Raw genomic sequence first — 57,671 nt, 5'->3', positions numbered from 1 at the left:
TTTCTTTACTTTACCATACTGTACTAAATAGGAGATATTTGAGGAAGTAACATTCTTCCCCATATATTCCGTTGCCCACAATGAGGCTTGTTGCAATGTAAAGTATTGATTTGTATTTAGCATATTTTTCTAATTAGGTAGATAATTAAATATTTTCATAGGGTATCAACTGTTGAATGGCGTTCTCTATGTTATCATACCAATCGATGTAATCACCTATCTTACTTTCTAACAAAGTAACTTCTTCTGTCGTTAAATCTCTATTTAATACCTCATTAGATACTGTTTGTAAATCTTCTTTTGTAAGAAAATAAACAATATCTGATGTTTCTACCTCAAACTTTTCAAATAGAGAGTTGAAAATAGGTAAGTCTTCCTCATCAATAGCTATTTGTAGTGCCGTCTTTGCCATAAGGTTGTTGTTTAAAAAATATCGTTAGTATGTAGTTTAAGAGTCGGAAATTTCTCCGAGGGGATATAATCATCTACTACATTGATAGGATTTTGGCACTTATCACCTTTCAGTATATAAACTAAAATATTTTGGTGATCGGGGTCAATAATCCAATATTCTGGTACTTTAGCTTCCTCATAAAGGGCATATTTGAACTTCATTTAAGAAACTGATAGAGCTCTCCTGCTAATTTCATTGATATTTCTTGATGTACTGCTGAAGGTGCAGACATTTTGAAGAGCTTTCCTTTAAAAAGTTCTACACGTTCTTTAAATTTCCACAATAGATAATCGGCATACGAGTATACTCCATATAGAGGGTCTAACTGGTTGATATTAGTGATTTCCATAAGGTTACTTTTAAGTTTTTATTTTTCAAAGTAATCAGTATCAATTTTTTTCACCTGATAATTTTCTACAACTGTTGTTCCTATTTCATATTCAATCATAAGTTTAGTAAGCGTTTTTCCATCAATAAGAACAACTTTTGGATCAATTGTCTTCACATATTCATAAGCATTATCGGAAAATTTACTTGTTGTGATAAAAACTCCTTTTTTTGCTCTTTGTCCATGTAAAGCTCCTACAAACTTTTGAACTTCAGGTCTTCCTATTGTAGTTTCTGTATCCCATTTTTTAGCTTGTAGATAGATAAGTTCTAACCCTAACTTATCTTCATTAATTATGCCATCTATTCCTTCATCATTTGTTCTTTTTACAGAATTTCCTTTTCTACTTTTTGCTCCTCCATATCCCATTTTTACCATTAGGTCTATAACTAAATCTTCAAAGAATTGCCAAGAATTTTCACGAACCTTTATCAATAACTCATGAGCTAATTCATCTTGTAACAGCTGATGAATATCTTCTAGTCTTTCAAAAGGTGTTTTATCTTCTATTAGATTTTCTTCTATACTTAATTGATTTAAAGAATCTCCATACTTAAAACTATGGAATTCAGGAATATTCTCTAAATCCTTAATTGTGATTTTTTTGTTGTTTTCTAACTTATTAAAGAACTCAACACCTTTTTTAGTAATCTTAAAATGAGATCGTTTAGTAGATTCTATAAGATTTGCTTTTGTAAAATAACTTTTTGTCCAATAAATTCGATTGTTGAATTTTGTTTGAGTACCACTTGGTACTTTTTCAGATTTATCATCCTCCGTTAATTTAAAATACTTTGTTAAGAAGTTTCTTAGCTCATCTATAGAATACTCCTTTTTATCTTTTATCATTAAAAAAGTAGGATAAAAAAAGGATTGGAAATCAGGTAATGCCATATTTAATCAATTTTTAATTGTTAATTTTTTAAAACATCTGAAAAAGTGATGTCTTGTTTTTAATTGTTATTGATTTTATAGACTTTGCCAAAGACCGTAGCACGGGTAGGTGTTAAGAACTTTGGCAAAGTGTGTAACGCAAATAACAGCCCGTCCTACCACGACCTACCACTACACTGTTTTCTTTATCAATTCTGTGATAAACGCTATTTGCTCATCGTCAAGCTCGGTGTGCATAGGCAGTGAGATGACTTCTTGTACTAATTTATTGGTAACACCAAAATCAGCTTCGTTATAAGAGCTACGAGTATAGGCTTTTTGGGCGTGCAATGGTATAGGGTAGTAAATACCAAAAGGCACTCCGTTTTCACCCAATACTTTAGCGAGTTCATCGCGTTTGCCATTGGTGATGCGGAGGGTATATTGGTGGAATACGTGGTCGTAACCTTTGGCGATTACAGGAGTAATGATATGAGGATTGCCTTTCAGCGCTTCCGTATATTTGCGAGCAGCTTCACGGCGGCGGGCGTTATAATCGTTTAGGTGAGGAAGTTTGGCGCGCAACACTGCCGCTTGTAAAGAGTCGAGACGTGAATTTACGCCTACTACATCGTGGTGATAACGCACGTACATACCGTGATTTACGATACCGCGAAGGGTGTAAGCAAGGTCGTCGTCGTTAGTGAAGATAGCCCCTCCGTCCCCGTAGCAACCGAGGTTCTTAGAAGGGAAGAAAGAAGTTGCCCCTACGTGACCAATAGTTCCTACTTTTTGTTTGTGTCCATCGGCAAAAGTGTAATCGGCACCAATGGCTTGCGCATTGTCTTCAATCACAAAGAGGTTATGTTTTTTAGCCAAAGCCATAATAGCTTCCATATTAGCTGGCTGACCGAACAAATGTACTGGCACTATGGCTTTCGTGCGAGGAGTAATAGCTTTTTCAATTGCCTCGATGTTGATGTCGAAAGTATCGTCGTATACATCTACCAATACAGGGGTGAGTTTCAGTAGGGCGATCACTTCCACAGTTGCAGCGAAGGTAAAATCGGCAGTGATAACTTCATCGCCTTCTTTGAGTCCGAGCCCCATCATTGCTATTTGTAGGGCATCAGTACCATTAGCGCAAGGGATTACGTGTTTTACCCCCATATAGTTTTCCAATTCCTTTTGAAAAGCTTGTACTTGGGGACCGTTGATAAAAGCTGTGGTGCTGAGTACTTCCTCAAAAGAGGCTTGTACGTCGTTTTTAATTCTTTCGTACTGACCTTGTAGGTCAACCATTTGTATTTTTTTCATATGTCGAATATTATTAATTGTTCGTTACAAAAAACTTATCAAATCAAGAAACATTAATCTTGTTTCTTCTCCTTCATCTAATTTCGTTAGAAATTCAAACCCTATCTTTTGATAGAAACTTACTGCTTGTGCATATGCATCAACTGTAATAAGGCGACAAGCCTCATCTTCATTCAAATCTACACAGTGATTGATAATAGTATCAATAATAATTCTTCCTAACCCTTTACCTTTAAAAGTTTTATCGATAGCCAATCTCCCTATTTTTAGAGAAGGAACGTTGTTTAAATGCCGTTTAGGATAGGGTAATAACTCTCTGCGAAATTTGTTATACTGACTTTTTGATGAGAACATCTCTTCTTTGAGTAACAGACTATCATTCAATAGACTGTAATAACCTAAAGTACGCTCATCATTTTCAATAACAAAAGTGGTGGCAAGTAATTGTTTTCGGTAAGGAACTGCTTCCTCAAAAAGAAACTCATTCAAATCGTCGTCTCCACAATCAAAAGGCTTTATTGTATGTCCTTCTTTAAGCCGAAAAAAAGATAAGCCTTTTAAAAGTTGTGCAAAATCATCTGCTTGCATTATCTCTATCGTCTTTAAAAATTGACTTCAATAGCATAGCATTCTTGCGAACGCTCTCACGTGTAATTCCTTTTTCAGCTAAGCTTCGTCTAAAACCTGCTAATTTTTTGTAGAACTCTATTACATCTTGCCCTTCTAATACAGGTGTTGGTTTTATTTCTCTTGCCATAATACTTAATTCTTAGTTTTTAATCCTTAATAGTTAGTGTTGCTTTGCCACGACTTTTGTCAAAGTCCTAATAGCCCGTCGCACTACGACTACGTAATGCCTACCGCGCCACAGTTCTATAGCCATTAAACACAGCCTTCCACAGTGCAAAGATACAAAAATATTTTGAATTATATAAAAATATCCCCCTTCTTAACACATAAGGGTTGACTCACCTTCGTAAGCCAACCCTTATGCTATTAAAAAAACTTCTTATTCCTAAAAATATTTCAACTTCTGTGTGAAAATCGTTACACGCTGACCGTCAACCGACATTGTTTTCTTTGTCCAGTTGTTCTTCTTGTCATACACAAACTCGTAAGTCTCTGTTTTAGTAACGTTACCATCTTTGTCAAAGTATTTAACCTCCACCTCATTGTCATTTTTGTCAAAAGCTGAAACAACTCTCTGTTTCAAAGCGTTATCTTTGTCAAACACTTGCTTTTCTACCATATTCCCTTTGGCATCGTAAGTATATACCGTTTTGCTAGTAAGCTCATCCTTTGTGTATTTAGACTCTTCCGATAATTTCCCCTCAGGAGTATACTTATAAGTCGTTTTATCTTGGCACATTCCTGCTATACAATCCGTGCGTTCTACAAGCTGATTCTGTTCGTTATAAACATTTATTCGGCTCATAAAAATATTCCCGTCGGGCGTCTCTACATCGTGCTTGGTAAGGTTCCCTTTTTCGTCATACTCATACACATTCTTAGAAAGCAACGTGTTCGAATCATCTCTCGAAGCCGACTCTATCATATTCCCGTCTTTGTCATACACATCCACGAATTTAATCGTCATTCCATTTTGCTTCGATTGCATTTTCACAACAGTTCCCTTTTTGTCAAACTGCGAAAAAAGCTCAGAGTTCATCGGTATTTCTTCTCCGTTTTCACCAATTTGAATACCCGATTGCACAACCGTTTTTACTTTCCCTTTCAGCTGAGCACGCTCCCAACCATTCTTTTTGTGACTCTGCCCAAAAGCGACAGTAGTAGCTAATAAGGCAATAGCTATGATTCTTTTCATAATAATGTTCTATTTAAAATAATACTTTTTTGGGGTGCAAAAGTACAAAAGATTTCTAAATGTACCAATACGCCATATCCACCTATTCACCAAAACTATGCCAAAACAAAGTAAAATGAGAATAATAAAGCCCCTCTTGTTATATTTATAACTAAATAACTGCCGTTTGTGCCTCTTTTAAAAAGAATTTTTCTATCCTTATTTAACCTCTATTTAATGTAATAAAACACTACTTTCAATCACCTGTCGTACTACTTTCAATCACCCATCGTGCTACGACCTCACCCCTTTCCCGTCGCCACATTCCCCCTTTGAAGATAGCCAGCGACAGCTGGGTATGTGCACCGCAAAAGCGGAGTATGTGTAAAAGGGGAGGTTTGTCTCCTTTTACAGCTTGTCCCCCTTCGGGGGTTCGGGGGCTTACCGAATAAATGACTCACCACATTCCCCTTTGAACGGAAGTCCGCGAGAGCGGAGTATGTGTAAAGGGAGAGGTTATCCCCTAGTGCCTAAGGCCTGAGGCCTATCACCTCTTCCCTTTTCTTTCGCCTCGAACCCCCGTTTTTACCATTTTTAGCCTTGTTGTATTATATTATGAATCAACTTTTTATATACCCTTCCTATACCAATCGTCCAAGATTCGTATAAGCTTCCTATAAGCTCTCTATAAGCTAACCCCACCCATCTTACACCCTTTTTTCATCAAAAACTCTCCCTTCCCTCTTCCGAACTCTTCCGATATTTTCCGAACCCCTCAACCCTTCCCCATTTGCTAATTTTTCCCCGCCTGCCGTGCTACGGCTGCCCGTGTGGCTCACACCTTTGGCAAAGTTGATTAATATGGTATTTTTGGCATTTCTGGTATTATCAGTATTATTGGCATTATTGGTATTATTAGTATTATTGGCATTATTGGCATTTACTCCATTTACTAACCTGTTAATTTCCTCATTCTCTCATTTCCAAATTTGCTAATTAAAATTTTTTATTTATCTTTGCAAAATAAAAACTCATCAGAAATCCAAGTTTTATATCACACTTCATTTAATTTACTATTCTACTACCCCTCTGAAAACTCTATGAGCTCAGAGATATTAATAACCATAAGTAAAAACCATTAAATCATATTACAAATGAAAAAAACATTTATTACTTTTGTTGTGGCAATTGCCACTATCATTACGGCTAACGCCCAAGAATTTAAAGTAGGTGCTAAAGCCGGCTTTTTGATGTCCAATGTTTCTGACCCTGAAACTTCAGTTTCAGTAGGAGGAGTTACAGGAACCGCCAAATTTAGTTCTTCTTACACCCCTGGGTTTCACTTCGGAGCTTTTATCGAATATGGCTTCAACGAACAATTATGGGTAGAAGCTGGCGTTGACTATGCTTTCCAAGGAGCTAATATCAATTCTTTAAGTGGTAGCATCAACAACATTTCGCTTGGAGAATTAGATATTAAGGACGGTAAATTGAAAATCGAGCAGTTCAACATTCCCCTTTGGATTAAATACGACTTCAACGGGTTCCGCCCTAAAATAGGGGTAAACTTAGGTTTTGTGTCAAAAGCTAAAGCCAGCGGTAAAGATAATTCGAGTTTTGGTTTTGTAAATGTAGACAATGAACCTTTAACTCTCGACAAGAAATTCGATTTAGGATTAGGCTTTGGTGCTGAATACAACTTCGATTCTGGTTTCTTTTTCGATGCTTCCTTTAATTTAGGTCTTACCGACTTATCGACTAAATCGTATTCAGAAAACGGATATAAACTTCCTACTTTGAATTTCAAAAACCGCGTATTCCAAGTAGGGGTAGGTTACAAGTTCTAGTAAGCCTTCATAGAAAAATTTTTATAAAAAAGACTGTCTAAAAACCATAGACAGTCTTTTTTTACCTCTTATTTCTTACCTCCTTTGCATTTCTACCAAACTTCTTCTTAAAGGCAGTCGAAAAATGCGATATATAATCATACCCACAGGTGAGGGCAATTTCACCTATACTCTTATCGGTGTGAAGGAGCAGTTGTTGTGCCAATTCCATTTTATAGTCGTATAGATAACCAAAAACAGTAGTGCCAAATACCTCTTTAAAACCATAACACAACTTCTTTTCGTTCACACCTACGGCACGTGCCAGTTCAGCTATCGAAGGCGTAACGTCCAACTGAGCCGTAAGGCGGTCGCGCACTTCGTACATCTTTCGTACGTCGGTTTGGGTTTTGCAGTATTGGTATACTTGTAGCTGTTGCTGTTCGTATTGATGTAATTGTAACAAAAAGAGTTCCTGCACTTTTAGGTCGGCATAAGGTCGTGCTGCCTTGCCCAAAAGAGAAGCGTGTTGCAGTTGGTCAAGAACAGTTTGCATAGCAAAGTCAGTAGGAAGTGATTGTTCAGGCGAAAGAATAAAGTTACCTCCTCGCTCATAGCGCTGGTACCACGCCATAAAAGTTTCGGGGTATTGGGTAGCTATTTGTGCAAATTGCTCAGCACTGATAGCAACCGTAATCACTTCTATAATATCACCTTTATGCAACAAGTCTTTGCCCAAGCATTCTTCTTTACCAAAAAAGATATTGTGAGTCCCCGCCTTACTGAAACAATTTTGCCCATCTACCTGCACCGTCATACCTTTGTGGGTTCGGGTTACGAAATAAAGACGCACTGAGGGGATATCCATACCTCCCTCAAAAGCCACATCTTCTTTCATTTGTGCTAGCCATCGGTAGTAAGTATGATTGCCTAAGGTTTGTTGTTCCAATCGGAACACCCCTATTTGTTCATTCACTCTTTCGTAATAATTTTGCACCTCTTCTTCGTTGGTTGCCAAAGGTAATGTTATTTCGTTTATCATATTCATCAGTCGTTTTTCACGTTCATAAGCCGTTTGCCGTCAGCACCACCGGCTGGCTACGAACAACTAATCACATTATTTGCTATTCAGATGTAAAACTTTGCTAAGGAAATTAAACAATCGTACTTCCTTTTTGCTGTATTTTTGCACTCTGAAACCTGTTGTTTAGAACAAAAGTAAATAATATGAATGTATTGACCAAATAAATTTGCTTTTTTGTTAATTATGAACAATATTTTTCACTTATTACTTATCACCTACCCTACCTTTCTATGATTAAATCACTTAAAATATAGAATATTATACAATAAATCCATCAACTAAAATGAACAAAATACCCGAAACAATGCTCATTACTTTATGGGCAAAAGCTACTGAAAATAAAGAACCTCAACCGCTGTTACGCGATGAGAAGGCTGCTGAGATTATAAACAAAATAGACTATGATTTTAGCCGATTCAAGAAAGCTAAATTCTCCCAAGCAGGCGTGTGTGTGCGCGCTCACCTGATAGACGAAGAAACACGTGCTTTTATAGAGCAACACCCCGATGCAGTAATAATACAATTGGGTACGGGTCTTGATGCTCGTTATGAGCGTTTGGGTTGTCCGGAACTTACCCATTGGTATGACCTCGATTTACCTGAGGTGATTGCTATCCGGCGTCAGTTTTTTGAGGAGAATGAAAGACGTAGTTTTTTAGAAATGTCTCTCTTTGATACCGAATGGATAGAGAAAGTAAAAGCTCACCACAAGCCTGTGCTCATTATTGTTGAGGGGGTACTGATGTATTTCCCTCCGTTTGAGGTAAAAGATTTTATGATACATCTCTGTGAAGCATTTACTGAGGCTACTCTTCTCTTCGATATGCTGGCTTACGCTTTGGTAGGACACGCTAAGAACCACGATACACTAAAAGCAATGGATAAAGACAGGCGCCCTGAATTTCAATGGAGTGAAAAGTATAGCGAGGCGATGGAGCAGTGGCACCCTAAGTTGCACGTGGCGAAAGAGTATTTTATGAGTAAGTACGACCAAGGACGCTACCCATTTATCTTCCGTATGCTATATAAGATTCCGTATTTTTATAGGCGATTTAACCAGAGAGTGGTGAGATTAGAGATAAGGTAAATAACATAATAAATATTTGATATATAATGTTTTAGATAATATATAGAAAATAAAAGTAGTAAAAAAATTAGGAGATTAAATAATTATTATTACTTTTGTGCTTTCAAAACAGAAATTTTAGTTATATACCTTATTTTAATAAATATAAATGAGAACAATACAATTTAGAGAAGCCGTTTGCGAAGCGATGAGTGAAGAGATGCGTCGCGACGAGTCTATTTATTTGATGGGTGAAGAGGTAGCCGAATATAATGGCGCTTACAAAGCCTCTAAAGGAATGCTCGATGAATTTGGGCCTAAACGTATTATTGATACCCCTATCGCTGAAGGTGGTTTTGCAGGTATCTCAGTAGGGGCTGCTATGAATGGTAACCGCCCTATTGTAGAGTTTATGACTTTCAACTTTTCATTAGTAGCGATTGACCAAATCATTAACAACGCGGCTAAAATGCGCCAGATGTCAGGAGGTCAGTTTAATATTCCTATCGTTTTTCGTGGTCCTACCGCTTCTGCTGGTCAGTTGGCGGCTACCCACTCTCAAGCTTTTGAGAACTGGTATGCTAACTGCCCTGGATTGAAAGTAGTAGTTCCTTCTACGCCTTACGATGCAAAAGGACTCTTGAAGTCGGCTATCCGTGATAACGACCCTGTTATCTTTATGGAATCTGAGCAAATGTACGGCGATAAAGGTGAAGTGCCAGAAGAAGAATACACTATTCCATTAGGCGTTGCCGATATCAAGCGTGCGGGTACTGATGTAACTATCGTTTCTTTCGGTAAAATTATTAAAGAAGCGCATAAAGCTGCTGATATTTTAGCCAAAGAAGGTATTGAGTGTGAAATCATCGACTTGCGTACTGTACGTCCGCTTGACTTTGACACGGTATTCGCATCGGTTAAGAAAACTAATCGCTTAGTGATTTTGGAAGAAGCGTGGCCTTTTGCCAGTGTATCTTCTGAAATTACTTATCAAGTACAAGAGCACATCTTCGATTATCTCGATGCGCCTGTACAACGCATTACTACCACTGATACGCCAGCACCATTCTCTTCAGAGCTTTTGAAAGAGTTTTTGCCAAATGCTGACGACGTAGTAAAAGCAGTAAAAAAAGTACTTTATAAATAAGAATTTGCTATCATTTTTATTTTTTTAAAAGTTATATTTTATTTTTTAGTCTTCACGATTTTTCCTCATCGTGAAGACTTTTTTTCGTTTAAGAGCGTTAATCTTTTGTTAAACTTTTGATAGGAAAGCAAAAGAATAAAAGTTATGTTTGTAACACAAATTAACGTCTTCATTGTTTATGAACTATTAAAATGATGCTAAATAAGCTCATTATAAGGGCGTTGTTTTAACATATTATTGATTTCTGAAAGAAAAGAAAAAGATACAGAGGTGGTTTATATAACTTGTAAGAATTAAGAATTTTTCAGTATCTTTGTGCGAAATTTGGAGGGGAATTATATATGCCATTAGAGAGCACCATAAAAGTAGATAAAAAAACCACCTTGTACATTTGGGAGGTAAGGGAGGAGCTTGCTGTGTTGGAAGAAGAAACTCCTCTTACTCCTGAACAAAAGGAGAGTTACAATGCTATTAGCAATGAGAGGGCTAAAAAGAACTTTTTAGCCACGCGTTTATTGCTAACTCAGTTAGGACACGCCCCCAATTCTTTGCATTACAATGCTTACGGGAAGCCTTTTTTAAAGGGAAAAGATTTTATTTCAATTAGTCATTCGTTTGATAAGGTTGTGGTGATGATAAGTAATAAACCTGTGGGGGTGGATATTGAGAAGAAACGAGAGAAAATATTGCGTATCGCACATAAATTCACTCAATGGAATTACCGTTCAGCGGATTACTCGATTCAGAACATCATTCAGAAACTTACAATGACGTGGTGTGCCAAAGAAGTAGGTTTTAAAATTCACAACAAACCTACTCTTACCCTAAACGATGTGAGGGTAAAAGACTTTTTTCCTAATGACAAGGAGACGGATATTAAGATAGGGAACACTATGTATAAGGTCTTTTTTGTTTTGATAGAAGATTTTGTTTTAGGATATTGCAAAGCCAATAAATAAACGTTTTGGTTATATACAAGAACAAATGGTAGATTTTGTAGTTGTACAAAGTTTGCCATTTGTTTTTTTATGTTAATGAATGTGAGTTGGGCGTAAATCTCAGAAATTAGAAAATTTGGAAATTAGGAAATGAGAAAATGGGTGCGAGGTTGAGTTAGAGGAATGAGGCTGTGCCTCAGAAATTAAACAAATTTTAAACAAAATCAAGGCTACGCCTTGTAAACCAGCGGAGGAATTGTCTGTTTATTCAACTTTGGCAAAATTTAAAACTTTGCCAAAGTTTGAGATGAAAAAGCGACGTGTTGAGACTATTAGGGGTGTTCGGAAAGAAACGGAAAAGTTCGGAAGAGAGGCGAGAGGGGTTTTGATGAAAAAAGGGTGTAAGAAGGGTGGGGTTAGCTTATAGAGAGCTTATAGGAAGCTTATACGAATCTTGGAAGATTGGTATAGGAAGGGTATATAAATAATTGATTAATAGTATAATACAACAAGGCTAAAAATGGTAAAAACGGGGTTTCGAGGCGAAAGAAAGAGAATCCTCACCCCGTTCACATACTTTCCTATTCGGAGACTTCTCCCAAGGAGAGGGGGAATGTGGAGACGGAAAGGAGAAGGGATAATTAGAGAATTAGGAAATTTGGAAATGGGAAAATTAGGAAATTAGTTGGAGAGACTCTGAGAGACTTCTCCAACTATTGGCTACATTGGGTGCTTATATCTTCATATTTAAAAAGTTGGGAATCACGGTATCAGCGGCTTTAAGGACTTCGGGATTGCCGACTCCTATTACTTTCATTCCGGCACTCTTGGCGGCTTGTACGCCTGCGGGAGCGTCTTCGAATACGCAACAATCAGCAGGGGGAAGCCCTAAACCTTCGGCGGCTTTGAGGAATACTTCGGGGTCGGGTTTGGCTTTGCTTACCATTGTGCCATCGACAATAGCATCGAATAGGGGGAGAATGCCGGTGCGCTCCAACACTAAACGGGCATTACGACTTGCGGAGCCCAAGGCTATCTTTTTGTGATGGGCTTTGAGGAGCTGTAAGAAGTTTAACACACCAGGGAGTAACTCGGAGCTATCGATACTACTGATTTGCTCTAAGTACAATTTGTTTTTGCGCAAGGCGGTATCGGTAAAGTCGGTTTCGGAGAGTGTTTTGCCTGCCCATTGGAGGATTTGGTGCAACGAGACTTCGCGCCCGATGCCTTTCAGCTGTTCGTTATGCTGAGGAGTGAGCTCAAAATTGAATTCTTTGGCAATGGTTTTCCACGCGATATAGTGGTATTTTGCGGTGTCGACGAGCACACCATCTAAGTCGAAAATATATCCTTTCATTTTTTTAGTTACTTGTTACGTCGGTCTTCACCCCAGAGTAGTTTATAGCGCAGGGTGTTTATAAAGCTGTCTCCGTCGAGGCGTATCATTTTCACGACAAAGGGAGCTTTACGGACTATAATGGAGTGTTTGTTAGCAATGGGCTTGATATGTGAGTCGAGCGACATTAAAAACTTCTTTTCTCTGCCTGATACAGTGAGTTTTACTTCGGTATCTTCGGGGATTACCAGTGGGCGCGCATTGAGGTTGTGAGGGGCGATGGGGGTAATCACAAAGTTTTTGGCGGTAGGGAGTATTACAGGTCCGCCGCAGCTAAGAGAGTAGCCTGTGGAGCCTGTGGGGGTGGAGATGATGAGCCCGTCAGCCCAATAGGAGGAGAGGAAATCGCCGTTGAGTTCAGTATCGATAGTAATCATAGAGGCGGTATCTTTACGAGTAAAGGTTATTTCGTTCAGAGCGAAGTTCACAGGGGCTACGGGTTCGCCTGTATCGGCGTAAACGGCTTCGATAACGGAGCGTTCTACTACTTTGTAATTTCGTTCGCGGAGTTGTGTTAGTACGTTTTTCAGGTCGTCTTTATGGGCATTTGCCAAGAAGCCCAAGCGTCCTGCATTGATACCGAGAATGGGGATTTGCAGGTTTCGTACATAAGTAACCCCTTTGAGCAATGTGCCGTCGCCACCAATAGTGAGCATTACATCGTAAGAGGAGTTGAGGTCTTCGAAGGAAGCAAAAGATTTTGCTTTGAGGAATTGCTCGGAGCGATCGTTGAGGTCGCTGAGGATTTCGCGTTCTATAAACACCTTATCGGAGGGCAATAGAAGGGTAAAAAGCTCATTGAGAATGGCTTCGTTTTCCTCGGAGTACTGACGTATGTAAATAGCAATCTTCATTTTAAGCAGAAAACTAAGAAATTTTGGCAAAGATACAACTTTTGAAGAAAAGGAGGGTATTTAAGAGGTTTTATTTTGGGTTGGGCGAGGGGAATTAAACCTTTAAAGAAGTATGGTTTACGTTATAGAAGTTGAATAAAAATTAAGGCTTCACTTTGTGAAATTGGCGAGTTATTTTGCTTATTGTTTTTTCTTGTTTATCTCAGAAAAAGTAGTACATTTGCACTCGTGATTCGTTATACTAAAATAAATTAAATGGATTTTGAACGTATCAAAGAAAAGCTGGCTATCCTTGCCGATGCTGCCAAATACGACGTGTCTTGCTCGAGTAGTGGGAGTGCTCGTAAGGCGGTGAAAGGTGAATTGGGCAACGCTGCGAACTTCGGTATCTGCCACTCGTTTACTGAGGACGGCAGGTGTATTTCTTTGCTCAAAATCTTACTTACGAACCACTGTATCTACGATTGTATTTATTGTGTGTCGCGACGCAGTAACGATATACAGCGCGCTGCTTTTAGTGTGCAGGAAGTGGTAGACCTTACTATTAATTTCTACCGACGGAATTACATCGAGGGGCTGTTTTTGAGTTCGGGAGTGTTCAAAGACCCTAATACTACGATGGAACGATTGGTGCGTGTGGCTAAGAAGTTGCGGACAGAAGAGCGCTTTAACGGTTATATTCACCTGAAAACAATACCTGGGGCAAGCGAAGAACTGATTCACGAAGCAGGACTTTATGCGGACCGTTTGTCGGTCAATCTTGAAATACCTACCAAAGAGGGGTTGAAACTGCTTGCGCCAGAGAAAGACCACCGGCAGATGCTTACCCCGATGCAACAGGTGAAAAACGAGTTGGCAATGCATTCGCTTGAGAAGAAGAAGTTTAAGCATACGCCTAAGTTTGCGCCTGCCGGACAGACCACCCAAATGATTATAGGCGCGACTGACGAAACCGACCATAAGATTATAAAGGTTGCCAGCTATATGTATGACAAGCTTGAAATGAAGCGAGTGTATTATTCGGGTTATGTGCCGGTATTGCAGGACAGTAGGTTACCGTCTATCCACAGCCAAGTGCCCATAGTGAGAGAAAACCGCCTATACCAAGCCGATTGGCTGATGCGTTACTACGGCTTTGCTCCTGATGAGATTTTAGATGCTCGGCAACCGTTCCTCGATTTGGAGATAGACCCTAAATTAGCGTGGGCATTGCGTCACCCTCATCTTTTTCCCGTAGATGTGAACACGGCTCCGCGTGAAATGCTCTTGCGCGTTCCGGGGGTGGGAGTACGGTCGGTACAGAAGATACTTGCGGCGCGTACTTTTCAGAAGCTCACGTATTACTCGCTCAAACAGATAGGGGTAACCTTAAACAGAGCAAAATACTTCATTACTTGTAGCGGGGCTACGCCGTTGGCAGGCACTATGGAGCCCTCCAAACTTCGCCATTTGCTTATCGCTAATAGCCACAACAAGCATAAGGAGCTTTTCGGTGGGCAGTTATCGTTATTCTGATTAATAATTCTGTGTAAGCGATGGGTTCTTCTCCATTACGTCCTTAGGAAAGGGAACGATGTACATAGGCGAATTGGGAGGCAGGGTATAGGTGCGTTGCGGTACAGTGGTATTCACCAGAGGGAAGGTGCGTTGCAAGGTTTTGGCATAAGCACTCTCGGTGTTCAATCGTTTTAAATCGAAAAAGCGATTAAAGCCCATAGCGAGCTCTCTACGGCGCTCGTCGATGATGAGCTTTACGGTCTCCTCAGTAGTAGCAGGGGTAGCGAGGGTCGCACCACTGCCTTTTATGCGTTTGCTACGGAGGATATTTATGGTTTGCATCGCCCCACTGAGGTTGCCTAAGCGCGCTTTGCACTCGGCTAAAGTAAGGTACATCTCACCTGTTTTCATTCCTACGGTAGGGTAGAAGAACTTAGTGGCGAGCATATCCCAGTTGGCAGTACCCGAACCTTTATCGTTATAACGGTGGTTCTTATTGAAAAAGAGCTTGAAGCGCATATCGTTTGTTGCATCAAAAAGGTTGCAAAACTCAGGACTTACCGGGTAGATGTACCAAATGTTCATCTCGGTATGTCCGTTCATATAGGCTAAGTTGAGCACTTCGGGGTTTTTATCTACCGTGATAGGGGTAGGATTCGCCTCATAAGCCACCATATCTATCAGTTGGTTGTTGTACGACAGACTCTTTTGGGCTGCTGCTAATGCCTGCTGATATTCTCTTCTGAATAGGTGCACTCTGGCTTTCAAGGCATAGCCAAAAGCTAATGAGGGGTGATATACATTCACAGGGTGTTTTTGCAAAAGGGGCAACGCCGCCTCGATATCTTCTTGAATAAAGTCATACACTTCTTTTACGGTAGCTTTGGTAGGGTGAGCTTCTAAGTCGAATTCACGCATTAGGCACACGCCACCATCGGTAGCTGCTGTGGTAGGGTCGTAGCCTTTGGCGTAAACGTTTACCAGCATAAAATAGTCAAAAGCTCTTAGCAAGCGGGCTTCGGCTTTGGCACGTGCTTTTAGTGAGGCATCGCCTTTGGCATTATCAACGGTAGTAATAATCATATTCCACCTACCTATATAGCTGTATACATTGTTATAAAAGGGTGACGACTCGATGTAATCGGCACGTGGGGCACTTTCTTCGTAATAAAAATTAATACTGTTCAGGTCGGGTGTCTTACCGATGATACTACTCTCCTTCACCCAATTGTCGTCTACCAGAGTGCGGAAGTTAAAAGGAGGGTAGTTTTTAGTGGGGAGTACTACCAAATCATAGTATTCCTCGGCGGTGTTGATAATCTTTTCACCTTTGGGAGTGAGGTCGGTGTATTTGTCACAAGCGCTGAAAGTCAACGTTATGAATATTATTGTGCTTATGATTCTTTTCATTGTAAAATAATTAAGGTATACAAACTGCCTACTAGCTACGACTAACTGCCTGCCGTGCTACGGCCGACTAAAAACTAAATGATATACCGAAAAACGCTGCTGTTGCTACGGGCAAAGCGCGACTTCCAGAGTTGAGGTGATAGGTTTCGGGGTCTATATCGTCGCCAGCAGCACACCAAGTGATTAGGTTGTTGAGCTGAGCGGTGATTTTAGCCTCTTGTAAGCGCAATTTCTCGCAAATGTTTTTAGGAATATAACACGAAAATAACACATTGCGCCATTTGATATAATCGGCGTTTACCACCTGATTGTCGCCGAGTTGCCAAAGAGTATTCACCGTATTAGCAGTACGTCTCAAAGTCGCTGGATAGTCGAACGACATACGGGGCATATCAGTGGGGTTCGTAGCTGTCCAACGTTGGGTAATATCGCGATGGGTTTCGTTTTCTTGATTGATGGAATAAGTGTCTTTGCGAAGTTTATGTCCACCCGCATACACGAACATCGTACCGAGCTCAAAAGCCTTATAGCGCAGTTGCAAGCTAAGGGCTCCGTTAAAGGTGGGGTTCATCGTTCCTAATCTTACGAGGGCATCTTCGCTTTTGATATCTTTAATAGTGGGCACACCATTGGCGTCGAAAGTGGTATTAGGGTTGCCGTTTTCGTCTAAATAAATAGGGTAGCCATTGGTGGTTTCCTTGTACCGATAGGCATAAAGCGAGTTAAAGTCGTCTCCTTGTTTGTAATAACGCAAGGGGTTACGAGCGTATTCCACGGCATTAGTAGGCTTGCTACTCACTTTCTCAATGGTATTTTTGTTGTAGGCAAAAGTAGTTCTTACAGTAAGTTGCAAATCTTTGGCTAATTCACGCGTAGCATTCAAACTCACTTCTATTCCTTTATTCAGTAAAGCTCCGTTATTGATGAGTCGTCTTTGAGCACCTACGGTAGGGTCGAGTTCAGTGAGTACCAACAGGTCAGAACTGTAACGACGATAAAGGTCGATACTTCCTGAGAGCCAATACCACATACCGAAGTCAATACCTAAATTGGTGGTTTCAGTCTTTTCCCAACGTAATTTAGGGTTAGGCAAATCGGTATCGTTGAACTGTAAATACTGTTGGTTAGGGTAAGCGCCTCGCACATCGGTAAGCAAATGTCCGCGTAAGAAAGGCGTAGTAGTTTGGTCTACATTACCACTGACACCATAGGTAAGGCGCAGTTTTAGCAAGTTTACTACATTACCATAGAAGAAATCTTCGCGATGCAAATTCCAGCTACCGCCTACTGACCATAGCGGACGGTATTTGTACTTGGGGTCTGCCCCAAACATATCAGCTTGGTCTACGCGCACACTCCCTGTGAGGTTGTATTTCTGACGGTATGAATAGCCCAACGTGCTATAAAAAGAGATAAAGCGGTGTTTGGTTTCGCTTTGCTGATTACGGCTTAGCGATAGCGACTGCCTGCCGTAAAGATAGCTAGTAACACCAGGATTGTAGAGGTCTTTCCAGTTCAGGGTAGGGAAGGAGAGCGTTTGCTCGTCGTAACCATATTGCATTTCCTTAGTATTGCGCGGGGTGTAGTGCTGACGCATCTCGAAGCCCAATAGCGCTGTCACATTGTGTGCCTCCGCAAAAGTGCGATTGAAATCCAACTGCTGACGGAAGGTATAATGCTGTGTCTGCCCTTTCTCCTGTTCGTAATAACCGCCTTCGGGCAGTTCAGAAGAGAATTTTTGAGTAGTAGCATCTTGTTTTACCAATTGGTTGTGGCGCAAACGCATATAATAAGTGTCTTTTCCAAAGAAAGTTTCACTGTTGTGAGTGTTTAACTCATATTGAAAATAGCTTTGGTATTGCAAACCTTTGATGATAGATACTTGCAGATTTGCAAACGGACGCAAACTGAGGTTGTACTGTTTTTGATGTTCTTGCGCTATCGATTCCAATAAATTGAAGCTATACGAGCGGAAAGCATCATTGTCCGCAATTTGTTCTAAAATATGTCCGTTTATGGGGGCAACTAAATTAAAACCCGCATACGGATTCGTTCCCAATAGCCGAGTGTAACGCGGTTGCTTTAAGTAATCGGTATACAAATTCCGCACTTGTTCAGCTACGGCATCAACAGCGGTATATCTGCCATTCACCCCTATGGTGCTTTTTAGCCAAGGCGTGAGCTGGTAAGTGTTTTTTAAATAAAGGTTCAGAGCGCGCGTCTTTTCGGTAACGATACGCTCATCGGTGTCTTCATATTGCAACGAAGCGTAATTCTGACTGCGGTTATTACCACTTTCTACGCTTATATTGTAGCGTTTGCTGATGATAGGTTGCCACACATAACGCTTGAAGTCGCGAAGGTAATCGCGGTTGCGCCACTCGTTAAGCGTGCTGTTCACCTCTTGCTGGCTGAGTTTTCCTTTGGCTTGGTCGCGGTATAGCTGGAAGAGAGGCGAGTAATACCTCACTGTTTGCCTGCCCCCAATTTCTCCGTAGGAAGCAAAAAGGTCATCTACATTGCCATTGCTATCAGCCAATTTGCTTTGGTAGAAAGCCGTTTCGAGGTCGATAAGGTCGGACGTCGAAGCGTAGCGCATACGGCTCATATTGGGTTTAAAAGTATAGAACAGGTCGGTATGCACGTTGATACGCAAACCATTCTGTAAGCCCTTTTTGGTGACAATCACAATCACCCCATTGGCAGCGCGCACCCCGTAGATAGCCGTCGCAGCAGCGTCTTTCAGTACCGTTACCGACTCGATATCTTTGGGGTTGATATCCTCTAATGGCGTATCGGTAGGGATATCGTCAATCACCACCAAAGGCGAATAGCCCACATTGCCCGAAAAAGTACCTACCCCGCGCAGTATAGGCACCTCTTTCCCTGTAAAAGGGTCTTTTGTAAAGCGCACACCTGCTATTTGTCCCTCAATAGCTTCTTGTACGGTTCTATTAAGCTGACGGTTGAGCTGGTCTGTCCTTATTTTGGTATAAGCCGAAGTAGTTTGCTCTTTGTGAAGATTTTGGTAGCCCGTAGCTACTACATCGGTAGAACTTAAAGTGATAATCTCCGGTTCCAAATGCACTTTTAAGAAGGGTTGTTCAGCCGAAACGGTAAATTCACGAGATTTCATACCTAAGTACGAAATCCTTATCACTTCTCCTGCTTTTGCAGAGATCCGAAATTCCCCTTTGATATCGGTAAGGGTTCCCATAGATAGCAGTATATTGTCGTTTTTAACTACTACTGCTGCACCTTCCAAAGGGTGGTTTGTCACATCGGTTACTTTGCCCGATACACTAATCATTTGGGCGAAAGCGCCCACAAAACAGCAGAGGAAGAACCCCCACGCTATTACATATTTTTTCATAAACAGTCTTATTGGTAAACAATACCTCTTATATACATTTTATATACATTAATAAAGTCATCACTCTCGTCCCACTCCTCCCATAACTCTGACAGGTCAAAAAACTATCTTTCAATCCTTTTTCCACCACCACACTCCCACTAAACTCCTCCCACAAATTTTCTAATTTCCAAATTTTCTAATTTACTAATTCCTTTTTCCGTCACCACATTCCCCCTTTGAATGGAAGTCCGCGAGAGCGGAGTATGTGAATAGGGAGATATTTTCATCATATTTCCTTCGTCATTCGTCTCTCGTCATTCGTCATTAATTCCTTTTTCTTTCGCCTCGAAACCCCGTTTTTAACATTTTTAGCCTTGTTGTATTATAGTATAAATCAATTATTTATATACCCTTCCTATACCAATCGTCCAAGATTCGTATAAGCTTCCTATAAGCTCTCTATAAGCTATCCACACCCTTCTTACACCCTTTTTTTATCAAAAAACCTCTTAGTCTCTTTCTGAAAATCTTCGTTTCCTTTCGCTCCCTCAGATGTGTCACTTTTAGGGGTATACACTTTGCCAAAATTTTTGCCCGTGTGGCTCACACTGCCTGTGCGACTCGCACCTTTGCCAAAGTTGATTAGTGGTATTATTGGCATTTACCTCATTTCCTAATTCTCTCATTTTCTAATTTCCTCATTCCCCTCCTAATGCCTAGTGCCTAAGGCCTATGGCCTCAACTCTTTTTTAACGGCGACAAAAGTAGTAAATAGAGTCGAACTATACAAATTATTTTGAAAGAAACTAAATTACACTTCTGGTAAGTACTGCCAATAGCGTTTCGGCATATTCCTCATTTGGTATTTTGCGTTCTTGCGCTCGGCTATGTTAATATGCTGAAAATAAGTCTTCCAAAGTGTTTGATAAGCATCAGCAGTAGCCGGAGTAAGTGCTCCAAAATGCTTATCCGCAGGAGTAAAAGGCAACACCTCGTGTAGATTGTAAATAAAACCATAACCCCGTTCAGGGTCGTAAAGTACCCACTGTTGGTCAGAAAAACGCGTTTTGAAATGAGAAACAACCAGTGGCAACACGTCATACTCAGGTACTATTTTGGCAAAGTAAAGTTCGCCTACCTTTTCAAAGCGCACAAACTCTTTCATTCGGTGTACTTCACGTCCCACACTCTTAGCCGCTTTGTGTATAGAGGCAATAGCCCTATGGGCAAAGTTCTCCAACACTTTCCCCTCAGGGTATTTCACCATCAGCCTAATAGCCTCCAATAAGTAGTCTTCCATATGTGTTTCTTCCGATAAGAAAGCCCTTAGCACAATCGCCACCCCTTCTTTACCCCAACACAGTTCTATTTTGGTAAGCACCCGTTGCGCTTTATTAGCATCGGTATACACCGTTTCCTCCTCGCCAAAAAGCAAAGGCGCAAACCGATGTCTCGCTACAATAGTCACCTCGTTGTAACGATACTCAAAAACAGCAAATACCGCTGTGAGGAACCCCTCAAAAGTACTGTCGTATACCAAATGTTTCAAAGCCAAATACAGTTAAATACGCAAAAGCCCGCAAATATACTTCTTTTTTTATTTTAAAGAGAGAATATTACAAAAACATTCGTGTACAATCACCGTCCCCACATTTCCCCTAAAGCCTAACGCCTTTCCGTCGCTACCCTAGTGCCTAAGGCCTATGGCCTATTGCCTATGCCCTAAGGCCTCACACCTCCTCATTTTCTCATTTTCTCATTTCCTCATTTCCTCATTTCTTCATTTCCTCATTTCCTCATTTCCTCATTTCCTCATTTCCAAATTTTCTAATCCCTATCACCTCCTAGTGCCTAAGGCCTATGGCCTGTGGCCTTTCTCCCATTATATCCATTTCAAAAAATATTTATACCTTTGCACTACGCATTAATACTTTATTATGAAAGACGATTTGTTGTATCTTATTGCCTTAAAGAAAATCCCTCTCATAGGCGATATAACTGCCAAGAAACTCATCTCACACTTTGGAAGTGCTCAAAACGTATTCGCTCAACCCAAAAGTGCCTTAGAGAAGGTAGCAGGTATTGGCTCTAAGATTACTCAAAACATACTCAGTGCTAGGTGTTTGCACGAAGCAGAAACCGAATTACAATTCACTCAAAAGCAAAACATCAGTATTATAACCTATACCGATGAACAGTATCCCTCCTCACTCAAACAGTGTGTAGACAGCCCAATACTGTTTTACCAAAAAGGAAATATCCACTTGCAAAATAAACGACTGCTCAGTATTGTAGGTACTCGCAATATTACCAGCTATGGCACAGCTTTTTGCGAAAAACTCATCGAGGAACTCGCCTCGTTAGATGTGGTAATCGTCAGTGGGTATGCCTACGGAGTAGATATTACCGCCCATAAGGCAGCGATGAAACACCGCCTACAAACGGTGGCTTGTCTTGCCCACGGACTCAATACCATCTACCCCGCTACTCATAGCAAGTATTGTGAGGCAATGGAAGAAAACGGCGGTTTCATCACCGATTTCAGTAGCCAGAGTCCCTTCGATAGAAAGAATTTCCTCAGTCGTAATCGCATTATCGCAGGGCTTTCACAGGCTACCGTAGTTGTTGAGTCCGGATTAAAAGGCGGTAGCTTAGTCACTGCCGATATAGCTTTCTCCTACAACCGCGAAGTATTTGCCGTGCCAGGGCGCACCACCGACCCGTATAGTATGGGGTGCAATGAACTGATACGCAATGGTAAAGCAACCCTACTCACCTCAGCCAAAGACCTCATTTACCAATTAGGTTGGGATACCCCAGCCCCAAAAGCCGTACAGCAAGAACTTTTTGTAACTCTTTCCCCTGAGGAAGAAACTATTAGCGCATTTCTCAAAGCCAATGGCAAACAAAGTTTAGATGAGCTCGCCTTGGGGTGCCAAATGCCCATCTACCAACTCTCCAATCTTCTCTTTCAAATGGAAATCAAAGGAGTGATAAAACCCCTCCCAGGCAAGAGGTTTGAAGCAATCTAATTACTAAATCCTAATCCCTTGAACAGAAAAATCATACATATCGATATGGACGCCTTCTATGCTTCGGTAGAACAGCTCGACTACCCCGAACTGCGTGGGAAAGCAATTGCAGTAGGCGGAGGGGAACCACGCGGTGTGGTAGCTACTGCCAGCTACGAGGCGCGCAAGTTTGGGGTGCGCAGTGCTATCAGTGGGGCACAAGCGCGCAAACTGTGTCCACATCTCATTTTTGTAAAACCTCGATTCGAGCGCTACAAGCAAATATCGATGCAAATACGCGCTATTTTCCACGAATATACTGATTTGGTCGAACCTCTTTCCCTTGATGAAGCTTACTTAGACGTAACCGTAAACAAAAAGAGCAACCCTTCGGCTACCCTTATCGCCCAAGAGATTCGCCAACGCATCTTCCAACAAACCGGACTCACGGCTTCGGCAGGCATTTCGGTAAATAAGTTTATCGCTAAAATCGCTAGCGACTACCGTAAGCCCAACGGACAAACCACCATCACCGAAGCCGAAGTGCAAGATTTTTTAGACAGACTCGATGTGCGCAAGTTCTACGGCATAGGCAAAGTAACAGCCGAGAAGATGTACCAGCTGGGGATATTTAAAGGAAGGGACTTGCGCGAGAAATCATTGGAGTTCTTAGAGCGGAATTTTGGTAATAGCGGTCATTATTACTACGAACTCTCACGAGGCATTCACCGCAGTGAGGTACAACCTTTCAGAATACGCAAATCAGTAGGTGCAGAAGAAACTTTTCCCGAGAACCTTACTAGCGAGGTGTATATGCTACGCGAACTCGACCATATAGCCGAAGACGTAGCCCGTCGTCTCGACAAACAGCAAGTAGCTGGCAAAACCGTTACCCTGAAAATCAAATACAGTAACTTTACGGTGCAAACGCGCAGTAAAACCCTTAAAGATTTCATAAGTAGTAAAGACGACATACTCTTGCACATCAAAGAACTGCTCTATCAAGAACGCCCTGCCGAATCAGTACGACTCTTAGGTATCTCGCTTTCTCATCTCAACAACGAACCCGAAAAAGAAGAAGTAAAGAAGCCAATGTACATACAACTAAAACTAGAATTCCCAGATTGATAAGAAAGAGTTATCCCTATACCTCTACCTTGTCCGATTTGCTCGATAAGTCTGGTCTATCAAAAAAACATTTTCTCATTCTCTCATTTTCCAATTCTCTCATTTTCCAAATTTTCTAATTTCCTAATTATTTCATACCTTTGCGTCCTAAAATAAAATCATTTATGGAACAAACTTTACCCGCAGGACACCCCGTGCATACCTATATGCTTGAAGCTGAACTTATTTACTCACTTATGGACGAGTTGCTCAGCATAGACCCTCATACCGATTATCAGAAATTCTACAACGTGTTTAATCATTTGGCAACGGTAGAAAAACACTTTGCTCGCAAAGAAAACCAGCTTTTCCCTTTCTTGGAAAAACGCGGTTGGACGAATCCTTCACAGAATATGTGGTCTTTCCACGATACCATTCGCGATATCTTCCGTTTGGTACGCAAAAACTTAGAAGAAAAAGACCTTGATGCGGCGCAAACCAATGTGCGCTATATCGAAGATAACTTAGGTCGTTTGCTAAATGTAGAAGCGAATATCCTGTTCCCTAACGCCTTGCAATTACTCACCGAAGAAGATTGGATTGAAATGCGCAAAGGCGAAGAGGAAATAGGTTGGATGCTGAAAGAAGAACCTGCACCTTACCCTAACAACAACCCCAATGAGCCTGTGTACGTACACCCTTCAATGGATACCGAACGCCGCACCGATGTTAAATTCGCCGATGATGCTGCTCATTACGATGAGGGCTATATGACTGTTGAACAGGTAAACCTCTTGCTCAAAACCCTTCCTATTGATATCACTTTTGTAGATGAACACGACCGCGTGATTTTCTACAATCGTGGCGAAGAACGCGTATTCCCTCGCAGTGCCGGTATTATAGGGCGCGAAGTGAAGTTCTGTCACCCTCCTAAGAGCGTGGGCACGGTACTTAAAATCGTAGAGAACTTCAAGGCAGGTACTCAAAACGAAGCTAATTTCTGGTTCAATTATCGCGGTCGCCTTATCTATGTGCGTTATTTTGCTGTACGCGATAAAGAAAAGAACTATAAAGGCGTGATTGAAATGTCGCAAGATATTACCGATATTCAAAAAATAGAAGGCGAACGCCGTTTATTGGAGTGGGATAACTAATGAAAGACTTATTCGGACAAGCTATTTTAGATTATCAGCAAGGGCAATACACCGAAGATATTAAAACGGAAACTACTATTTCCGAAGAAGATGTATTGCCCTTGCCTTATTTGTTTCGTTCCTTTGAACAGATGCCTGCGTTAGAGCAAAAAGCCCTACAAATGGCGAAAGGTAAAGTATTGGAAGTGGGGTGCGGAGCAGGCTCTCACGGACTTTATTTGCAGAACGAACGCAAGCTTGAAGTACATTCTATCGACCTATCGCCTAAGGCTATTGAGGCGTGCCTGTTGAGAGGCTTACGCAACGCCAAAGTACAGAATGTATTGGAAACAACAGGGCAGTACGACACGATTCTTTTGCTGATGAATGGCGCAGGTATGTGTGGACGACTCAAAAAAATGGGCGCTTTCTATGCTCACCTGAAAACACTTTTAGCTCCACACGGACAAATCCTCACCGACTCATCTGATATTATCTATATGTTCGATGAAAACCCTGATGGCAGTTATGATGTACCGCTCTATTTCGATTATTATGGAGAAGTGGATTACGTGGTGAAGTACAAGGGACAGAAAGAAAAATCTTTCCCGTGGATGTATGTAGATTACAACACTTTACAAAACGTAGCAATTTCAGTGGGCTTACAATGTGAACTCATCGCCGAAGGAGAACACTTTGATTACCTTGCAAAATTAGTAAATTAGCAAATTAGTAAATTAGCAAATGATTGGGTAGCTTCACATTTTCTAATTATCACATTATCTAATTACCTAATGTCAAGGTATTTATGCATTTGTAAAGAGGCTTTCCACTGAGGGTGAGCCATTACATAATCTACAATTTTAGGCATTACCTCAGCGCGTTTGCTCCACTCGGGTTGGAGGTAAAGTAAGCACTCAGGCGATACTTGCGCTGCCATTTCTTCGGCAAAAATAAAATCGTGATTGTTATAGATTACCATTTTGAGCTCATTAGCTTTTTGAAGAACGTCTCCTACGGGGCGTTTTATTTTTTTAGGCGATAGGCATATCCAATCCCAAGAGCCTGATAACGGGTGTGCTCCTGAGGTCTCTATATGAGTGCGAGCACCTCCTGCTCTCAGTTTTTCGGTAAGTAAAGTTAAGTTCCACATCAGTGGTTCACCCCCTGTAATAATGATAGTTTTGGAGTGTGCTAAGGCTTCGGCTACAATGGTATCTACGGGCACTAAGGGGTGAGCTTCGGCTTGCCAACTTTCCTTTACATCACACCAATGACAGCCTACATCACAACCGCCTAAGCGAATGAAATAAGCGGCTGTTCCTTTGTAGAAACCTTCGCCTTGTAAGGTATAAAAAGCCTCCATCAGGGGGAGGAGCTCCCCCTTCTGCAAAGCTATCTGTGTATCTTTGTTTAGCATTTATTATTCGTAATTAGCCACATCTAATATCCACGGGTCGGGGATTTCGGTGTTTTCTCGTACTTCTTCTACCTTTTTCATAGCTTCGTCGTAGGTATTATAACGGGCTATATAAATGTAGTTTAGTACTTGGTCTTTATTGTAATACACTTGGGCATCATACCCCCATTTCTTCATTTCTTCTACCCGTTTGTTTACATTATTGAAGTTTAAGAAGACTCCTACTACCACATAATAACCCTGCTGAGTATCGGTGACTTTCAGTTTGCTTATTCTCGTTGAACGGTGTAAATGGGTAATCTCCTTGGGATTATTTTCTATCTCCAAGGCAGTAAGAAACAAATAATAACGGTCGCGACTACGTGTATAACTCAAATCTAATGAATGGGTGTTGTTAGGAATAAGGTATTGACTGTCGTTTTTGATATCCATACGGAAGATATCAAAGCCTAAGGTGTTTTCGCTGTTAGGGGTGCGTGTTTTTACTATCTCATCGTTATTTGTAATGGCACTGCTAAAAAAGTTTTGATTAGGGCGCCATTTGCTTTCCAAAGAGGAGGTTTTACCGCTGGTAGGTACACCAACGGCTACGTTATCACCTGCCATATTAAAGTCGCCTTCGAGGGCTACTCCCATAATACGCGTTTTAAAGTCGCCTGCCTCAGGGGTTTTAAATCCACTAAAAGTAAAGGTTTTGGAAGCTTCATTGGTAATAGCCGAAAAGCCATCGTAAGTAATGATTTTCTTTACATTGCTATCAGGATTTTCGTATACTATTACTAACGCCCAGCCTGCTGCCGAACCGCCTTCTATTTGCCCCAAAGCAGCTTTTACATTGGCTACGGTATAATCGCCTTCTATTTTAGTTGCCGGAGCTAAAAGATTGGTGATATTGGCGTAATACACATAAGGTGCTGAATTTTTTAACTCATCGTCGGTGCGTCCGTCGTAAATGAGTTCACCAGCGATAGGAGTATAGGTATTGGTTTCGGGTATTTTCAGTAGTACACTACTGGCGTCTTCTCTATTGGAATCAACAGGGATATTTTTATTACCTCTTAGGGCGCCCTTAGCATATGGATAGGTAGCCGACCAATACAAACCTGCATAAGCTACCTTTCCGCCTGTTCCTTCGTAAGAGAAATTGGCACTACTAGATGAAAACGTATTAGGGTCAGCATCGATATCGATGTATTGCATATCGAACTCGTCGTTGAGTTTAGCTTTCGGACTACGGTCGTTATAAGGGTCGTTAGGGCTATTGCGTTTCTCTTTACGATTAAGAATGTTATTCCCTATAATTTTGATATCCCCTTTGATAAAGGTTTCGTACCTAATGTTAAAATCGGTAGTAGATTGTGCTTTTAGGGAGAAAACGAGTCCCACACAAGCGAGCAATGTGATGATATGTTTCATAAACTTACTATTTTCTTGGCAATCCGGAGGGCTTCGGTGCCTTGTTCGAGAGTGACCATAGGGGTCGTATCGTTTACAATGGCATTGGCAAAGCTTTCGAGCTCGTCTAAGATAGCGTTGTTATTATGTATTTCAGGGTATTCGAAATAGATTTGACGGCGCTCTCCTTCTGCATTTTGGAGTATCATATCGAAGTCTCCTGGTACTTCTGGGGCGTCTTTCATCTTCACTACCTCTACTTTTTTCTCCAAAAAATCTACGGATATATAAGCGTCTTTCTGGAAGAAACGGCTTTTGCGCATATTCTTCATAGAGATACGGCTGGCAGTGATATTGGCTACACAACCGTTCTCAAACTCTAAGCGGGCATTAGTAATATCGGGGGAATGACTGATGACCATTGCACTACTTGCCGAAATGTGTTTCACCTTAGATTTTACGACGCTTAGGATTACATCGATATCGTGAATCATTAGGTCGAGCACTACGGGCACATCGGTACCACGAGGGTTGAACTCAGCTAAGCGGTGTGCCTCGATGAACATAGGGTTGTGAATTTGGTCGCGTACGGCAATAAAAGCCGGATTGAAGCGCTCTACGTGTCCTACTTGTCCTTTCACGTGGTGTTCTTTGGCAAGAGCAATCATAGCTTCTGCCTCTTCTACCGTAGTAGCGATAGGTTTTTCGATAAAGAGGTGTTTGCCTGCTTTGATAATCTTTTCGGCACACATAAAATGGTTGAGGGTAGGGGTTACTACGTCTACCATATCACATTCGGCGATGAGTGCTTCTATACTATCGAAACGCTTATAGCCAAACTCTTCGCTTACTTTTTTAGCGTTTGCTTCATCGGGGTCGTAGAAGCCTACGAGTTCGTATTTTTCGGATTGGTTGAGCAATCGCAAATGTATCTTTCCTAAATGTCCTGCACCGAGGACGCCAGCTTTTAATTTTGTCATTTTAATATCCTATTTTGGTGCGTACCCTGCGCAAAGTTTCATCGGCTACGCGGTGTGCTTTGGCAGCACCTTCTTTTAATATAGCATCGAGTTCGCTTAAATGCTCCATATAGTAAACGTAGCGCTCGCGTGGGGTAGCAAATTTTTCTAATATCAGTTCGTAAAGGGTTTGTTTGGCTTGACCGAAGCCATAACCTCCTGCACGGTAAGCCTCTTCCATTGCTTGTATTTGCTCAGGAGAAGCTAACAGGCGGTAGAGCCTCATCACGTTGCAAGTATCGGGGTCTTTGGGAGCTTCCAAAGGAGTACTATCGGTTTGGATTGCCATTATTTGCTTGCGGAGTTGTTTTTCGGGCAAGAAAATATTGATGAAATTGTTGCGTGACTTGCTCATCTTTTCGCCGTCGGTACCTGGTATAATCATTATTTTCTCCTCTATTTTAGCTTGTGGCAATACGAAAGTTTCGCCCATTTGGTGATTGAAACGAGAAGCTACATCGCGGGTAATTTCGAGGTGTTGCAACTGGTCTTTGCCCACAGGTACGACCTCAGCATCATACAAGAGTATGTCGGCTGCCATTAGCATAGGGTAAGTGAAGAGCCCAGCATTTACGTCTTGCAGGTAGTCCATTTTGTCTTTAAACGAATGGGCGAGGGTGAGGCGTTGGTAAGGGAAAAAACAAGCCAAGTACCACGAGAGTTCAGCGGTTTGGGGTACGTCGCTCTGGCGGTAGAAGGTTACTTTATCAGTATCTAAACCGAAAGCCAACCAAGTGGCAGCAACGCTATAAGTGTTGGCGCGGAGTTGCGCACCGTCTTTTATTTGAGTAAGGGAGTGCATATCGGCGATGAACAGAAACGATTCGTTAGAAGGGTCTGATGCCATTTGCACTGCTGGGAGGATTGCTCCGAGGATATTTCCTAAGTGGGGAGTACCTGTACTTTGAATGCCTGTTAATACACGAGCCATTGTTTTATTAAAAGTTAATAAGTTAAGAAAGTGCAAAGATATGAAATAATTAGGAAATGAGAAAATTAGAGAATGAGGAAATTAGAGAAAAGGCATTAGGCCTTAGGCCATAGGCACTAGGGATAACATTCCTCTTTACACATACTCCGCTCTCGCGGGACACATACCTAGCTGTCGCTGGCTATCTTCAAAAGATGAATGTGGTGACGGAAAAGAGAATTAGGTGCGAGCGCAGTCGTAGCACAACAGGCAGAGAAAATTAGAGAATTAGGAAATGAGAAAATTAGAGAATTAGAAAATGAGGTGAAGGCTACAAGAGAAGCGCCAGAGGAGAGAATTAACTTTGGCAAAGTTTAAAACTTTGCCAAAGTGTATACCGCAAAAATGACGTATAGGAGTTTTCGGAAGATATCGGAGAAGTTCGGAAGAGGGGAGGTAGGGTTTTTGATGAAAAAAGGGTGTAAGAAGGGTGGGGTTAGCTTATAGAGAGCTTATAGGAAGCTTATACGAATCTTGGACGATTGTTATAGAAAGGGTATATAAAAAGTTGATTCATAATATAATACAACAAGGCTAAAAATGGTAAAAAGAGGGTTTCGAGGCGAAAGAAAGAGGAATGGGTGATAGGTCTTAGGCCTTAGGCAATAGGGGGGAGTATGATGGGAAGGAGAAGGGATAATTAGGGAATTAGCAAATTAGAAAATTAGAAAATTAGTAAATGGGGAAGTGTAATAGAAACCTCCCCCTTTACACTTACTCCGCTCTCGCGGACTTCCCTCTACGAGGGGGAATGTAGGGACGGAAAAGGGAAGAAATGACGAGGGACGAATGACCAATGACGAGGATAATATGAGGTTGTGGCACGAGACGCAGTATAACTTTGGCAAAGTGTAGGACAAAAAAGATTCGCAAACCAATTCTGATAGGCTATAAAATGGGTTTGTTGTGATGTTCTAATTGTTCTACACGTTCGGTTAGGAACTGAACGTTGGCTTCTAAATCGGCAATTTTTTGGTACTCAGGGATAGGGTCGAGGAACTCGAAAGAGAGGTGCATTTTACATTCCCATACTTCTTTAATATCTTCAGCTCTAACGGTAATATGCGGGTAGTCGCGATTATCGGATTTGCAATACAGACTACCATATTTTCTTATTTTGTTTAAAACCCGTTTTACAATCACTCCGTCGCGCTCTGTAACTACTACGCACACCCTGTTATCTGATAGCCACTCCCAATTTTCGACGAATTGCCCTACCACATAACTGCCGTCTTGCAGAGTGGGGAACATAGAGAGTCCGTTTACTTGAAACATTCTGAAAGTGCCGTTTCGCATTTCGGGAAGGTTGTACATAGGGAGTTCTTTTATGTATTCGGGGTCTTCATAACCATTGAGATAGCCCGCTTGAGCGTATATAGGCACTAAGGGTATGGGGTTAAAAAGTTCGTCTTCTTCAACCACTACCACCTTGGGAGTTAAATCTCTTCCTTCTACTTTTAAAGGTTTGATAATTTCTACACGGGGAGTTTCGACAATCTCCTTATTTTTTAACATAGGACCTTTACCTGTGAGCAACCATTCAGCATTTAGTTCGGGAAAAGATTGTAGAATATTTTCTATTTTATCGCTTCCAATAGACTTGTTATTTTTATACTGAGTCGCAAAAGCACCGTTGGAAAAGCCCACAAGCTCTTCAAACTTTCTAACCGATAATCCCTTGAAATCGATATAATCTTTTACTCTACTAACAATATTTGACATACTGAGAAAAATATTTTATTGACAATTAATCAGATAGACAAAAACATAAAAAATTTTCTACAAAAAAATTGGAAATGTAGAAAATATCCTATATTTTTGCACCGTAAAACAAAATGAATAGAACAATGAGCAAAAGTACAAAAATTTTATGGATAATCGACGTTACGGCAGTAGAAAAATTAGCAAATTAGTAAATTTGAGAATTAGAAAATTAGAAAATGAGAAGTAGGGTTGTAGCACGACGAGCAGGTGCGAGCCGCACAGGCACGAGGAAAATTAGCAAATTAGCAAATTTGAAAATTAGAAAATGAGAGAGGCGTACGAAATTATATTTTTAATGAAGAACACCTAAAAGGTAGAAATTAAAAACAAATTAGTTTCAAAAAAATCAGGGCTTCGCCTTGTAGAGTGCAATTAAACGTAAGAAGACGTAAGAATTTTAAGGGATTATTAAAAAGAAATCCTGTAAAGTCGGCAAGTTAGTGTTGCTGAGAATGTGACGATTGATTATTAGGGTTATAAATTGAATTAATATTAAAAATTAAAAACAATGAGAATACATTTAAATGAAGTCAGTGACTATGAGTATGTACAGCGCAAGCTCCGCGAGCAAGCGGTTGTGTTGTTAGAAAAAGCCAAAAGTTATCATCAGCCTGTGCGCTATTTGCCCAGAAGAGTTAGTGGGCATAAGGTGAACTGGTGGAGTGAGCTGAAAAAATATGGACGGCTTGTAGTGAATAGGGATTAGGTTTCAGGCATCAGGTTTCAGGCATTAGGGAAAGTGATGCAAAAGTGAATAGTAAAGTGAAAAATAACAAATAACAAAAAAAATTACAATGAATAGATTTTTAGAATATACCCAAGCGCTTGCTCTTGATAGTTTTTTGCAGGTGCTTACTTTTGAGGAAAGACTACAAACCTCACAATACCGCGCAGGACGTACGGATGAGGTACCTGCTCGCGTGCAAGAACTACAAACGTGGGTGGAACAGAACGGTTGGCGTGCCCCCATCTTTAAATACGACGAAGAGCGACACCTGCTTTGGCTAGACGAGCAAAGGGAGTGGCAACCAGTAAGAAAACACCCGCTTTATAAGGTAAAAGATAAAGCCAGCGAGGGCTCACAGCTGGGTATGTGAGTAAAAGATAAAACTGGCGATGGGCTAAAGGTAGGGTAGGGGAGAGAATTTTAGAATTAGTAATACCAATCAAGGGATGGGTTAACAAATTGATTATGAACCTCTCTCTATTTACATTTAAAATTAACGATTAAAAAACAATACAAAAATGGCAAGAACAAAAAGAATAATCCCTACTGGGGTAACTAAAACACAAATGGAGAATGCTTTTTCTACTTATGCAAAGGCAGAGGCGCGAATGAGTAAAATAAATGCGTTGATAGAGAAGCAAATTGCAACGATACGCAATAAATACACGAATGAATTGGCGACTCTTAAAGAAATAAAAGACACCAATTTTGATGTATTACAAGCCTATGCATTGGCAAATAAAGACAGTTTATTTGTTAAGAAGAAATCACTCGACAGTTTGCACGGTACCATAGGATTCCGCACAGGTACGCCGAAACTGAAAACGCTAAAAGGTTTTACGTGGAATACGGTAACAAACCTGCTGAAAGAATTTTTGCCTGCTTATGTGCGCATAGCCGAAGAACCAGCAAAAGATAAGCTACTTGCTGAACGCAACAATACGCAAATAGCTGACTTCTTTCCAAAAATAGGAGTAGTGGTGACTCAAGATGAGACTTTTTTTGTGGAAGTGAAGGCTTAGGTAATAGGCCCCAGGTCTCAGGCAATAGGGAGTGAGAAGCAAAGGTGAAAAAAAAACTTTGGTAGAGTTGAAAAAAGCTCTACCAAAGTTGGCAAAAAGTTTAACATTTAAAAAATGAAACATATGAAATGTGATAATACACAACAGCGCAAAGAGCGCTTGCAAAAACGCAATGAAAAAGTGCGTCAACTTTTTGAAGAACTGAGCGCCAAGCACCCTCAGTGGAAGATAGATGCTCTTGTAGAGGAGGTGGCAAACATTATGTTTTTATCACCTCGTACTATTGAAGCAATACTTTATTTTCAGGGCGGTTATGCCGAAAGATAGTCCCCACAAAGGGGGAACTATTAGTCTATCAGCAGTGAGCTCTGAGGGGTAAGGGTTACGTTTTTCACGGGTATACCGTCGTACTCCAATTGCTTTTTTACCTCAATAAGCATTTCGGTATAAAGGTCGTCGGCGAGCATTTGGGCAATACCCACCCCCACTTCGGGGTGCTCTTTCCACTGTCCTTTTTCGGCAGTAAGAATAGCTTTTTGATGTTGGGGCTCAGATAAGCCTACTTGAAAATCACCTTCAGCAAGGTGCAAATCGTTTTTGATTAAGAGTAAATCTTTCATTTTACACATTTGTTATTTGTTGATAGTGCAAAGGTCGTACATATAGATGAGGTAAGGAAAAAGACGTTCAACGCTTGTACCAAATTAGTACAATGGTTGGGGAAAATAAGTACAAGGCTTGTTTGCCGATTTTCAGAACTGAAAAAACCGCCGGAATTTTGCACCGTAAAACAAACGATAGAAGTGCACTTACAATTAAAATAATGTATAACAAAAAAAATTAAAGAAATGGGAAAAAGTAAATCAAACTATGCCATTACAGGGCTTAGTGGTAAAGTAGGGAAAGTGTTTGTATTTCGCCAACGCGGAGGAGAAACTATTGTCGCGACCCCTCCTTCACACACCAAAGCTCCCAGTGCTTCTCAGAAAGCACAACAAGAGAGATTTGTACGCGCTTCGGCATATGCCAAAAACGCTTTGCAAGACCCTTCGCTAAAAGAGGATTATACAGCAGAGGCTAAAAAGCGCAGGAATGTATCGGCTTATAATATGGCGATGACTGACTATTTGCGCGCTCCTAAAATTACCCATATAGACCATTCAGGCTATACAGGTAGTGCCACAGGAGAGAAAATAATGATAGAGGCGGGTGATGCTTTTAAGGTCGTAGCTGTGAAAGTGCGTATTGAAGACCACGATGCTACTCTTGTGGAAGAAGGTAGCGCCACTCTTGTACAGGGCAAATGGGTGTACACCACTACGGTTACTAATACCTCGCTTACAGGTGATAAAATAATAGTAACCGCTACTGACCGCCCTGGTAACAATTCTAAAAAAGAGGAAAGCCTTTAACGATTGAGAGTTAATAGAGAACAGTTGTTTTTAACTATTTTGCCTTTTTATTAGTAGAGTTACAATTAAGGATATAATAAGGGAGGGGTAGGGGGACATTTATTAAATAATTAACAAAAACACATAATTAAAAAATGGGATTACCAAAAGTATTATTTAACATTGCCAAGGATGGTATGAACCGTACAGGCAATAACATTCAAAAAGTTACTGGTCTTATTATTACAGGTAGTGGAGTAGCCAGTAAGGTAGAACTCGGGAAATCGTACCAAGTATTTTCCTTAAACGAAGCCGTAGCATTAGGTATTTCGGAGGCTGAAAACGCTTTTGCTTACAAGCACATTAAAGCATTTTACGAACAAGCTTCTACGGGTACACCTCTGTGGGTAATGCTCATATCGGACGCTACGACTATGACCGCAATGCTTGACAAAGATGGTGCTTTTGCTCCAACTCTTATAGCTGATGCCAAAGGTGCTATTAGGGTATTGGGTGTGGTGAAAAAAGCAACTGGTAGCGAAACTATCACCGCGGGCTTAGATACTGATGTACAAACAGCCGTAGTGAAAGCACAAGCTATTGCTGAGCACTTTGAAAAGAAGTATATGCCTTTTAGAGTAGTGGTATCGGGCAACAGCTGGAACGGCAAAGTAGCTGACCTTACTAATTTTTCGGAAAACGAACTCAACAAAGTGGCTTGCTTTATCGGTAATGACGATAAGGAAAAAGAAGCATCAGTAGGTTTGTTCTTAGGCAAAATGAGTGCTATACCCGTACAGCGAAAAATTCACCGCGTGAAGGACGGTAGTGTATTGCCATTGGTGGCTTATTTTACTGACGGAACTACTATTGACAGCAAAGCTGACCAGTGGGACGCCTTAGACGACAAAGGGTATATTTTCTTTCGTACCTTTGTAGGGCGTTCAGGCTACTATTTTTCAGGAGATAATACGCTTACCAAACCTACTGATGATTTTAAGAGTCTCAGTAGCGGATTGGTAATGGACAAGGCGTTACTTCTTGCTTATGGGGCTTTGGTAGAGGAATTAAGCGATGAGGTGTTACTTTCAGAAGAGGGAAGCATTCACCCTGCTATTATCAAGAGTTGGCAAACCAAGTTGGAGAGCACTTTGCAGAGCGAAATGGTTTCGAAAGGGGAGCTATCGGCAGTGAACATCAATATAGACCCTGAACAGAAGGTGTTGCAAACAGGTAAAGTGGTAGTAGGATTAAAACTCCTTCCTGTGGGTTATGCTGATTTTATTGAGGTGAATATTGGTTTTACCACGAAGAAAGAAGAAAATTAGGTGCGAGGTCGTAGCACGACAGATGCGAGCCGCATAGGCAGGAGCGAGTCGCACAGACAGACGTAGCACGACGAGCGGGAAATTAGCAAATTAATAAATTAATAAATTAGAAAAAAATGGGAACATTTAGTAGTAAACAGTATGCGTGGAGCGATATTTCGATTGCCTTTGGAGGGCGTATTATTGCCGGGGTGACAGAAGTAGAATACACTGAGAAAAAAGAGAAATCAGCGCTTTACGGACGTGGGAGTAAACCTTTGAGCATTGTAAGAGGTAATCACAGTTTTGAGGGGAAGTTGAGCATTTGGCAAAGTGAATTGGAAGCAATGACGCGTGATGCCAAAAACAACGACATTCTGAACCTTAACTTTGACTTGGTTGTTGCTTACGTGCCCTCAGAAGGTGGACAAATAGTAACCGATATTCTCAAGAATGTGGAATTTACAGAAGTGAAAAAGGCGATGAAGCAGGGGGATAAAAATATGGTTGTAGAGCTTCCTATTATCTTCACTGATGTAAAACGCCAATCGTAGGTGTGAGCCACAGTCGTAGCACGACAGCCAAGTGTGAGCCACACAAGCGAGTGTGAGCCACACAGGCGGGGAAATTAGAAATTAGCAAATTGATAAAAAATGGACGTAACAAAAGAACAAATCAAACAATGGAAAGCCAAGTACAAAGAAGTATTTGTATTGCGAGTAGATGACAAAGTGGCATACTTGAGAACGCCTGACCGCGCTACCCTGAGTTATGCTTCGACATTGGCAACGAAAGACCCGATGAAGTTTAATGAGGCTATCCTTACCAACTGTTGGTTGGGAGGAGATGAAGAGATTAAGACCGATGATGCACTTTTCCTTTCGGCAAGCAGTAAGCTTGGCGAATTGATACAGATTAAGGAAGCTACCCTGGAAAAGCTTTAAGCAGTGCGGAAATTGACGAGCCTCGGGATTGGTTGCGTATTACCAATGCCTCACTGCGTTACTATATGCACATTGCCAATCCCGATGCCCTCAATGATACTGAGTGGGCTATGCGAGTGAAAGAACTGGAATGGATTCGCCAAAAGGAGAGCGAATCGTACGGAGAATAAAAAAGTAAAGAAAAAAGTTTATAAATGGCAGAAAATCCAAAAAACACGATATCTTCTTTCTTTGATCAGACTAAAAGGTTAAAGGAGGTGGTTAATAACATTATAGACCCTATCTCGTCTTTACAGAAAATATTTAAGCAAGGTTTTACGGCAGACACCCAAAAGATGAGTCTGGCTACTTTTGTGCAAGGTAATATGCAAAAGGCACAAGAAATACATCAGAATCTCACACAATACAGTGGGCAAACGGCTTATGAAGTACCATCGCTTGTGAAGGCTCAAGAGAGTTTGATGGGAGCAGGCTTGCTTCCTGAAGGAGCATTAGGAATGCTCAAACAAATAGGAGATATTGCCTTGGGGGATAGCAAAAAGATAGAAACCTTGGCTACTGCCTTTGCCAAAGTGACCACACAAGGGAAGTTGCAAGAAGCTATACTCACACAGATGCAACAGGCAGGATTTAATCCTTTGCAAGTGATAAGTGAGCGTACGGGCGAGACTATGAGCTCTCTGCAAGAGCGAATGGACAAAGGAAGAATTTCGGCAAGAGAGTTGGCTGAGGCTTTCCGATGGGCAACCGACGCACAAGGAGATTTTTATCAAGGAGCTGAGAATGTGAACAGCACTCTACAAGGCAGGTTTGCAGTTTTAATGGCTTCGATACAATCTATAGCTGTAAAAGTATATGAGGTTATAAGTCCGTTGCTGATTCCGTTGGTAGCACTTTCTACGATGGTATTTGGAGCTTTGAATGACGGATTGAGTTGGTTTATCCAAAAGCTTCAAGAGGGTAACCCCATAATCCTTGGTATTGCAGGAGTGTTAGGAGTATTTATTACAGCTATTACATTGCATAACACTTATATGGCTATTGCTGCGGCGTGGCAGAACCGACTATCGTGGGCAGTAATTAAAACGAACCTAGCTTTTTTAGCTAATCCTATTGTATTGATTATAGCAGGTATTGTGGCTCTTATTGCTATCATCACTTATTGTATTGTAGGCGTGAGCGGTTGGGGCAAAGCGTGGGATAACACTGTGCAAGGAATGAAATACTTGTGGGAAGCTTTTATTCTCACCTACAAAGCCCATTGGAATACGGCGGTCAATGCTTTTATGGCAGGTATAGACCTCTGTAAGTTGGCTTGGTATAAGTTTAAAGAGGCTGTAGGTTTGGGGGATAGTAAAGAGAACCAAGCGATGATAAGCCAAATACAAAACGACTTGCAAGAACGTGCCAAATCGGTAGCAGAAGGCTATAAGAAAGCAGGTGAGGCAGGAGCTAAAGCAAAAGAATATTTTGGTAAAGCGTGGAACTCTTTGGAGTTTAAGAGCCTTTCGAGTGTGAAAGACGGGCTAATGGGCAAGTTAGGCATAGGGCAAACGGGACAAAAAACAAGTCCGTTAGCAACACCTATTGCCAGCACACCTTTTTCAGAGATGGGTAATAAAACCAAAGATAATATCGTAACGGGAGGTACCCGTCAAACGCATATCAACATACAGATAGGCAACTTGGGCACGGATACCAAAGTGTACGTATCATCGGTACGGGAAGGGGTGGAAAACTTTGGGGCGCAACTGAAAGAAGAGCTTTTGAGAATTGTGAACAGTGTAAACCAAATGCAAACAGTGTAATTTATGGAATTTGATATAAAAGAACTCACCGCACGGGCTTTTTTGGACTATGTAGGTCCAGCATTCCCGCAGTGGTGGGCAAACAATAAGACAAAATTTGTACTGCCGAGTTTGTCTAACATTAGTGAGGCACGCAGTAATGGCAGTCAGTATTTTATGACGTTAAAAGTGGCTGATAAATCGGGGGAGCAAACGATTTTCCCCAATGAGCCTTTGGTGAGTTTTTCGCTTACTAAAACCATTGTAGAAACGGCAACGGTAGGCAAACAACGCAAAGGTAAGGTCAAGGAATATATCACTACTGAAGATTGGCAAATTACCATAAGAGGACTGTGTGTAGACCCCAAAAATCCCGATCAATATCCTACGGCACAAGTACAAAGCCTTAACAAATTGTTTGAAAAGAATGAGAGTTTGGAGGTGATAGGCAATAAGCTCTTTACTCTTTTTGACATTGGTAACATCGTGCTCAAAGATATTAGCTTTGAGGAAATGGAAGGCAAAGAAGGTATACAGAAGTACACCATTAAAGCTGTATCGGATATGGACTTTTATGCGGAATTAGACGAGAAACGAACCCAACTTAACAAGATATACTAATGTTTGTATTACAAGCGATTATAAAGATAGGTGATTACACTTTTAGAGCAGTACATAACGTTAAAATCACCAAATCGGTAGACGAATTGGCGGACACCTGTACGATTGAACTGCCAACCCATTTTAAAGTAGCCAAAGGGGGCGAAAGCCTTTATACTGAAAAGGCTATCAAGGTGGGTGACAAAGTGAGTGTTACCCTTGCTTATGAGGGTGTGTATAGCGGAGTGGAGTTTGAAGGCTATGTAAAGAAGGTTAAACCGAGCATTCCTGTAAGCATAGAGTGTGAAGACGCTATGTACTTACTTAGACGTAAAAATATCAGCAAGTCGTGGCAAAAAACAACACTTAGAGAAGTATTGCAGGAAGTTGTGAAGGACACGCCCATTGTGCTGGCGGACAATATTCCAGAAATACAGTTAGACCAGTGGATTATTCGCAATGCGAACGGTACGCAGGTATTGGAGAAGCTGAAAGAAGAGTTTAGGCTAAGCGTGTTTATCAATGATGAAGGCAAGCTGTACGCAGGACTTTCAGAGCTTACCAATATAGGGCAAACGGCACGCTATGACCTCAATTATAACATTGTTGCCAATGATTTGGAGTATAGGACTAAGGAGGAACGCAAACTGAAAGTACGTTACACTTATATCGACAAAAATAACAAAAAGAAAACAGTGGAAGAGGGCGACCCCGAAGGTGAGCTAAGAACCTTTCATACTTCGGTAGTGAGTGAGGAACCTAAGTTACGAGAAATGGCAAGAGCGGAGATGGAAAGGCTGAAATACGATGGCTTTGACGGCTCTATAACAAGTTTCTTGGTACCTTTTGCGACGAGGGGTATGCAAGCTCATATGATAGATGATGAATTGAAAGAGATAGACGAACGTTACTTTATTAAGAAAGTAGAGATTACCTTCGGACGTAATGGCGCACGTCGACAAGTAACCATAGGAGCAAAATTATGAGTATAGACAGAGAATTAGCAGAAGGGCTTAGGCAGATAGGAAGACGCAAAACACCTACCATAGCCGTAGAAGTGGTATCGGTAGACAAAGAAAAGGGCACGTGTGAGGTGAAGGACGACGAGCTACAATATACCGTGCGCTTAGCTTCGGTGATTAACGATAATGCTGAGCGGTTTTATCTCTTCCCCAAAGAGGGGAGCAGTGTGTTGATAGCTTCGATAGGGGAAGACGAGAACCGCTACTACGTGGTGGCTTATAGTGAGATAGAGAGCGTGAGCTTACGTATAGAAGAAACACAGCTTACAATAGACAAAGCAGGCTTGCACTTGCAACGCGGGGAAGTGAATTTAAAAAGTCTTTTAAACGAGCTTCTAACGGAACTTAAAAACGCGGTGATACAAACACCTTCGGGTGTAGGGAATTTTTCCCCGAACAACGTGATGAAGTTTGAGGAGATTAATAATAAGATAAACAAATTATTACAGTAATCAGTAGTTAGTAGTCAGTTGCAAGTACTTGCAACTGACTACTAAAAACTAAGCACTAAACTTATGGCATTAGATAAACAAGCACTAAAAGCAGGGATTATACGCCTGCAACAAGAAATGCTTACTAAAACAGAAGCAGGAATGGAAGAATATGCCGAACGACTTGCCTCTCTCATTGAAGCTTATGTAAAGAGTGGAGAGGTAATAGTGCAAACGGGCATACCTGTACTGGCAGGCACTTATACAGGAGTTACTACTGGTATGGGAAAAGGAACGATTAATTAGTAGATTAGTAAATTATCATAATAACACAATGGGAATAATCATAGAAGGACTTAAAGAGCATTTTGTATCGTTTATAGGAATGGTACTATCGGGAGTAGTGGGTTGGTTCTTTGGTAGACCTAAGCAACGTATGGAACTACAGACCAGCGAACTTGAGAATGTGGATAAAGCCGTGAAAATCTATCGAGAAATGATAGAAGATTTAGGGGCTAAATACGCAAGTGCTATTGAGGAGCTCAAAAAAGCAAATCAGCGTATTAAAGATTTAGAAAACTCTGTTGAAGGGCTATTAACTGAATTAAAGAAATACAAGCAACTAAATGGAAAATCAAAAGAATAATGCAAGTAGTAGTTTTACATAATCAGAGTCTTTTAGACCTTGCTTTACAGCACACAGGGACTATTGAAAGCATCTTTGAATTGGCAATGCTCAACAATTTGAGTATTACCGATGATGTGTTAGCAGGAAAAGTATTAACAATACCTACAGAATCATTCACTAATAAAGATATTTTGACCTACTACATCGCAAAGAAGATACAGCCTGCAACTGCTTTTACGCAAGAGGACAAAAGAATAAGCGAACGCCAAGAAGGTATTAGCATATGGGCGATAAACTTAGATTTTGTCGTGAGTCACGACGGACAGTAATTATTCACTTTTCACTATTTACGGAATTATGGCACGTACAATACAAGAAATACAACAGATTATCTATAATGCGAAAGAGCGAGAAGAAGCTCTAAACGGACTTAACTCAAACTCAAGAGTAGCTATATGGCGACTGTGGGTTTATATTATCTCGGTAGCTATTTGGAGCTTAGAAAAGTTATTTGACTTACATAGGACAGATATTGATAAACGCCTTACTGAATTAAAACCTCATACTGCACGGTGGTATAGAAGTAAAGCACTTGCCTTTCAGTATGGTTTTGACCTCTTACCCGACAGCGATAAGTTTAACAACAAAGATAAGACAAAGGAACAGGTAGAGGCGAGTAAGATTATAAAATACTCGGCAGTGGTGGAGAGTAATGACGGTAGGTTGATAGTAAAGATAGCCACTGAAAACGGGGGACGATTACAGCCTATTACAGCAGATGAACAAAATGCCTTTAGCGGTTATTTATCAGAAATTAAAGATGCTGGAGTACGCACTACGGTTATTAATTATCTGCCTGATAAGCTTGTTCTGAACCTTGATGTGTATTACGACCCGTTAGTATTAGATAGTAATGGAAGCGATGTGCTTTACGGCAAACGCCCTATACAAGAAGCCATAGAGGGTTATCTTAAAAACTTACCTTTTAACGGTGAACTTATTGTAGCGCACCTTGTAGACGCTTTGCAACAAGCCAATGGGGTGAAAATACCCCACTTAAAAGAACTCAAAACAGCGTGGATAGACCCCGAGACCAAAGGCTATGGAGCATTACAAAACATAGGAGTTACCCAAATACCGCAAAGTGGTTACTTTGAGGTAGACTGGAATGCTTCACAAATAAAATACATCACAAAATGATATTTAATTTCAAAATAGAAAAATTGGTCATTCTACTTATACCTTCTTTTTTGCGAAAGGCAAGAATGGTAGGATGGATAAGAACGCTTAGTGCTCCTATCAGTCAGTTGTATTATGACTTTATTCAGAAGAGATATTTGGATATTAAGAAACTTGGACTGAATGGGCAAGTGTGTTACTTACGCAAAGCGCTAAATGATGCATTCGACATTGAGCAACGGCGCATACGCATATGGGACGGCAATCAGTACAAAGGACAGTATCTTTATACTGAAGGAGAACAAAAACCGAAGTTTTTAGGGACTATGTATTTACATCGTGAGGTAGATTACAGCGATACAGGAGTAGACTTTATCGTAAAAATACCTTTGGAGATATGGGAGGCGAAGAAGATTCCTACAAGTGAAATAGGTAAGTACCGTTTCTTTGAGATAGAAGCCCTAATAGACTTTTACAAATTAGCAAGTAAACGATATATTATAGAAGTATAGAATATTATGAACAGTATTAATGTAAACCAAACGGGAGGTTTCCCACTAACTACCGATGTATTAAGTTATATGCAGAATGCTTATAAGATATTCAATGCAATGAGTGGTATTTCAGGAGATTTAATTATTCTTTCGGGGTGTGAAGTAGTAGGGAACACGGTGTCAGACGGAGTAGTAGCCATTGAAGGAGAAATATACCCTTTTCAGGGTACGACACTTGGCTCTCACGTATTCATTAAGGAAGTGAATACATCTAAAATTTTTGAAGACGGCTCACAGAAAACAGTGCTTGTGGAGAAAGTAGCTACTTTTGGCAGTAGTACAAAGAGTTATCCGTGGGAGAGCTTCAGACGAGTGTTAAACAACAGACAAATAGAAGAGAAATCTTTTACAGAAGAAACCTCTTTGCTGAAACGCTTGGAGAAATTAGAAGAGCACGTAAAGAAAACGGTACCCTTGGGGTTGGTGGCAATATGGGGAAAACCAGCTAACATTCCTTTACCAGAAGGCTGGCGAGAGTATGAACCTTTACGAGGAAAATTTCCCATAGGAAAATCTAATATAGGAATACAATTAAGTAATCTTATGAAATATAAATTACACGAAATAGGTTATGCAGGAGGTGAGTTTGAACATCAACTTACTATTGACGAAATGCCAAAACACAACCATAATTATAAATACTCTAACCTTGTAGTAGGTGTATATGGCGATGGTGCCGAAGAAAATGGAGGTAGTGGAGGATGGATGCTGAATCTCAATAGAATGCCTGAAACCCATACATCCAATACGGGTGGCGACCAGCCTCACAACAATATGCCTCCATACCGTGTGGTACAGTTTATTGAATATGTAGGATTTTAATTTAAAAACTAAACGATATGACAGCAATAGAAACTTTAAAGCAGTGGTTTTCTAACCTTAAAAAACCAACGCAAGAGCAATTTTGGGCTTGGCTAGATAGTTTTTGGCATAAGAGCGAGAAGATACCAATGGCAAGTGTAGAAGGCTTGGATAAACTCGTAGAAGGTACAGCTTCAGCTGAACAATTGAGCAATCACCTAAACGATACACAGGCACATAAGGTGTTATTTGACAAAAAAGTGGACAAAGTAGAGGGGAAAGAATTAAGTTCTAATGACTTTACTAACGACTACAAACAAAAGTTAGACACTCTGCAACCTACTGATACTTCAGAACTATTACCAAAAGGAGGATACGAGGGAACGGGCAAGGAGCTCAAAGACGCTATCGACAGTCTTCAAACCAAAATGGGTCAGGTAGAGACGACCCTCTCCGTAGATGACACCGACTTTGACACCCTGCAGGAAATCGCAACCCAAGTGAAATCTAATAAAAATCTTCAAACATTACTTACTAAAAAAGTAGACAAAGAAGACGGGAAAGGGCTATCTTCTAACGATTTTACTACACCGCTAAAGAACAAGTTAGAGAGCCTAGGGTTCTTTGAAGAGAGAAAACCACTGCTTAACTTTGGTGTAGGTGACGAAATAAAAAAGTATTACCTAACGGAATCTTATCCTGATGGCGATATTGATATAACTGCTCTACCCAACGGTTCTGCAGTAGAGATTTATAATTTTAAACCTGTTCCTAAGACAATAAAGGTAGATAAATTCTTTGGAGACCCTCCTATTATTGGTGCAAGAGGTTCTAAAGTACTACTAAAAAAGCTCAATGACGGTACTGTTTTTATTGAGCAATTCGATAAAGATATAATTGTTGAACCATTTTCAAAAACAGACTTTTCTAATTATTACATAAAATCTGAGTTTAATAAAGAAGTAGAAATTTCTTTTCAAATGTCAGGTTATGAAAATTTTTATTATGTAGCAGTCCCTTTAAAAGATATTCAAACAGATGATAAAAACATTTGTTTTTCTTTTGAAAAAGAACCTATAACTTTGAAAAAGCAAAATAATCTTTCATCACACTTATCTTTATTAGCAATTGTATTATCTCAAGATATAGAAGGTACTGATAATATGAATAAATTTACCCTTAATTATCCTTTTAATTCGAGAATGACAATTGAACTTCCAGCGGAAGCAAAAAGTATTTATATGATAAAATATGCTCTATTATGTTATAGTATAAAAGGATATATATCAAATGTTGAAGAAGGAGGGGGATATGTTTCTGTCGTTTTCAATGCTCCAATAATTAGTACTAAAAATATTTATAAACTCTAAAAAAATGAGAAAAAACATCATCAAATTATTTACTCTCAGCTATATAGTGCCTTTCGAAAAAACAACCAAGAGCTCAACTCCCTCCACTAATATTATCTTTTCGTTAATATTCATCATAAGTCTAGAAGGCAACGGCTATAGCCCTCGCTCTATATTCACATTAATTAAGCAAATGAAAGAATTTATAACAAAATACAAGCTTTACGCACTCGAGACTCAGCGTAAAACGGGAATATCACACCTATTTATATTGGCACAATCGGCATTAGAGACGGGCTGGGGTAAGAATGTGCCCGGTAATATGATGTTCGGCGTGAAAGCTAGTAAGGATACGCCTGCAAGTAAGAAGCAGTTAGTGCGTACTACGGAGGTACTTTCTGTGCCTATGGTAACAAAGGGACTTTTTCCTGAGATTATCAGCATTACTAAGCGTGCGGACGGCAAATATTTGTACGTGGTGAGGGATTGGTTTAGGAAGTACGATACCCCAGAAGAGAGTTTCACTGACCACGCTCAATTCTTCATCAAAAACGAACGCTATGCAGAGGCATTGAAAGTGAAAAGTGACCCCTATAAGTTTGCAGAGGAGGTTGCTAAAGCGGGTTACGCTACCGCTCCTAACTATGCGGATACTTTGAAAAAAGTGATTAAAATGATTGAACAAGCGAAATAAATATGTATGAAAAGATTTTTATTATTGATGTTACTCCTTTTGTCAGTGATTGGTTGCAGAACCAAAAAAGTAGAAACCTACACACAAAGGCAAGTCCAGAAAGAGCACTTTATCACCAATAAAGATAGCTCCCAGCTCTTTGTTCATCAGTCTCATAAGTCTGAATGGTTTGACCTGTCTGCCACGTCTTTCGAGATTGAACTCGAAAACGACAAAGACAGCCTTGGCAATGCTAAAGAACTCACCTATACCCACACTCGGGACGCTAATAGAGAGACTATAAGGGTACGCAATGGCAAGGTAAAGATTAAAGCTATCAGAGCCCATTCTAAGAGCTTACAGCAGGCTGATACTACTCTTTATAAGCAATCCTACGCAAGTGTTCAAAATGAAGTTCGAAAGCACGAAATACAGCAAGCTGAGCAAATACGAAAGCACACCCAAAGTACACCATTAAGGTATATTCTTTGGTTGTTACTGCTCGTAGTTTTAGCTTATGTATATTGGAGATACAAGCGTTTTAAACAGAAGATTTAAAACTTAAGTAAAAAACGAGCTACTTCATCGCGAGGTAGCTCGTTTTTTTTATCTGTATAACTTTATGTTATTTACCTATTGACCACACGGTGTAGCTATTGGCGGGTACTTGTATGGTTACATTGCCGTCGCTATCGGTAACAAAAAATAAATGACTATTACCAGAGTAGTCTATCAAGGTTTTATTTTTCCAATGGGTGGTGATTGTACGCTTGGCAGGGAGAGTGCTGTTGTTGATAAAGAGCACTAAGCCCGGACTTTTCTCGTTGCCCAGACGTGAGGCTACATACTCCGTATTGGAGGCTAAATGGAATTTTTCTTCACCTACTGCCAAACTGCGGTTGATGAGCATTAGCTTTTGTAGCTTGGCTTTGAAAGCCTCATTTTCGTAATCGGAATAGAAAATACAAGGATAGCCACTATGGGTAAGGATATAGGCATACGCCATTAGTTTTTTGTCAGGCGCAATGGTATTGTCCGCTATTTTGTCTTTCTCGGTATCGTGATTAGCTGTAAAAGTGACAGCTTTCTCGGTGCGCAAGGTTCTAAGCATTGGGTGGGTATCGGTCATTAGTTCGTGCATATCTTTATTGCGGTCTAATGCTTTTTCGAGGGCATAAAAGCAGGCAAAGTCGAAAGCACTTGCACCGCTCTCGTCTACCCATTTTTTAAGCGTTTCGGGGTTGCCGTCCCACAATTCACCTACGGCAAAACCACCTACTGCTTTTAGCCAATCGCGTACTACCCAAGCCCCAAAGCTCTTCACATAGTCGAAACGCCAACCGTCAAACTTCATTGTATTTTTGTAATACTTAGCCATTGAGTTATCTTTTTCCCAAAGTTCTTCACGCACATAGGGTACTTTATGCGATAGGTCTTGTTCCCCGTAAAAGTCAGCTCCTTCGTCAGAAGTTGCATATTTATTAGGGTGAAAGCACTCATAGTTGCGGTTAAATTTTCCAGAAGCATTACCGTGGGTTTCATCGAAAAGGGTGTAGGTTTCTTTATTGCGGTAAGGGTTCCATTCTTTGCCCCCGCCATTGTTATGCCCTATAACAATATCGGCAATTACTTGCAAGCCACTTTCGTGGGCTTTGCTGATGAGGTTTTCGAGTTCAGCGCGTGAGCCGAAGCGGGTTTTTACAGTGCCGTGTTGGTTATATTCGCCAAAATCGAAATAATCGGAGGGGTCGTAGCCCATAGAATAGCCCCCAGAAGCGCCTTTGGTGGCAGGAGGTAGCCATATGCGGTCTACTCCGTTGGCTTTCCACTCAGTGAGTTTTGGGGTAATGGTATTCCACCATTCGCCAAGAGGTGTTACGTCCCAATAGAAGGCTTGCATCATCACACGGTTGCCGTTGTCTATTTTAGTAAGGTCTAAGGGAACTGTATTTTGGGGTTCTGGGTTGTCGTTGTTGCTTTTTTTATCGCAAGAAAAGGCGAGCAATCCTGCGAGAAGGTATATATAATATTTCATATTTTTGGTATTTAAATGATATAATACAGGCTGTCCGACACTGTCGGACAGCCTGTATTCTGTTATAATTTTTCTATCTTGTAAGTACCTTCTTTGGTTTTTACATCAAAAGAGAAAGAAATGTTGTAAGTGCCTGCACTCACTTTGATGTTATTTCCACCATCTTTAAGTTTACCACTAAGAGCGGCTACAGGCTTATCATCAGTGCTAACAGCACCAAAGTTTGTACCCCATTGGTTATTTAAACGGATTTTAATTTCTCCGTCCTTTAGACTAACATTTTTAGCTTCCCATTGGTTAAAAGCACCATTGTAAGACAACTTGATGTCTAAATCCTTATTTTCGTCCCAACCATTAGCACCGCTACCAACTATACCCCAAGAGTATTTTTCGATACTATAAGTAAGGGCTTTTTCGTTGAAAGTAATCTTATAAGTACCTGCTAAGACAGCAATATTAGTTCCTCCAGACACTAATTTACCGTTACTTCCACCGTAATTAAGATCCCACTTATTATCTTTACGGAATTTGATGCTACCAGTTTTTAAAGTAGCATAGGCTACTAATGCACCATCGTCACCTTTCCACATTTTAATATCTAATCCTTTATCTGGATCCCAACCGTTAGCACCATCACCGGCTATTCCCCAATCGCTTGGTTTGATTTCATCAAGGAAAGGGGTTACTTTCAATTTATGCTCGGAGGAAAAATTACGTTGGTCGCTGAGGACTAATCTTACCGCTACGGTAACTTCGGTCGTTGTTCCTGCTGTAATTTCTAAATCACTTATAAGATAGTCATTTAACTCTTTACCTGTGATAGCAAGAGGGGATTTCTCAACTGAAATAGATTTCTCCTTTTTTCCATCTTTTCTTACAAAATTAACGGTATATTTAGGAGCAAGGTTTATGTTGAGGTTTTTCGTTTCCCAAGAAACAGTAAGAGCTGTTTGAGAGGCGGTGCCCTGTGTAAGTACTACATTGTTGGTAGATAGGGAAGCCTCTATTTTGGCATCGGCATTAAGGGTTGCCTTTTCTTCATCTTTTTCGCAGGCTACCAATGAGATAAGTCCCATACATAACGCTGCTGTTCTAAGTATATTTTTCATAGTATTCTCTTTTTAGTATCCTGTATTTTGAGTAAGGTTTTCATTAGCGGTGCGTGCATCTTGAGGAATAGGATATAAGTTTCTATAATCAGGTACAGCTACACCAGAAGCAGTACCTCCTTTGAAAGACCAGAGGTAAGCACCTCCTGTAAATTTACCATAACGAATAAGGTCGGTACGGCGCAATCCTTCCCAGTACAATTCACGAGCGCGTTCATCTAAGATAAAATCTAAGGTAAGGTCGCTATCAGCTATGTTGCCAGAAGCGTTACCATAAGCACGGCTACGCAATTGGTTGATATAACCTAAGGCAGTAGCTCTATCACCTCCTGTACCACCGCGTAGCACGGCTTCAGCATAAGTAAGATATACTTCAGCTAAGCGGATAAGTGGTAAATCAGTGTCGGGGAATTTCTTTTCGGGGTCTTTACCTGCTGCTCCTGTAGAGGTTATGTTCTTGAATTTAGTAATGGCATAGCCTGACTTTGTAAAGTCTTTTAAGTCTGTGTTCTCATAGGTTTGTCCATCGGTATAGAACATCGCGCGTTTGTCTTTCCAAGCGGTAGGCTCATTATTACTATTGCGTGCTGATACCTCAAATTTATTAACAAATTCTTTAGGAGCTGTAAGACCACTCCAACCGTCGTTAATACCCAAGGAAGAAGCATTCATATTTCCTCCGGTAGCTCCGTGTATAATGAAAGCTGTACCTCCAAAAGTTTTGGTATTAAGCCCATCAAAACTTGCTAAAAATATAAACTCGTTTTGAGCGCCATTGCTGTTGTTATCGGCAAGGAACAACTCGTCGTAAGCGGTACCATTGTTATTGGCATCGGTAGTGTTTAAGCTATAGGAAGAGGCAATTACCTTTTTAGCATAAGTAATACAATCGGTATATTTATCTTGTCCTATATACACTTTAGCGTTGAGGTATAAACGAGCGAGGAGCGCTTGAGCGGCTACCACATCTACACGTCCGTATTCATTAGCACGTGCGGCTTTTAGTTTGCCCTCTAAATCCTTTAACTCACTTTCTACGAAGTTAAAGAGTTCGGCACGTGTGTTTTGAGCAGGTTTTAAATCTGCCTTAGAGGAGGTTACCAAAGGTGCTTTCCCAAAAGCATCTATTACATTGTAATAAGCATAAGCACGGATAAAGCGCGCTTCGGCAATATAATAACCTACTTCGGGGTCAGAAGCTAAGGCTTGTGCGTTATCTATAAACGAGTTCGCAAAAGCGATTTGTTGCCCCAAGCGGTTGTAATAGGCATTGTTAAAGGTGTTAGCAGGTGTCCAACTCATATTGTGGAAGTCGGGCACACCAGCATCACTCCAGCGAATGATAGCCTCATCGGTACTGGCTACTTGTAAGTAGAATTGCATACGAGTGTATCCAGTAGAACCTTCATCGGCACCTGCTATATCGCCATCACCGCTGGGACCTTTTTGCCCAGTAAGCGATAATGAGGCATAAATTTTAGCTAAGGCACCTTTAGCTTCAGTAGCGTTTTTAAACACGTCTTTTTCAGTAAAGCTATCGGGGTCTATAGGCTCTTGGTCTAAATCTTTCATACAAGCACTAAGCGAAAGTGCTAATATTACCCCAAAGATACTATGTTTGATATATTTTTTCATACTCTGTATTCATTAAAAGTTAACATTCAAGCCCAACAAGTAAGTTTGAGGGCGTGGATAGAAGTTGTTGTCGATACCGCCATATACTTCTGGGTCTAAACCGCTGTACTTAGTAATAGTCAATACATTTTGCACTGTACCATAGAGGCGAATGTACATTTTATCGGTATGAGGGAAAGTATATCCCAAGGTGATATTGTCTAACTTGAAGAATGAAGCGTTCTCTAAGTAGTAATCGCTTAACCACGATTGGTCGTTATGGCGTTGGAAATTACTATTCGCTTTAATATTGCGCAAGAAACCACTGTTAGCAGTAATTTCGCCGAATTGGTCTAAGCGTGATTGGGTGTTATTGTACACATAGTTACCGATGTTTGCACGGGTAGTGATGTTTAAATCCCAATTCTTGTAGTTCAAATCGGTACCAAAGCCCATTGTCACAGGGGCAAAAGGCGATTTGTACAAGTAGCGGTCGCCTTCGTCTATTTTGCCATTACCGTTTCTATCTACAAAAGCATTTTCTACTGGATTGCCTTGTGCGTCGTACACTTGTTGGTATACAAAGAAAGAGTAAGGGGTTTCACCTTCGCGGTGTAGTTGTACACGGTTACCAGTACCTCCTGAGATACCTCCAGTAGGCTGGTCGTCGGGCATACGGGTAATCTTATTTTCGTTGTAAGCTATGTTATAGTTGAAACTCCAACGGATATTCTTCTCAATATTACGGATAGGAGTTACGGTCAAACCAAGTTCAATACCTTTGTTTTCCATATCCCCTACATTGGCATTTACACGGTTTTTAAAGTTGGTAAAGGGGTCGATAGTGGTTTCAGCTATCAGGTCTTTGGTTTGTTTGCGATACACATCGAGGGTACCTGTGATGAGGTTGTCTAAGAAGCCAAAATCAATACCAGCATTGAGGGTATTCCCCACTTCCCAACGTAGGTTTTTATTGGTTACCCCAGGACGGTAAGTTTGATAGAAGCTATCGCCCAATTGATAAGAAGCTCCGTCTTGACTACGAGTGTAATTGGTAAGGAAGAGGTAGTCGCCCAAACCATTCACGTTCCCTACTTCACCATAACCAAAACGCAGTTTGAGTTCGTTAAGAGTTTTGTTGTCTTTAAGGAAGTTCTCGTTGCTCACGTTCCAAGCCAAGGCTACTGAAGGGAAGTAACCCCAACGGTCGTCTGGGTTTAGTTTAGAAGATGCGTCGGCACGAAGGGTAGCGGTAAGAAGGTAACGATTCTTATAGCTATAGTTTGCACGACCAAAGAAAGACATCAATACGTTTCTACTCTTGTTGATGTTAGGCACCTCTTTGTTATCACCTGGGTTAGTGAAGTAAGAGTAATCAGTGGAATTATCGTCAAACTCAAATGACTGATAAGAGTGTCCTATCATTAGCCCTATATTATGAGTTTCTTTGATGTCTTTCATATAGTTTATATAGGCATCAAAGAGCTTGTTGGTAGCTTTATTAGTATAAGTAGTTTTAGCTCCGTCGAAATCAGGAGTAGAGGTAGGCATACGGCGGTCGGTTATTTTATCACCTTCCCCTTTACTGTAATCAATACCCACGTTTACACTAGCGGTAATATCTTTAAAGAAAGGCAAGGTATAATCTACTTTGGCATTCCCAATAAAACGATACACTTTAGAAGAATCGTCTAAAAACTTTAGCATTGCCATAGGGTTGTTAGGAGCTAAGTCGTAGCGACTGCCATTATTAGGGTTCACCCAAGCGTGGTAACCTCCGTATTTAGCGAGACCTCCAAACACTGACTGAGTAGGGTCGTACTCTACGGCTGCCCCAATAGCATCTTTATTAGCAAAACGGTTTTGCATATAAGTACCATTGGCATTCAATTCTAATTTCAATGATTTATCAAAGAAAGTAGGGTTTAAGCTAATTTTGGCATTGGTACGTTTGAAGTTATCGGTGCGCAATACCCCGTCAGCATACGAATGTCCTACTGATACACGGTAAGGCAAAGTTTTGTAAGCGCCGGAGAGCACCAAAGTACTATTGCTCATTGGAGCAGTTTGGTAGATTTCTTTTTGCCAATTAGTATCGGCATTTCCTAAGAGCGCTTCGGCAGCAGGGTTATTCAATCCTTTTACTGTTTGGCGGAATTGGTTAGCATTCATTACATCTACATAGTCGTTTACATCTTGTAGGGCGATGCTAGTATTGAAGCTAATCTTCAAATCTTGGTTTGCTTTTCCTTTTTTGGTGGTAATCATAATAACCCCATTGGCAGCACGTGAACCAAAGATAGCGGTAGACGAAGCGTCTTTTAGCACGGTCATACTCTCAATATCTTCGGGGTTGATAGAGTTGAAGATACTACGAGAACCGCCCACGCCTCCATCGTTCATTGGCACACCGTCAATTACAATTAGCGGGTTAGAAGTTAAGGACAAAGAGCCATTACCACGGATACGGATAGTTTGTCCTTCACCAGGAGCTCCACTAGCAGAGGTCATTTGTACCCCAGCTATTTTACCTTGGATAAGCTGGTCGGCATTTACGGCAGGAGCTTTGTTAAAGTCCTTGTCGGTTACCAAGTTTACAGAACCTGTAAGGTCTTTTTTCTTTATAGCTCCATACCCAATGACTACCACGTCTTCCAATTGTTGTGTATCCTCTTGGAGAACAATGTTCATAGTACCTGCTTTAGCAGCTACTTCTCGGCTTTTATAGCCTACTGATGAGACCACAAGGGTAACCCCTTTGTCTACTTTTAACTCAAAATTACCGTCAAAATCGGCAGCAGTACCGTGAGAGGTACCTTTCACAAGCACACTGGCACCCATCAAAGGTTGTCCAGAGCCGTCTTTCACTGTTCCTTTTACAGTGATTTGCTGTGCATAACCAAAAGCTACGCACAAGAAAAACATTACTGTACAAAGTAGTTTGTTCATTTTTACTTTCATATATAATAATATTAATTTGAAAATTTGTGAATTAGTAAATTAGCAAATTCAAATTTTCTCATTCTCTCATTTCCTCATTTTTCCATTCTCTAATTTCTTCTTCATTGTTCCTATAATAGTATTAATAATATAAATAATACTTAATAGTTCTTCCTTTTCCGTTTCTGTGTTAGGATAATCCCTCGAATACAAACACAAATCTAACCAATACATTGTTTCTTCAGCTTCCTTAGACGCGATTTTAAACTTATGAATAAAATCCTGCTGACTTTCAGCATTCTGAGCTTCTCTTATATTAGCTCCTATGGAAGTACCCGACCTTAATAATTGGTTTGCAATAGCATACTTTCTATTCTCTTCCAGAACATTACATAACTCAATAATTCTAAGAGAAAACAAGAAAGTCTTTTCTAAAATTATATTCGGTTTATCCATAAATTGGTCATTCTTTAATTTTCTAATTTTCTCATTTGCTAATTCTCTCATTTTCTAATTTTCTAATTTTCTAATTTTCTAATTTTCTAATTTTCTAATTTTCTAATTTGTATCGCATACCCTCCGCCTTGAGCAGCAGTGAGTTTTAGCTTTGTTTTAGCATTTACTTTTTGTTTGGTGATGGTGTATGCCTTCGGATTGGTTTTCCAATTGGCATCTTTGGCATCAGCATAGATGGTAGCCTCGTACTTCTTACCTTTGTCCAAGAAGTTGAGCAGAAGCTCTGAGGTATGTCCGCCTTCGTGAGCCGTACAACCTACGTACCAATCGTTGCTGTGTTTATCTTTACGCGCAATGGTGATGTAACGTCCTGGTTCTGCTTCAAGGTATACGCTCTTTTGCCAATCTACGGGTACATCTTTAATGAATTGGAAAGCGTCCATATGCTTCTCGTAGTTCTCTGGCAAGTCGGCTGCCATTTGTAGCGGACTGTACATTGTTACATACAACGCTAATTGGCGTGCCAAGGTACTGCGTATCTGACTGTTATTGTTAGGATTTACATACTTAATTTCGGTCTCGAAGATACCAGGAGTATAGTCCATAGGTCCTCCTTGCAAACGAGTGAAAGGCAAGATAGTGGTGTGGAATACTTTGTTACCACCAAAAGCCTCGTACTCAGTACCGCGAGCTGATTCGTTACCTATCATATTTGGGTAAGTACGGCAAATACCGGTAGGGCGTACGGCTTCGTGCGCATTCACCATTATTTTGTGTTTAGCAGCTTCTTTAATCGCATAGAGGTAGTGGTTAATAGTCGATTGGCTGTAGTGGTGTTCACCCACAGGGAGGATGTCGCCTACATATCCGCTTTTTACGGCATTGTAACCGTATTGGTTCATCAACTCGTAAGCGGCTTTCATATGGCGCTCGTAGTTGCGCGTAGAGCCCGAAGTTTCGTGGTGCATCATCAGTTTCACACCTTTAGAGTGTGCGTAGTCGTTCAGTGCTTTGAGGTCGAAGTCGGGGTAAGGAGTTATAAAGTCAAACACATAGTCCTTTTTGTGTCCGAACCAGTCTTCCCATCCTATATTCCAACCTTCCACAAGCACTTGGTCGAAGCCGTGTTTTGCTGCAAAATCGATGTATTTGCGCACTTCTTCGTTGGTAGCGCCGTGGGTACCATTAGGTTTAGTTTTGGTGTAATCCACCGTATTAAGGTCTACTGCAGGAAGGTCGTTGGTATAACTCCAAGAGTTTTTACCGGTAATCATTTCCCACCAAACGCCCACATACTTCACAGGTTTAATCCACGAAGTATCGGCAATAGCGCAAGGTTCATTGAGGTTGAGAATAAGGCGTGACGCCAAGATTTTACGAGCGTCATCACTCACCATAATAGTACGCCAAGGACTGTGACAAGGGGCTTGCAAATAGCCCTTAGCTCCCTGTGCATCGGGCGTGAGCCACGATTGGAAGACGAAAGTCTTGTCGTCTAAGTTCAGGTTCATTAGCGAGTAGTTCACCAAAGCCGCTTCGTGAAGATTGATATACAAGCCGTCTTTGGTTTTCATCATTAAGGAAGTTTGTACGCCGGTAGGCGAGAAAACAAACTGCGATACGTTGTCACTCATCGCTTGTTTCATCAACCCGCGAATTTCGGAGAGCTTACTTTCCGTATAGTCGTATTCTTGGGTATCGTAGTCCCCAGGAATCCACCAAGCGGTGTGGTCTCCGGTCATCGCAAACTGCGAGAGTTCTTCCTCTATTACAAAATAGGTGAGTTCTTTTTGTGAAGGGAACTCATAGCGGAAGCCCACTCCTTCGTTGTACACGCGAAAACGAATGTTCATTTTTCGATGGGTCTTCTCTTGTTGCAATTGTACGAGAAGTTCGTTGTAATGGTTGAGAATCTCGCTTTCTTCTCCCCATACAGGTTTCCACGTTTCCTTAAAAGTAGACTTTTTGGTGTCTACCACTTTAAAGTTTTGGGTTAACGGCTCAATTTTCTTGATTTTAGAGTCGTCCGGAAGGCTTTTTTCACTATAAACAGGTGTCTCGTCCGATTTCAATAAATAGGAGGATAACACTTCTCTTATTTTAAAGCCTAAAGTACTTTCATTGATCACTGCTTTGTTTTTGTAAGTCACCTTATACGAAGGCGTCCCATCAGCTTTCAGTGAAAAAGTGAGCACTACATTGCCGTCAGGCGAGCTCTGTTGCTGTGCCATAGCGAGGGGCATAGCAAAGATGCTCATCAATAAGATCATCTTTCTCATCTTTTATTGCTTTATAAGTGTTAAAATTGGTACAAAGTTACGGAAGTTTTTTTAACAAACAAATTTTTCTTTACTTTTTTTTAAGAAAAATTTATGATACATCATAAAGTCAATAAGTTAAATAAGTTTTTAGCTGTCGTATTTTTATCTTTTACTACTCACTTTTTACTTTTTTATACACTTTCATCAAGTTTTCAAACACTACCTCGTCGGTAAAATGCTGAGCGTGTCGGTAACCCTCTTCTACCATTTGCCTGCGCAACTCCTCATCGGTAGTAATGCTTACAATGGCTTTACGTATCTCTTTTTCAGCGTTTTGTAAGTTTACATAAACCGAATGTGTTCCACCTGCTTCGGCAAAACAACTGCCCTGCGAACTAATCACAGGGGTTTTGCTAAATAACGCTTCTATAATAGGAATCCCAAAACCTTCAAAAATCGAAGGATAGCAAAATACCTCAGCAAGCTGGTAGATAATAGCGAGGTCTTCCATAGGCACGTTACTCAGTGCTTGCACGCGGTCTTTAAGTTGGTGTGCTTCACAATACGCCTCTATTTGTTGGTAATAAGCCGTTTGCTTACCCACCAAAACTAACGAAATATCTCGCAGAGGTTCAATAGCCTTCACTATTTCAAGTGCGTTCTTGCGGGGCTCAATAGCGCCTACGTTTAATACAAATTTTTCGGGAAGATGATATTTTTTGCGTATAGTTTCCTTCTGTGTTTCGGTATATATTTTCTTAAAAGCTCGGTGACAGCCTTGGTATACCACTGTTATTTTCTGTTCTGAAATACCTAAATAGCTGATGATATCTTGTTTAGTCTGCTCACTAATAGCGATGATGTGTTCTGAATGTTGTGCGGCATACAAGAACTTGCGATAATGTATTTTTCTGTCAAAAAACGAATACAGTTCAGGATAACGCATAAAAATAAGGTCGTGGATAGTAACTACCGTAGGTATGTGTTTATAAATTCCCTTAGGAATTTCTCCTGAAAGTCCGTGATAAATATCAATGGGAAGTTGTTTAGCTATATCAGTGATTTTTACACTGCGCCATAATGATTTTAGCTTGCGCCAGAAGAAAGATTGTGGAGTGATTTCGGTGGTGTGTTCATCAATCACCACCCCCTGAAATTCGCGTTTTTGTGGGTTGAAGAGGTATAAATGCCCCACCTTGTGTTCTTGTAGTATGCGAATCAAATCCCGACTGTAATTCCCCAGTCCGCGTGTGTTATGGAAAGCCCGTTTAGCGTCAAAAGCGATGTTCATAGTTGCTCAATGAAATGATAAGGTAATATGAACTGCAAAGGTAATAAATTAAAACGATACAAACAAAACAGTATTTAAAACCCATTTACCTTCACCTTTCCTTCACCTTTCCTTCGCTCATTCACTACTTGTCCCTATGGCTCGCACCGTTTTTTGTATGAACTTTGCCAAAGTTTCAAAACTTTGGCAAAGTTGAAGTCCACTAATAACCTTCTTTTTATCTCTATCTTAGCTTTAACTTACCTTCACCTTTCCTTCGTTCATCATTCATTGTAGAGCCACTGTAGAGCCACTGTAGAGCCACTGTAGAGCCACTGTAGAG

General features: G+C 40.7%; 57 protein-coding genes and 1 pseudogene (1 of these 58 running past the window's edge). 30 read left to right on the top strand and 28 right to left on the bottom strand.

Annotation, left to right across the window (positions count from 1 at the left end; translation table 11 throughout):
- The 9 genes and pseudogenes from COCH_RS03460 to COCH_RS12645 form a co-directional block, all read right to left on the bottom strand.
- Positions 1 to 123 carry the 5' portion of a DNA methyltransferase gene (locus COCH_RS03460; RefSeq protein ID WP_015781951.1) on the bottom strand. 1,464 nt of this gene lie to the left of the window's left edge, so 123 of the gene's 1,587 nt are visible here — the first part of the coding sequence; the start codon lies at positions 121 to 123; the stop codon falls past the left edge of the window.
- 22 nt (positions 124 to 145) lie between these two features.
- Complete coding sequence (locus COCH_RS03455) at positions 146 to 412, bottom strand: hypothetical protein (RefSeq protein ID WP_015781950.1); 267 nt, start codon at positions 410 to 412, stop codon at positions 146 to 148.
- Between the two features lie 11 nt (positions 413 to 423).
- Positions 424 to 803 (bottom strand): annotated as a pseudogene (locus tag COCH_RS03450) (Uma2 family endonuclease).
- 18 nt (positions 804 to 821) lie between these two features.
- A complete protein-coding gene (locus tag COCH_RS03445) occupies positions 822 to 1,736 on the bottom strand; it encodes a restriction endonuclease (RefSeq protein WP_015781947.1) in 915 nt (304 codons plus the stop codon).
- Positions 1,737 to 1,907: 171 nt separating this feature from the next.
- Positions 1,908 to 3,032 carry a DegT/DnrJ/EryC1/StrS family aminotransferase gene (locus COCH_RS03440; protein ID WP_015781946.1) on the bottom strand — a complete coding sequence of 375 codons (1,125 nt, stop codon included), beginning with the start codon at positions 3,030 to 3,032 and terminating at the stop codon, positions 1,908 to 1,910.
- Positions 3,033 to 3,056: 24 nt separating this feature from the next.
- On the bottom strand, positions 3,057 to 3,620 hold the full coding sequence (locus COCH_RS03435) for a GNAT family N-acetyltransferase (protein ID WP_015781945.1): 564 nt from the start codon (positions 3,618 to 3,620) through the stop codon (positions 3,057 to 3,059).
- A complete protein-coding gene (locus COCH_RS03430; protein ID WP_015781944.1) occupies positions 3,607 to 3,789 on the bottom strand; it encodes a hypothetical protein in 183 nt (60 codons plus the stop codon). The genes COCH_RS03435 and COCH_RS03430 overlap by 14 nt, the downstream gene beginning before the upstream one ends.
- Before the next feature lie 258 nt (positions 3,790 to 4,047).
- On the bottom strand, positions 4,048 to 4,857 hold the full coding sequence (locus COCH_RS03425) for an RHS repeat domain-containing protein (RefSeq protein ID WP_015781943.1): 810 nt from the start codon (positions 4,855 to 4,857) through the stop codon (positions 4,048 to 4,050).
- 235 nt (positions 4,858 to 5,092) lie between these two features.
- The gene (locus tag COCH_RS12645; protein ID WP_316899546.1) at positions 5,093 to 5,290 is read right to left on the bottom strand and encodes a phosphinothricin acetyltransferase; all 198 of its coding nucleotides are present in this window, start codon (positions 5,288 to 5,290) and stop codon (positions 5,093 to 5,095) included.
- A gap of 700 nt (positions 5,291 to 5,990) precedes the next feature.
- Here COCH_RS12645 and COCH_RS03420 point away from each other — a divergent pair.
- Positions 5,991 to 6,683: a porin family protein gene (locus tag COCH_RS03420; RefSeq protein ID WP_015781942.1), complete on the top strand. Its 693-nt coding sequence runs from the start codon at positions 5,991 to 5,993 to the stop codon at positions 6,681 to 6,683.
- A 61-nt stretch (positions 6,684 to 6,744) separates the two neighbouring features.
- On the opposite strand, the gene COCH_RS03415 is transcribed toward COCH_RS03420, so the two are convergent.
- Positions 6,745 to 7,710, bottom strand: a complete 966-nt coding sequence (locus tag COCH_RS03415; protein WP_015781941.1) for a helix-turn-helix domain-containing protein — start codon at positions 7,708 to 7,710, stop codon at positions 6,745 to 6,747.
- Between the two features lie 319 nt (positions 7,711 to 8,029).
- Between COCH_RS03415 and COCH_RS03410 the strand changes: the two genes are divergently transcribed.
- From COCH_RS03410 to COCH_RS03400, 3 genes are all read left to right on the top strand, one after another.
- On the top strand, positions 8,030 to 8,833 hold the full coding sequence (locus tag COCH_RS03410) for a class I SAM-dependent methyltransferase (protein ID WP_015781940.1): 804 nt from the start codon (positions 8,030 to 8,032) through the stop codon (positions 8,831 to 8,833).
- A gap of 148 nt (positions 8,834 to 8,981) precedes the next feature.
- Positions 8,982 to 9,959, top strand: coding sequence for a pyruvate dehydrogenase complex E1 component subunit beta (locus tag COCH_RS03405; protein ID WP_009418524.1), 978 nt, complete (start codon positions 8,982 to 8,984; stop codon positions 9,957 to 9,959).
- Positions 9,960 to 10,300: 341 nt separating this feature from the next.
- Entirely contained in the window at positions 10,301 to 10,918 is a 618-nt protein-coding gene (locus COCH_RS03400; protein ID WP_015781939.1) for a 4'-phosphopantetheinyl transferase family protein, read from the top strand.
- A 712-nt stretch (positions 10,919 to 11,630) separates the two neighbouring features.
- Here the strand turns inward: COCH_RS03400 and pgmB are convergent.
- Together pgmB and COCH_RS03385 are read right to left on the bottom strand one after the other, a co-directional pair.
- On the bottom strand, positions 11,631 to 12,254 hold the full coding sequence (gene pgmB, locus COCH_RS03390; protein WP_009418959.1) for a beta-phosphoglucomutase: 624 nt from the start codon (positions 12,252 to 12,254) through the stop codon (positions 11,631 to 11,633).
- Positions 12,255 to 12,262: 8 nt separating this feature from the next.
- Positions 12,263 to 13,147: an NAD kinase gene (locus COCH_RS03385; RefSeq protein ID WP_002674060.1), complete on the bottom strand. Its 885-nt coding sequence runs from the start codon at positions 13,145 to 13,147 to the stop codon at positions 12,263 to 12,265.
- Positions 13,148 to 13,402: 255 nt separating this feature from the next.
- On the opposite strand from COCH_RS03385, the gene COCH_RS03380 reads away from it, so the two are divergent.
- Entirely contained in the window at positions 13,403 to 14,662 is a 1,260-nt protein-coding gene (locus COCH_RS03380) for a putative DNA modification/repair radical SAM protein (RefSeq protein WP_015781938.1), read from the top strand.
- Here COCH_RS03380 and COCH_RS03375 read toward each other — a convergent pair whose 3' ends face one another.
- The 3 genes from COCH_RS03375 to COCH_RS03360 form a co-directional block, all read right to left on the bottom strand.
- A complete protein-coding gene (locus COCH_RS03375; protein WP_015781937.1) occupies positions 14,663 to 16,054 on the bottom strand; it encodes a RagB/SusD family nutrient uptake outer membrane protein in 1,392 nt (463 codons plus the stop codon).
- A 67-nt stretch (positions 16,055 to 16,121) separates the two neighbouring features.
- Entirely contained in the window at positions 16,122 to 19,427 is a 3,306-nt protein-coding gene (locus COCH_RS03370; RefSeq protein ID WP_015781936.1) for a SusC/RagA family TonB-linked outer membrane protein, read from the bottom strand.
- Between the two features lie 793 nt (positions 19,428 to 20,220).
- The gene (locus tag COCH_RS03360) at positions 20,221 to 20,964 is read right to left on the bottom strand and encodes a TIGR03915 family putative DNA repair protein (RefSeq protein ID WP_015781934.1); all 744 of its coding nucleotides are present in this window, start codon (positions 20,962 to 20,964) and stop codon (positions 20,221 to 20,223) included.
- A gap of 382 nt (positions 20,965 to 21,346) precedes the next feature.
- Here COCH_RS03360 and dprA point away from each other — a divergent pair, with 382 nt between their 5' ends.
- The 4 genes from dprA to COCH_RS03340 all read left to right on the top strand — a co-directional run bounded on the left by dprA (position 21,347) and on the right by COCH_RS03340 (position 25,385).
- Positions 21,347 to 22,441, top strand: coding sequence for a DNA-processing protein DprA (gene dprA / locus COCH_RS03355; RefSeq protein WP_015781933.1), 1,095 nt, complete (start codon positions 21,347 to 21,349; stop codon positions 22,439 to 22,441).
- 18 nt (positions 22,442 to 22,459) lie between these two features.
- Complete coding sequence (gene dinB / locus COCH_RS03350) at positions 22,460 to 23,548, top strand: DNA polymerase IV (RefSeq protein ID WP_081432963.1); 1,089 nt, start codon at positions 22,460 to 22,462, stop codon at positions 23,546 to 23,548.
- A gap of 164 nt (positions 23,549 to 23,712) precedes the next feature.
- Positions 23,713 to 24,681: a DUF438 domain-containing protein gene (locus tag COCH_RS03345; protein ID WP_015781931.1), complete on the top strand. Its 969-nt coding sequence runs from the start codon at positions 23,713 to 23,715 to the stop codon at positions 24,679 to 24,681.
- On the top strand, positions 24,681 to 25,385 hold the full coding sequence (locus COCH_RS03340) for a class I SAM-dependent methyltransferase (RefSeq protein WP_015781930.1): 705 nt from the start codon (positions 24,681 to 24,683) through the stop codon (positions 25,383 to 25,385). Before COCH_RS03345 ends, COCH_RS03340 begins: the two co-directional genes overlap by 1 nt.
- Before the next feature lie 62 nt (positions 25,386 to 25,447).
- Here the strand turns inward: COCH_RS03340 and COCH_RS03335 are convergent, their stop codons facing one another.
- The 5 genes from COCH_RS03335 to COCH_RS03310 all read right to left on the bottom strand — a co-directional run bounded on the left by COCH_RS03335 (position 25,448) and on the right by COCH_RS03310 (position 31,186).
- Complete coding sequence (locus COCH_RS03335) at positions 25,448 to 26,080, bottom strand: 7-carboxy-7-deazaguanine synthase QueE (RefSeq protein WP_015781929.1); 633 nt, start codon at positions 26,078 to 26,080, stop codon at positions 25,448 to 25,450.
- 3 nt (positions 26,081 to 26,083) lie between these two features.
- On the bottom strand, positions 26,084 to 27,496 hold the full coding sequence (locus COCH_RS03330; protein WP_015781928.1) for an SPOR domain-containing protein: 1,413 nt from the start codon (positions 27,494 to 27,496) through the stop codon (positions 26,084 to 26,086).
- On the bottom strand, positions 27,493 to 28,455 hold the full coding sequence (locus COCH_RS03325) for a Gfo/Idh/MocA family protein (protein ID WP_002674080.1): 963 nt from the start codon (positions 28,453 to 28,455) through the stop codon (positions 27,493 to 27,495). Before COCH_RS03325 ends, COCH_RS03330 begins: the two co-directional genes overlap by 4 nt.
- A gap of 1 nt (position 28,456) precedes the next feature.
- Positions 28,457 to 29,425, bottom strand: coding sequence for a tryptophan--tRNA ligase (gene trpS / locus COCH_RS03320; protein WP_009418979.1), 969 nt, complete (start codon positions 29,423 to 29,425; stop codon positions 28,457 to 28,459).
- A gap of 927 nt (positions 29,426 to 30,352) precedes the next feature.
- A complete protein-coding gene (locus tag COCH_RS03310; RefSeq protein WP_015781927.1) occupies positions 30,353 to 31,186 on the bottom strand; it encodes a S24 family peptidase in 834 nt (277 codons plus the stop codon).
- Between the two features lie 550 nt (positions 31,187 to 31,736).
- Here COCH_RS03310 and COCH_RS11330 point away from each other — a divergent pair.
- The 4 genes from COCH_RS11330 (at position 31,737) to COCH_RS03295 (ending at position 33,304) form a co-directional block, all read left to right on the top strand.
- On the top strand, positions 31,737 to 31,934 hold the full coding sequence (locus COCH_RS11330) for a hypothetical protein (protein ID WP_015781926.1): 198 nt from the start codon (positions 31,737 to 31,739) through the stop codon (positions 31,932 to 31,934).
- A gap of 88 nt (positions 31,935 to 32,022) precedes the next feature.
- The gene (locus tag COCH_RS03305; protein ID WP_015781925.1) at positions 32,023 to 32,325 is read left to right on the top strand and encodes a hypothetical protein; all 303 of its coding nucleotides are present in this window, start codon (positions 32,023 to 32,025) and stop codon (positions 32,323 to 32,325) included.
- A gap of 148 nt (positions 32,326 to 32,473) precedes the next feature.
- A complete protein-coding gene (locus tag COCH_RS03300; RefSeq protein WP_015781924.1) occupies positions 32,474 to 32,977 on the top strand; it encodes a host-nuclease inhibitor Gam family protein in 504 nt (167 codons plus the stop codon).
- A 123-nt stretch (positions 32,978 to 33,100) separates the two neighbouring features.
- Positions 33,101 to 33,304, top strand: a complete 204-nt coding sequence (locus tag COCH_RS03295) for a hypothetical protein (RefSeq protein ID WP_041546650.1) — start codon at positions 33,101 to 33,103, stop codon at positions 33,302 to 33,304.
- Positions 33,305 to 33,324: 20 nt separating this feature from the next.
- On the opposite strand, the gene COCH_RS03290 is transcribed toward COCH_RS03295, so the two are convergent.
- A complete protein-coding gene (locus COCH_RS03290; RefSeq protein WP_015781922.1) occupies positions 33,325 to 33,597 on the bottom strand; it encodes a hypothetical protein in 273 nt (90 codons plus the stop codon).
- A 228-nt stretch (positions 33,598 to 33,825) separates the two neighbouring features.
- Between COCH_RS03290 and COCH_RS03285 the strand changes: the two genes are divergently transcribed.
- The 17 genes from COCH_RS03285 to COCH_RS03205 all read left to right on the top strand — a co-directional run bounded on the left by COCH_RS03285 (position 33,826) and on the right by COCH_RS03205 (position 46,201).
- A complete protein-coding gene (locus tag COCH_RS03285; RefSeq protein ID WP_015781921.1) occupies positions 33,826 to 34,389 on the top strand; it encodes a hypothetical protein in 564 nt (187 codons plus the stop codon).
- Between the two features lie 134 nt (positions 34,390 to 34,523).
- Positions 34,524 to 35,696, top strand: coding sequence for a DUF2586 family protein (locus tag COCH_RS03280; RefSeq protein WP_015781920.1), 1,173 nt, complete (start codon positions 34,524 to 34,526; stop codon positions 35,694 to 35,696).
- A 116-nt stretch (positions 35,697 to 35,812) separates the two neighbouring features.
- On the top strand, positions 35,813 to 36,229 hold the full coding sequence (locus tag COCH_RS03275) for a hypothetical protein (RefSeq protein WP_009411049.1): 417 nt from the start codon (positions 35,813 to 35,815) through the stop codon (positions 36,227 to 36,229).
- A 99-nt stretch (positions 36,230 to 36,328) separates the two neighbouring features.
- Entirely contained in the window at positions 36,329 to 36,619 is a 291-nt protein-coding gene (locus COCH_RS03270; RefSeq protein ID WP_009411050.1) for a hypothetical protein, read from the top strand.
- Positions 36,620 to 36,813: 194 nt separating this feature from the next.
- Positions 36,814 to 38,427 (top strand): tape measure protein, encoded by a 1,614-nt coding sequence (locus tag COCH_RS03265; RefSeq protein ID WP_015781918.1) that lies wholly within the window; start codon positions 36,814 to 36,816, stop codon positions 38,425 to 38,427.
- A gap of 3 nt (positions 38,428 to 38,430) precedes the next feature.
- Positions 38,431 to 39,027 (top strand): DUF6046 domain-containing protein, encoded by a 597-nt coding sequence (locus COCH_RS03260; protein ID WP_015781917.1) that lies wholly within the window; start codon positions 38,431 to 38,433, stop codon positions 39,025 to 39,027.
- Positions 39,027 to 39,992: a phage late control protein gene (locus tag COCH_RS03255; protein ID WP_015781916.1), complete on the top strand. Its 966-nt coding sequence runs from the start codon at positions 39,027 to 39,029 to the stop codon at positions 39,990 to 39,992. Before COCH_RS03260 ends, COCH_RS03255 begins: the two co-directional genes overlap by 1 nt.
- The gene (locus tag COCH_RS03250; protein WP_015781915.1) at positions 39,989 to 40,480 is read left to right on the top strand and encodes a hypothetical protein; all 492 of its coding nucleotides are present in this window, start codon (positions 39,989 to 39,991) and stop codon (positions 40,478 to 40,480) included. Before COCH_RS03255 ends, COCH_RS03250 begins: the two co-directional genes overlap by 4 nt.
- Positions 40,481 to 40,543: 63 nt before the next feature.
- Positions 40,544 to 40,765 carry a hypothetical protein gene (locus COCH_RS03245; protein WP_015781914.1) on the top strand — a complete coding sequence of 74 codons (222 nt, stop codon included), beginning with the start codon at positions 40,544 to 40,546 and terminating at the stop codon, positions 40,763 to 40,765.
- Between the two features lie 28 nt (positions 40,766 to 40,793).
- A complete protein-coding gene (locus COCH_RS03240; protein ID WP_002674113.1) occupies positions 40,794 to 41,105 on the top strand; it encodes a hypothetical protein in 312 nt (103 codons plus the stop codon).
- On the top strand, positions 41,105 to 41,416 hold the full coding sequence (locus tag COCH_RS03235) for a hypothetical protein (RefSeq protein WP_015781913.1): 312 nt from the start codon (positions 41,105 to 41,107) through the stop codon (positions 41,414 to 41,416). The genes COCH_RS03240 and COCH_RS03235 overlap by 1 nt, the downstream gene beginning before the upstream one ends.
- Positions 41,417 to 41,444: 28 nt before the next feature.
- A complete protein-coding gene (locus COCH_RS03230) occupies positions 41,445 to 42,287 on the top strand; it encodes a hypothetical protein (protein ID WP_015781912.1) in 843 nt (280 codons plus the stop codon).
- On the top strand, positions 42,284 to 42,778 hold the full coding sequence (locus COCH_RS03225; protein ID WP_015781911.1) for a hypothetical protein: 495 nt from the start codon (positions 42,284 to 42,286) through the stop codon (positions 42,776 to 42,778). Before COCH_RS03230 ends, COCH_RS03225 begins: the two co-directional genes overlap by 4 nt.
- A gap of 6 nt (positions 42,779 to 42,784) precedes the next feature.
- On the top strand, positions 42,785 to 43,642 hold the full coding sequence (locus tag COCH_RS03220; protein WP_015781910.1) for a hypothetical protein: 858 nt from the start codon (positions 42,785 to 42,787) through the stop codon (positions 43,640 to 43,642).
- A gap of 17 nt (positions 43,643 to 43,659) precedes the next feature.
- Positions 43,660 to 44,991 (top strand): hypothetical protein, encoded by a 1,332-nt coding sequence (locus tag COCH_RS12355; RefSeq protein ID WP_015781909.1) that lies wholly within the window; start codon positions 43,660 to 43,662, stop codon positions 44,989 to 44,991.
- Positions 44,992 to 45,163: 172 nt separating this feature from the next.
- Positions 45,164 to 45,664, top strand: coding sequence for a glycoside hydrolase family 73 protein (locus COCH_RS03210; RefSeq protein WP_041546908.1), 501 nt, complete (start codon positions 45,164 to 45,166; stop codon positions 45,662 to 45,664).
- Positions 45,665 to 45,670: 6 nt separating this feature from the next.
- Positions 45,671 to 46,201, top strand: coding sequence for a hypothetical protein (locus tag COCH_RS03205; protein ID WP_015781907.1), 531 nt, complete (start codon positions 45,671 to 45,673; stop codon positions 46,199 to 46,201).
- A 67-nt stretch (positions 46,202 to 46,268) separates the two neighbouring features.
- Here the strand turns inward: COCH_RS03205 and COCH_RS03200 are convergent, their stop codons facing one another.
- The 7 genes from COCH_RS03200 to COCH_RS03170 form a co-directional block, all read right to left on the bottom strand.
- Positions 46,269 to 47,678 (bottom strand): alpha-amylase, encoded by a 1,410-nt coding sequence (locus COCH_RS03200; protein WP_015781906.1) that lies wholly within the window; start codon positions 47,676 to 47,678, stop codon positions 46,269 to 46,271.
- Between the two features lie 62 nt (positions 47,679 to 47,740).
- Positions 47,741 to 48,787 (bottom strand): SusE domain-containing protein, encoded by a 1,047-nt coding sequence (locus COCH_RS03195; protein WP_015781905.1) that lies wholly within the window; start codon positions 48,785 to 48,787, stop codon positions 47,741 to 47,743.
- 12 nt (positions 48,788 to 48,799) lie between these two features.
- The gene (locus COCH_RS03190; protein WP_015781904.1) at positions 48,800 to 50,422 is read right to left on the bottom strand and encodes a RagB/SusD family nutrient uptake outer membrane protein; all 1,623 of its coding nucleotides are present in this window, start codon (positions 50,420 to 50,422) and stop codon (positions 48,800 to 48,802) included.
- A 12-nt stretch (positions 50,423 to 50,434) separates the two neighbouring features.
- The gene (locus COCH_RS03185) at positions 50,435 to 53,362 is read right to left on the bottom strand and encodes a SusC/RagA family TonB-linked outer membrane protein (RefSeq protein WP_015781903.1); all 2,928 of its coding nucleotides are present in this window, start codon (positions 53,360 to 53,362) and stop codon (positions 50,435 to 50,437) included.
- A gap of 66 nt (positions 53,363 to 53,428) precedes the next feature.
- Positions 53,429 to 53,797: a four helix bundle protein gene (locus tag COCH_RS03180; protein ID WP_009418620.1), complete on the bottom strand. Its 369-nt coding sequence runs from the start codon at positions 53,795 to 53,797 to the stop codon at positions 53,429 to 53,431.
- 86 nt (positions 53,798 to 53,883) lie between these two features.
- Positions 53,884 to 56,076 (bottom strand): glycoside hydrolase family 97 protein, encoded by a 2,193-nt coding sequence (locus COCH_RS03175; RefSeq protein ID WP_041546648.1) that lies wholly within the window; start codon positions 56,074 to 56,076, stop codon positions 53,884 to 53,886.
- Between the two features lie 154 nt (positions 56,077 to 56,230).
- Complete coding sequence (locus tag COCH_RS03170) at positions 56,231 to 57,349, bottom strand: glycosyltransferase family 4 protein (RefSeq protein WP_015781900.1); 1,119 nt, start codon at positions 57,347 to 57,349, stop codon at positions 56,231 to 56,233.
- Positions 57,350 to 57,671: the final 322 nt, after the last annotated feature.

It is taken from the genome of Capnocytophaga ochracea DSM 7271, from assembly GCF_000023285.1.
Classification (GTDB): domain Bacteria; phylum Bacteroidota; class Bacteroidia; order Flavobacteriales; family Flavobacteriaceae; genus Capnocytophaga; species Capnocytophaga ochracea.
Note: the sequence above shows the minus strand (reverse complement) of the source record. Positions and strands in the feature narration are given on the sequence as shown.

Coding starts and splice junctions, on each gene's coding strand:
- COCH_RS03455 (WP_015781950.1), bottom strand. CDS start 412: ATGGCAAAGACGGCACTACAAATAGCTATTGATGAGGAAGACTTACCT.
- COCH_RS03445 (WP_015781947.1), bottom strand. CDS start 1,736: ATGGCATTACCTGATTTCCAATCCTTTTTTTATCCTACTTTTTTAATG.
- COCH_RS03440 (WP_015781946.1), bottom strand. CDS start 3,032: ATGAAAAAAATACAAATGGTTGACCTACAAGGTCAGTACGAAAGAATT.
- COCH_RS03435 (WP_015781945.1), bottom strand. CDS start 3,620: ATGCAAGCAGATGATTTTGCACAACTTTTAAAAGGCTTATCTTTTTTT.
- COCH_RS03430 (WP_015781944.1), bottom strand. CDS start 3,789: ATGGCAAGAGAAATAAAACCAACACCTGTATTAGAAGGGCAAGATGTA.
- COCH_RS03425 (WP_015781943.1), bottom strand. CDS start 4,857: ATGAAAAGAATCATAGCTATTGCCTTATTAGCTACTACTGTCGCTTTT.
- COCH_RS03420 (WP_015781942.1), top strand. CDS start 5,991: ATGAAAAAAACATTTATTACTTTTGTTGTGGCAATTGCCACTATCATT.
- COCH_RS03415 (WP_015781941.1), bottom strand. CDS start 7,710: ATGAATATGATAAACGAAATAACATTACCTTTGGCAACCAACGAAGAA.
- COCH_RS03410 (WP_015781940.1), top strand. CDS start 8,030: ATGAACAAAATACCCGAAACAATGCTCATTACTTTATGGGCAAAAGCT.
- COCH_RS03405 (WP_009418524.1), top strand. CDS start 8,982: ATGAGAACAATACAATTTAGAGAAGCCGTTTGCGAAGCGATGAGTGAA.
- COCH_RS03400 (WP_015781939.1), top strand. CDS start 10,301: ATGCCATTAGAGAGCACCATAAAAGTAGATAAAAAAACCACCTTGTAC.
- pgmB (WP_009418959.1), bottom strand. CDS start 12,254: ATGAAAGGATATATTTTCGACTTAGATGGTGTGCTCGTCGACACCGCA.
- COCH_RS03385 (WP_002674060.1), bottom strand. CDS start 13,147: ATGAAGATTGCTATTTACATACGTCAGTACTCCGAGGAAAACGAAGCC.
- COCH_RS03380 (WP_015781938.1), top strand. CDS start 13,403: ATGGATTTTGAACGTATCAAAGAAAAGCTGGCTATCCTTGCCGATGCT.
- COCH_RS03375 (WP_015781937.1), bottom strand. CDS start 16,054: ATGAAAAGAATCATAAGCACAATAATATTCATAACGTTGACTTTCAGC.
- COCH_RS03370 (WP_015781936.1), bottom strand. CDS start 19,427: ATGAAAAAATATGTAATAGCGTGGGGGTTCTTCCTCTGCTGTTTTGTG.
- dprA (WP_015781933.1), top strand. CDS start 21,347: ATGAAAGACGATTTGTTGTATCTTATTGCCTTAAAGAAAATCCCTCTC.
- COCH_RS03345 (WP_015781931.1), top strand. CDS start 23,713: ATGGAACAAACTTTACCCGCAGGACACCCCGTGCATACCTATATGCTT.
- COCH_RS03340 (WP_015781930.1), top strand. CDS start 24,681: ATGAAAGACTTATTCGGACAAGCTATTTTAGATTATCAGCAAGGGCAA.
- COCH_RS03335 (WP_015781929.1), bottom strand. CDS start 26,080: ATGCTAAACAAAGATACACAGATAGCTTTGCAGAAGGGGGAGCTCCTC.
- COCH_RS03330 (WP_015781928.1), bottom strand. CDS start 27,496: ATGAAACATATCATCACATTGCTCGCTTGTGTGGGACTCGTTTTCTCC.
- COCH_RS03325 (WP_002674080.1), bottom strand. CDS start 28,455: ATGACAAAATTAAAAGCTGGCGTCCTCGGTGCAGGACATTTAGGAAAG.
- trpS (WP_009418979.1), bottom strand. CDS start 29,425: ATGGCTCGTGTATTAACAGGCATTCAAAGTACAGGTACTCCCCACTTA.
- COCH_RS03310 (WP_015781927.1), bottom strand. CDS start 31,186: ATGTCAAATATTGTTAGTAGAGTAAAAGATTATATCGATTTCAAGGGA.
- COCH_RS11330 (WP_015781926.1), top strand. CDS start 31,737: ATGAGAATACATTTAAATGAAGTCAGTGACTATGAGTATGTACAGCGC.
- COCH_RS03305 (WP_015781925.1), top strand. CDS start 32,023: ATGAATAGATTTTTAGAATATACCCAAGCGCTTGCTCTTGATAGTTTT.
- COCH_RS03300 (WP_015781924.1), top strand. CDS start 32,474: ATGGCAAGAACAAAAAGAATAATCCCTACTGGGGTAACTAAAACACAA.
- COCH_RS03295 (WP_041546650.1), top strand. CDS start 33,101: ATGAAATGTGATAATACACAACAGCGCAAAGAGCGCTTGCAAAAACGC.
- COCH_RS03290 (WP_015781922.1), bottom strand. CDS start 33,597: ATGAAAGATTTACTCTTAATCAAAAACGATTTGCACCTTGCTGAAGGT.
- COCH_RS03285 (WP_015781921.1), top strand. CDS start 33,826: ATGGGAAAAAGTAAATCAAACTATGCCATTACAGGGCTTAGTGGTAAA.
- COCH_RS03280 (WP_015781920.1), top strand. CDS start 34,524: ATGGGATTACCAAAAGTATTATTTAACATTGCCAAGGATGGTATGAAC.
- COCH_RS03275 (WP_009411049.1), top strand. CDS start 35,813: ATGGGAACATTTAGTAGTAAACAGTATGCGTGGAGCGATATTTCGATT.
- COCH_RS03270 (WP_009411050.1), top strand. CDS start 36,329: ATGGACGTAACAAAAGAACAAATCAAACAATGGAAAGCCAAGTACAAA.
- COCH_RS03265 (WP_015781918.1), top strand. CDS start 36,814: ATGGCAGAAAATCCAAAAAACACGATATCTTCTTTCTTTGATCAGACT.
- COCH_RS03260 (WP_015781917.1), top strand. CDS start 38,431: ATGGAATTTGATATAAAAGAACTCACCGCACGGGCTTTTTTGGACTAT.
- COCH_RS03255 (WP_015781916.1), top strand. CDS start 39,027: ATGTTTGTATTACAAGCGATTATAAAGATAGGTGATTACACTTTTAGA.
- COCH_RS03250 (WP_015781915.1), top strand. CDS start 39,989: ATGAGTATAGACAGAGAATTAGCAGAAGGGCTTAGGCAGATAGGAAGA.
- COCH_RS03245 (WP_015781914.1), top strand. CDS start 40,544: ATGGCATTAGATAAACAAGCACTAAAAGCAGGGATTATACGCCTGCAA.
- COCH_RS03240 (WP_002674113.1), top strand. CDS start 40,794: ATGGGAATAATCATAGAAGGACTTAAAGAGCATTTTGTATCGTTTATA.
- COCH_RS03235 (WP_015781913.1), top strand. CDS start 41,105: ATGCAAGTAGTAGTTTTACATAATCAGAGTCTTTTAGACCTTGCTTTA.
- COCH_RS03230 (WP_015781912.1), top strand. CDS start 41,445: ATGGCACGTACAATACAAGAAATACAACAGATTATCTATAATGCGAAA.
- COCH_RS03225 (WP_015781911.1), top strand. CDS start 42,284: ATGATATTTAATTTCAAAATAGAAAAATTGGTCATTCTACTTATACCT.
- COCH_RS03220 (WP_015781910.1), top strand. CDS start 42,785: ATGAACAGTATTAATGTAAACCAAACGGGAGGTTTCCCACTAACTACC.
- COCH_RS12355 (WP_015781909.1), top strand. CDS start 43,660: ATGACAGCAATAGAAACTTTAAAGCAGTGGTTTTCTAACCTTAAAAAA.
- COCH_RS03210 (WP_041546908.1), top strand. CDS start 45,164: ATGAAAGAATTTATAACAAAATACAAGCTTTACGCACTCGAGACTCAG.
- COCH_RS03205 (WP_015781907.1), top strand. CDS start 45,671: ATGAAAAGATTTTTATTATTGATGTTACTCCTTTTGTCAGTGATTGGT.
- COCH_RS03200 (WP_015781906.1), bottom strand. CDS start 47,678: ATGAAATATTATATATACCTTCTCGCAGGATTGCTCGCCTTTTCTTGC.
- COCH_RS03195 (WP_015781905.1), bottom strand. CDS start 48,787: ATGAAAAATATACTTAGAACAGCAGCGTTATGTATGGGACTTATCTCA.
- COCH_RS03190 (WP_015781904.1), bottom strand. CDS start 50,422: ATGAAAAAATATATCAAACATAGTATCTTTGGGGTAATATTAGCACTT.
- COCH_RS03185 (WP_015781903.1), bottom strand. CDS start 53,362: ATGAAAGTAAAAATGAACAAACTACTTTGTACAGTAATGTTTTTCTTG.
- COCH_RS03180 (WP_009418620.1), bottom strand. CDS start 53,797: ATGGATAAACCGAATATAATTTTAGAAAAGACTTTCTTGTTTTCTCTT.
- COCH_RS03175 (WP_041546648.1), bottom strand. CDS start 56,076: ATGAGAAAGATGATCTTATTGATGAGCATCTTTGCTATGCCCCTCGCT.
- COCH_RS03170 (WP_015781900.1), bottom strand. CDS start 57,349: ATGAACATCGCTTTTGACGCTAAACGGGCTTTCCATAACACACGCGGA.